This window comes from Mycobacterium sp. NS-7484, from assembly GCF_001953975.1.
Taxonomy (GTDB): domain Bacteria; phylum Actinomycetota; class Actinomycetes; order Mycobacteriales; family Mycobacteriaceae; genus Mycobacterium.
Genome location: NZ_MBEJ01000078.1, coordinates 57,385 through 115,055, shown reverse-complemented (window position 1 = coordinate 115,055; position 57,671 = coordinate 57,385). Strand labels below are relative to the sequence as shown.

The window sequence follows — 57,671 nt, the reverse complement described above, 5'->3', positions numbered from 1 at the left end:
GGCCATGACCCAGACCGAACGCCTGCTCGAGATCGGGGTGGATCGCGGCGGCTCACTGCAGATGTGGCGCAACTACCTACCCGAGGCCACCATCGTGGGGCTCGACATCAGTCCCAAAGCCGCACAGTACGACTCACCGGCGAACGACATTCACGTCCGGATCGGCGACCAGACGGACACCGCGTTCCTGCAGAGCGTGCTCGACGAGTTCGGGCCCTTCGACACGGTGCTCGACGACGGTGGTCACACGGCCAAGCAGATGATCGGGTCGTTCAAGTACCTGTTCCCGCGGCTCAAGCCGGGCGGTGTCTACCTGGTGGAAGACGTGTGCGCCAACTACTGGACGTCATACCGTGATCAGCGGGAATCGTTCATCGACTTCACCAAGTGGTTGATGGATGCGATCCACGCCCCGTATGCACGGACGAAATCGGTTTTCCAGTTCATGGAAGGCCACCCGAAGCGGCTCGCAAAACTCGAAGTGCCGTTTGCCGCGACCATCATCGACCGCATCGAGGTGGTGGATTCCGTGGTCGTGATACACCGTGCCGCCGAGCCGAAGAAGCTGTCCCGCGCCGTTTTCCGCTGAGATCTTGAACCCCCAGCGCATGAGCGGTTTATTTGCCGCAGCGGCGTCAAAACGGCATCTGCCCACATTACTCACGCGCAATCGTGAGCGCCCGCATTAGCCTTTTTCGCACTCCCCCACCGAATTCGACCGCGGGTTTGCTCAGGCATTAGAGTTGGAACACCGGTCGTTACAACGGAAATGCGTTGAGGCAGGACACCTGCGGGCTAGGCTCGACACCGAACCCGCATCCGAGTTAGGGGGCAGTTTTTTGACCGTGACGGATCACGACACCCGGTCTGCCTATCTGGACCTGCTCCGACAGGACCTCACCAGGTACGGGGTCGACGAATTAGTGCCGGTGGGCTGGAATTGGTTGCACCGCCCAATTTTCAAGATCGGCAATACCATGCTGGTCCGGAAGCGTCCGTTCGATCAGCGTAAGCGCGACCTCGGCTTGGACTGGCCCGCAGAGGCGCTGACCATGATCGGGATGAAGCGGCTCACCAGCCTCCAGGAATGTGTCGAAACGGTGATCGCCGACGACATCCCGGGCGACCTGGTCGAGTGCGGCGTGTGGCGCGGTGGGGCGTCCATCCTGATGCGCGCCGTGCTGGCTGCCTACGGTGACGAGACGCGAAATGTCTGGCTCTGCGACTCATTCGAGGGTGTGCCGCCGCCTGACGCGGCGAACTACAAGGCCGACAAGGGCGATCGGTTGCATCTCGCCGCGCCGATCCTGGCCGTGTCGGAGCAGGATGTGCGGGCGAACTTCCGGCGGTACGGCCTCCTGGATGACCGGGTGCGCGTGGTGGCCGGCTGGTTCAAGGACACCCTGCACGATGCACCGATCGAACGGATCTCGGTGCTGCGGCTCGACGGTGATCTCTACGAGTCCACCATCCAGGGACTGGATGGTCTTTACGACCGGCTGTCCCCCGGCGGGTTCTGCATCATCGACGACTACCACGCAATCGAAGGCTGCCGGAAGGCGGTCACCGATTACCGGTCCAAGCACGGGATTTCGGCGCCCATTGTGAACATCGACGGAACCGGTGTGCTCTGGCGCAAGGAGTGACGGTGCGGTGGCAGGTCTGCTCGGGAAATGGACCTGCCTCACCGTCCCCGGTGGCTCACTGAAAGGCAAGAACCCGCAATGAAACTCGTTCTGGCTGCCTACGGGACCCGAGGCGATCTCGAGCCGTCCGTGGCCGCCGGTCGTGAATTGGCGCGTAGAGGGCACGACGTGCGTATCGCGGTACCTCCCGATCTCGTGGGATTCGCAGAGGACGCCGGCCTGGTCGCGGTCCCCTACGGCTTGAACACCCAGAAGTGGCTGGGCGTGTACCGGGATTTCTGGACCTGCTTCTTTCATCGATTCTGGAACGTGCGGGAACTGCGGCGGTTGTGGCGCGAGATGTGGGCTCTGAGCGACCAAGCTTGGACACAGATGAGCGCCGGACTGGTGTCGTTGGCCGAGGACGCGGACGTGCTGTTCGTCGGCCAGAGCTACCAGGAACCGGCGGCGAATGTGGCCGAGTTCCACGGCATTCCATTCGCCACGCTGCACAACACGCCGATCCGGGTCAACGGTCGACTGCTGTCTCGCCTTCCGGCACCGCTGGCCCGTGCGGTGATGTGGACGTACGACTGGTTCGGCTGGCGGCTGAACAAGAAGGTCGAAGACGCGCAGCGCCGGGAGTTGGGTCTGCCGAAAGCCACGGGTCCGGTATCTCGGCGGATCGCCGAACGGGGAGCACTCGAGATCCAGGGATACGACGAGGTCTGCTTCCCTGGTTTGGCGGAGGAATGGGCGCCTTGGCGCAACGAGCGACCATTCGTCGGGACGTTGACACTGGAACTGTCGACGGAGGCAGACGAAGAGGTTTCGTCGTGGATCGCCGAAGGGCCGCCGCCGGTCTGCTTCGGCTTCGGCAGTATGCCCGTCCACTCGCCCTCTGCCACAGTCGAAATGATCGCCTCGGCGTGTGCCGAGCTGGGACAGCGCGCCTTGATCTGCTCGGGCTGGAGCGATTACAGCGATGTCCCGCAGTACGAGCATGTCAAGGTGGTCGGGGCGGTGAACTATGCGGCGGTGTTCTCGGCCTGCCGCGCCGCGGTCCACCACGGCGGGGCCGGTACCCTGGCCGCAAGTCTGCGGGCAGGAGTGCCGACACTGGTGCTGTGGATCGATGGGGCCCAGCCCGTGTGGGCGTCCCGCGTGAAACTCCTCAATGTCGGTGCTGTCCGCAGTTTTTCGAGCACCACCAAGGAAACCCTGGTGGCCGACCTGCGGAAGGTCCTCACGCCGGAATGCGCGGCGCGAGCCCGCGAGGTCGCCCTTCGCATGACGCCGGCGGCGGAGAGTGTGGCAAAAACTGCCGATCTGGTCGAAAGTTTCGCCCGCGCCCGGTCTTTTGCCTGACCGGCACGAGAGATGTTTGCCAACACCGCCGTGCTCGGCGCAAAGGCAAGGTCGATACAGGGAATGGGCCTCGGATGCGCATTGCGAGTATTGAAATACACTGCGCAACAGAGCATTCCGCTTCCCCCAAGGGGCCGCGGCGGCGCTCGGTTTCCGGGCCTGCGTGGTACCCGCCGATGCTAAGGTTGCGCTCGTGGCTAAAGGGCTGACACTCCCCACCCGCTTCTGGTTGAAGGCGGTGCGCGCGGAGTACTGGCTTGCGCGCAAGGTGCTGCCGAACGTGTACTCCAATGACGCGTTGATCTGTTTCAACAGCTTTGCGTTCATGGACGATCCCGACTTTCAGCGCGCCTACCAGCGCGGAGCCCGCGCCCTCAACGGCATGGATTGGTACCAGTGGCACTGGCGCGTCCACGTCGGTCTATGGGCGGCGTCCAGCGCCAGCAAGCTCGAGGGCGATTTTGTCGAGTGCGGAGTCAGTTACGGCTTTCTCAGCAGCGCGATCATGGAGTACCTGGACTGGGACCGGCTGGGGAAGACGTTCTACCTGCTCGACACGTTTGCGGGGCTCGATCCCCGCTATGTGACGGCCAGCGAGAAGGCGGCCGGTGCGCTGGAGAGAAGCGACGAGCATGTCCGCAACGGCATGTACGGCAGCTCGGTGGACGGGGTCCGCCAGAACTTCGCCGAGTGGAAGAACCAACGCATTGTCGTGGGCGCCGTGCCCGAGACGCTCGACCAGGTAGACGCGGACACGATTGCCTTCCTGCACATCGACATGAACTGTGCCCCACCAGAGGTCGCGGCACTGCGGTACTTCTGGCCGAGACTGTCGCCGGGGGCCATCGTGCTGCTCGACGATTACGCCAACCGCGGGCGCGATGAACAGCGGATCGCGATGGATGAGGTGGCTCGAGAGCTGGGCGTGCTGGTCTGCGCCCTGCCGACCGGGCAAGGCCTGATCCTCAAGCCGCCGAACTGACACCCTCCAGCTACCAATTGCTGGGTGGCTGTGGCCGCCGCGTGGCTTCTGGCGCGACCCGAAGTGCAAGCTAAGGCGCTGTGCTGCAAACCATGTCGACGCATTTTGCAGCGTCACGCGCTGCGAAGGCAGTGCTATGGTCGTCGCATGGCAAAGAATTGGCCCCTGAAGTTCCGGATCGCCTGGGCCGGCCTGCGTACCGCGTACTGGGTCCCGCGCACGCTCTTGCCCAACGTCTATTCCAATGACGCGTTGATCTGTTTCAACAACTACGCGTTCATGGACGATCCCGACTTTCAGCGGGCCTATCAGCGCGGTGTGCAGGCGCTGGGCGGTGAAGATATCCATCACTGGCACTGGCGAGTTCACGTCGGCCTGTGGGCGGCGGCCACCGCCGCCAAGGTCGAGGGTGACTTCGTCGAGTGCGGTGTCAGCCACGGGTTCCTCAGCAGCGCAATCATGGAATACCTGAACTGGGATACGTTGGGCAAGACGTTCTATCTTCTGGACACCTTCGCCGGCATGGATCCGCGGTTCGTCTCCGAACAGGAGCGAGGCGCCGGGGCGCTGGTGCGCAACCAGGCCGCGCTCGACTTTGGCATCTATGGCAACTCGGCGGACATCGTCCGAGCCAACTTCGCCCAATGGACCAATCAACGCATCATCGTGGGCGCTGTCCCCGAGACGCTGCAGCAAGTGGATGCGGCCGCCGTGGCGTTCCTGCACATCGACATGAACTGTGCGCCACCGGAGGTGGCTACCCTGCGGTACTTCTGGCCGCGGTTGTCACCGGGCGCCATAGTGTTGTTGGACGATTACGCCAACCGTGGTCGTGACGAGCAGCGCATCGCCATGGACGAGGTCGCACGCGAGCTGGGCGTGATGATCTGTGCTTTACCCACCGGCCAGGGCATCCTGATCAAGCCGCCCACGGTGGTCACACCAGTTGAACCTGAGGTACATACACAATCCAGCGCCCACCTTGTTGGGCAAACTGACGCTCCTTCCCCATGATCTCCTCGGCATGGTTCCAGGCGAACAGCAACGCGTAGTCCGGGAAGGGCTTGGAGAAGGCGTCCGGCGCGCACACGGGGATCAGCGACCCGGGAGTGACCGTGCCCTGCTTCTCAGGCGTCGAATCACACACCATGGGAAGCAGTTCCGGCCCGATACCGCAGTAGTTGAGCACGGTCGCGCTGCGCGAGGTGGCGCCGTAGCCGACCACAGTTCGGCCCTCGGACCGCAACTGCTCCAGTAGCGCCACGAGGTCCGTCTTGATCTTGCCGATCTGGCCTGCGAACCGGTCAAAGGTCACCGGTTCGGTGATTCCGGCGGCCTTCTCCATGGCGAGGAACTCGGCCACGGCATCGGTGGGCGGTCGACTGCCGGCCCGGGCCAGGGTGTAGCGGATCGACCCGCCGTGCAACGGTAGATGCTCGGCGTCGACCAACTCGAAGCCGAAGTGCGCAGCCATCATCTTCACCGAGCTGACGGAGAACAGATAGATGTGCTCGTCGTAGATCTGGTCAAAGTAGTTGTGCCGGAGAATATCCGCCAGCGAGCGATCCTCGAACACGAATAGCCCGTCGGGCGCCAGCAGGAGGTCGACGCCACGCAGAATCGAGTCCAGCCGGGTGATGTGGCTGAACGTGTTCGCCGAGAAGATGAGGTTCGCGGGCCCGTGCTCGGCGAGAATGTCCTTGGCGGTCGACTCATTGAAGAAGTCCGTCCGGACGTTGACGCCATGCGCCCGCGCCACTTCCCCCGCGCCGGCCGCCGGATCGACCCCGAGATGCCGGACGCCCGCGGCGCTGAGTGTCTTGAGCATGACGCCGTCGTTGCTGCCGATTTCGACGACAAACCCGTCGGGGCCGTGCAACGAGGTTTCGATGATGTGCCGGGCCACTTCCTCGAAGTGCCTACTGATCAGCATCGATCCGGAAGCCCGGTACGGATAGTCGGCGCGGTACATCTCATTGGGCGGCACCGTCTCGAGTTGCTGCACCATGGAGCAACCCGAGCAGATTCCCACTGCCAGCCGGAAAGTGGGTACCCGCTCGGCATTTTCGCGTTTGGTAAACGCATTGGAAACCGGCTGCCGACCGAGATCCAGAACCTCGCGTAGGTCGCCGCCGCAGATCCGGCATTCGTATGTGGTCAACGCAGCCCCCTATAAGCCCGCCGAAGTCATCGGCGCATTTCGCGTCCGGAATGTCTTCTCGCCACAAGCCTATGACGTTCCCGGACTTGAGAAGTCCCCTTTCGGCAACGTAACACGGATCGGGGTGCTCAGCGCCGTCGCCCGGCTTGCGCCTCGAAAAGGTCTGCTGCCCGAATGACGCTCTCGCGCTGGCTGGTCATTCGGGTGGCCAGCTCGCGGGCCCGAACGGCATACTGCGGATCGAGGATCGTGCGCAGATCCGCGACCAGTGTCCGTCGGTCGGTTGCCGAGATACGCCGCGCGGTACCGACCTTCAGGCGTTTGACCTGATTACCCCAGTACGGCTGATCAGCCGTACTCCACAGGATCAGGGTCGGTATTCCGGCGCGCAAGCCGGCTGCAGTGGTGCCCGAGCCGCCGTGGTGAACCACTGCCCGGCAGGCCGGGAACACCTCGGCATAGTTCACCGCGCCGACCACCTTCACGTCGGTCAACCCCGAGGTGTCTCCGAAATCCGTCCCCCCGGCACAGATCAGCGCTCGCTCACCCAGCTGCCGGCACGCCGAGCTGATCATTTCCATTGTCGCTGCCGGTGATTCAAGCGGAATACTGCCGGTCGCAAAGCAGATCGGGGGCGGCCCATCGGCGATCCAGGACGTCACTTCCTCGTTGGCCGCGGTGGTCAACTCCATCGTCAACGCCCCGACGAACGGACGCCGGCCGCTGAACTTCGCCCACTCGGCCGCCAGCCCGGGCACCGCGACGTCGTCGTACGCCTGGATCTCGAGTGCCCCCTGCTGGGCCATCCGCCGAGGCGACGGACTCGTGGACTCGGGTAGGCCCAGCTCGCGGCGCTGCGTGTCGTCGGCGCTCTTGGTGGAACGCCACATGAGCCATTCGGAGATGCTGCCGGTCGCTCGTACCACCGTCGACGGCAGGCTGGGAACCAGCCGTCCGTTGGGTCGCATCGGGAAGTGGTGCAGCGCGATCAGTGGAATGCCGTAGTACTCGGCGACGTTGGCCGCAGGCTGTTCGTAATTGAGGCCGGTCGACAACAGGTCGGCATCGCGAGCCAACGTCATCAACGTCTTGCTGGTCTCCGGCCAGTAGCGGGCGATGGGCGCCCACAGCTCGCGCAACGAGCCGACCGGGTTGCGCATCAACCTGGTCCAGAAGTTTCGCAGGAAGTCCTCCCGCAGAAACTCGCTCAGCTCCGGTCCGTAGGAGATCACCTCAAGTCCGGCGGCCTCGGCGAAGTCGATCAGGTCCGGAGGTACGGCCAGCTCGACATCGTGACCTCTGCGCTGCAGCTCGCACCCCACGCTGACGGACGGCTCGACATCACCGCGAGTTCCGTAGCATGCCAGCGCAAACTTCATCCGGCCACAACCTTTCCGTTGCCGTTCCAGTTGTCGTACGCATCCGGCGCGAGCGGCGCGAACGCCTGTGTTCCGGCGCAATCGACCATACCGCCCAAGACTTTGCAATAGTTGGTCGTATGGCTCTCAAAGGTGCGGTTCGGGACGGGCGCGACCGGTTCGTAAAGAATCAGAGCGACAGAATTGTTCAGTTCGCGCAGAAGTTCATCTATCCGTATGCCACCCGCCGGCTCCAATCCGAGGACGTGGTGTTCCTCAACTACGGATACGAGGAAGACCCGGCACTGGCTGTGCCCCTTGTGGATTCGGATGAACCCAACCGGTACTTCATCCAGCTCTACCACGCGACCGCGACCCAGGCAGAGCTCGCCGGAGCGCGGGTGCTGGAGGTGGGGTGTGGCCATGGCGGGGGCGCCTCCTATCTGGCCCGCACGTTGCTTCCGCAGTCCTACACGGGGATCGATCTCAACCCGGAGGCGATCGCGTTTTGCCAAAAGCGCCACCAGGTACCTCATTTGGAGTTCAGGCGTGGAGATGCCGAGGATCTTCCGTTTGCCGACGGCACGTTCGACGCCGTGATCAACGTCGAATCGTCGCATCTGTACCCGCATTTCCCCCGCTTCCTCGATGAGGTGACGCGGGTACTACGACCGGGCGGGCACTTCCTCTACACAGATGTCCGCATGGTGGCAGAGATCCCGACCTGGGAAGCAGAACTGGCAGCCTCGCCGCTGCAGCTGCTTTCGGAGCGCACGATCAATGCCGAGGTAGTCCGGGGAATGGAGCACAACCTGGCGCAATGGCGACACGTCTTCGAACGCGCCACCCCGGTGCCACTGCGATGGCTGGCCCGTAAGTTCGAGCCGGCCCGGAGAGCGTGCGAGGATCTGCGCCCGGGTGGCTCGTCGGTGTACCGCATGTACTCCTTTGTCAAACCGTGACGGCCCGCGTCACCGACAGCTCGAACACCGCTGTAACGCAGCGGGATTAGGGCTGGAGATGATCGGCGCGGTGTTCGCGTCCCGCGTTTGTGCAGCTCGTCGGTGGGTATAGTGGCGGCATGAACCTGCTGGAGTCGATCGAACGCGGCCTTGGCTGGCTGGCAACGCCCAGGCACTTGCCCGGCCGCCTCGAGATGGAGACTCAGCGTGGCAAACGCCTCGAGCTGGAAGTCGTTTCCTTCGCGATCCGGATGCCCGTCGCGGGCGGCGTCAAGCTGAAATTCCCGGTCTTCCTGATGCTCATGCCGTCCGGTTCCTCGGCGCTGAGGGGCACCGAAGACGAATCCGCACCGTCGCGCTCCTAGCGGTTCGACGCCGCGTCGACGCCGCGTCGACGCCCGGCGCAACCCATGATCGGACATTGCTGTCTGCGGCACGGTGATTGCCGGCGGCCGCTCGTCGGTTGAATGCCCGTTCACTTCAGCATGCAGCGAAAACCGGCCAAAGTTTAAGTTTCCGAAGGGGTTTGGCGGCTCGACGGTTCGTTGCTGAAGTTGTCCCGTCACGAAGGGTGGCCCTGCTCGCTGAGATACCTTGACGTCGAACGACTCTCGACAGCCCCGGCCATTGCAGATTCAGCAATTGGTGAACAGGGCCCTCCCCCACGCAGTGAACTGGCCAAACAGCCACATGACGGACAAATAGTTAATTTCGTAGCCGATCAATGAATTGTGTCGACCGTTCGGCGCGCACGGGGCGTGGTAAAACGGGATTGTCCGCCGAGATTTGCTATAGCGGGAAGTTCGGGGCAATTTGAGACTGTCCATCTCCTTAGCCAACAGCCAGACCACACAAAACTCACAATCTGCGAAAATACGCAATAACGTGACGGCGACGTCAAATCGGGATGACCTCACACATTCGTCTGATCTTGAAAGTCCAGTTAACTGCCTAGTAAAACTAGGGGAAGTTCGCTGAGCCGGGGCCCGGATTGGACTTCACCAAAAGCGGGAACTCGCTTGTGCGGCCTACCGTATGTTTGCGATATCTTTGCGCAGTCCGCTGAACAACCTGGAGAAACGTGAGCATCAACCCATTCGACGACGACAACGGCAGCTTCTATGTCCTGGTCAATGACGAGGAGCAGCACAGCCTGTGGCCGAGCTTTGCCGATGTGCCTGCGGGGTGGCAGGTCGTCTATGGCGAGGCGAACCGTTCTGCATGTTTGGAGTTCATTGAGCAGAATTGGGCAGACATACGTCCGAAGAGCCTGCGTGAGCGGTTGGCGCAGGACGGGTCTATTCAGCGCTAATTGGTCTCTGGAGAAGTTGAATAATGGAATCTGAGGGCGGGGCACTGCCGCTTTCCCGCGGGCAGTTGGATATCTGGCTTTCGCAGGAAAGCGGTCTCGCCGGGACAGAGTGGCAACTCGGGCTGCTCGGGAGAATCGACGGCGCGGTTCAGCGCGGGCTCCTCGAGCAGGCGATTCGGCAGGCCCTCAGTGAGGCCGAGCCGGCGCGTGCTGCCTTTGTCGAGGTCGACGGTCAGGTTCTCCAGAAGCCCGTCGACTACTCAGACCTGGAGTTGACGTATCACGACCTGCGGGACTGTGGCGATCCCGTGCAGAAGGTCTTGGAACTGGCTTCGGCCATTCAGCACACCCCGATGCCGCTCACCGATCGGTTGGTGACGTTCGCGTTGTTCCGCACCAAGCCGAACGAGTACTTCCTATTCGGTTTGGGCCACCATATTTCGGTAGACGGTATCGGCATGGCGCTGGTCAGCCGCCGGATCGCGACCATCTACACGGCGCTGGTCTCCGGGGATCCGGTACCGCCGGCCTACTTCGGCTCGCTGCAGGATCTGGTCGACTGCGAAGCGGATTACGAAGCATCCCAGGACTTCCAGGACGATCGCGCCTACTGGAGCACCAACCGCCCGTCCGAGAGCGGGATCGACCAGGGATTGCGGCGCTCGGAGAACGGCCGAGACGCCTACGCGCCCTCGGCTTCGGTCGAAGTGGATCAGGTGGCGGTTCGACACATAAAAGAACTGTCCAAGAATCTGCGGATCCGTCGCTATTCGGTCACCACCGCGGCGTGCGCACTTCTGGTCCGCGCCTGGTCGGCCAACGCCTCTGAGGTCACACTGGACTTCCCGGTCAGTCGCCGGGTCACCTCGGTGACCAAGACACTGCCGGCCATGCTCGCCGGTGTCGCGCCCCTGGTGCTCAAGTCCCCACCGGACTGGACGGTCGGCGAGTTTTGCCGCCACGTCGACGAACGCCTGCGAGAACTGCTGCAGCACCAGCGTTTCCCGGTGCACACCCTGGACGGGGACGGCGGCGCACGGCGTCATGTTTCCAATCGGGTGGCCATCAACTTCATCCCGGCCCGGCTCACGCTCGACCTGGCCGGCGCCCCGGTGACCGTCTCCTACACCAATCACGGTCCGATGGGGCACTTCGGCCTGTTCTTCATCGGGTCCAGCGATCAGCTCTTTCTGAGCACCGCGGGCGCCGGCCGCCCCTTCGCGGACTTCGAGGTGTCCGAGCTGGCCGCCCATATCCAACGGGTCCTCGATGCCATGGCGGCCGATCCGGACCGGCCCCTGTCCTCGCTGGAGCTGCTGGACAGCAAGGAAACCTCCGAGCTCGCGGAGTTCGGCAACCAGGCGGTGCTCGCACAGCCGGCCCCGGCGAAGGTGTCGATCCCGGAACTGTTCGCCACCCAGGTGGCCGCCGCTCCCGACGCCCCGGCGCTGACGTTCGAGGGCCGCTCGCTGACCTACCGCGAACTGGACGAGGCGTCCAACCGGCTGGCCCACGTGTTGTCCGCCCGCGGCGCCGGGCCGGGGCAGCGGGTGGCGCTGTTCTCACAGCGCACCGCTTCGGCGGTGATCGGGATGTTGGCCATCCTCAAATCCGGCGCCACGTATCTGCCCGTCGATCCCGCGGTGCCGCAGGCACGGCTGGAGTTCATCCTCGGCGACGCCTGCCCCGTCGCGGCGATCACCACGCCCGCGTTGCGGTCCCGGCTGGACGGCTTCGACCTCCCGATCATCGACTTCGGCGATCCCGAGATCGCCGAACAGCCCACCACCGCCCCGCGTGCGCCCGTGCCCGACGAGATCGCGTACGTCATCTACACCTCGGGCACCACGGGAGCCCCCAAGGGCGTCGCGGTCACCCACCACAACCTCACGCAGCTGATGCTCTCGCTGGATGCCAGCCTGCCGCGGCACGGCGTGTGGCCGCTGTGCCACTCCCTGGGCTTCGACGCCTCGGTATGGGAGATCGGGCATGCGCTGCTGCGCGGCGGGCGCTTGGTGGTGGTCGGCGAATCAGTGGCCGGCTCCCCCGAAGACTTTCACCGGCTGCTGGTCGACGAAGAGATCACGGTGTTCACCCAGACTCCGTCGGCAGTGGCGATGCTTCCGGCCCAGGGCCTCGAGCACGCGACGCTCGTGGTCGCCGGGGAGGCCTGCCCGACCGATGTGGTGGACCGCTGGGCGGCCAACGGCCGCGTGATGTTCAACGCCTACGGGCCCACCGAGACCACGATCTGCGCGTCGATGAGTACGCCGCTGCGGGCCGGGGCGGGCGAATCGGAAGTGGTGCCGATCGGCTCGCCGGTGCCCGGCGCGGCGTTGTTCGTCCTCGACTCCTGGATGCAACCGGTTCCGACCGGCGTGGTCGGCGAGCTTTACGTCGCCGGCGACGGGGTGGCGTGCGGATACATCGGCAGGCCGGATCTGACCGCGTCGCGGTTCGTGGCCTGCCCGTTCGGCGAACCCGGACAACGGATGTACCGCACCGGCGACATGGTGCGCTGGGGCGCCGACGGACAACTGCAGTATCTGGGCCGCGCCGACGAGCAGGTCAAGATCCGTGGCTACCGCATCGAGCTCGGTGAGGTGCGCTCCGCGTTGGCCCGGGTCGACGGCGTCACCCATGCCGCGGTGATCGCCCGTGAGGACCGCCCCGGCGACAAGCGACTCGTCGGCTACATCACCGGCACCGCGGACCCGGTCCACGCCCGGGCGCAGCTCGCCGATCGGCTGCCGCCCTACATGGTGCCGGCCGCTGTCGTGGTGCTCGACGCGATGCCGTTGACCTCCAACAACAAGCTGGACACCCGCGCGTTGCCGGCTCCCGAATACACCGGCGGCGCACGCGAATACCGCGCTCCGGGGACCCCGGTCGAGGAGATCCTGGCCGGCATCTACGCCCAGGTGCTGGGCGTCGAGCAGGTCGGTGTGGACGATTCGTTCTTCGATCTCGGTGGCGACAGCATCCTGTCGATGCAAGTGGTGGCCCGGGCCCGAGCGGCTGGCGTGTGGTGCCGGCCGCGCGACGTCTTCGTCGAACAGACGGTGGCGCGGCTCGGCGGGGTGGCCAAACTTGCCGGCGGCCAGGCGGCCGTCGTCGACGAAGGCACCGGATCGGTGAACGCGACACCGATCATGCAGTGGCTGCAGGAGATGCCGGGCCGCACCGACCAGTTCAACCAGACGGTGGTGATTCAGGCTCCCGCGGCCGCGACCCACGCCGACGCGGTCACCATCCTGCAGGCGGTACTGGACCGACATGCCACGCTGCGGTTGCGCGCCGAGACCGACAGCAGCGGCGACTGGTCGTTGTCCATCCCGGACAAGGGCACCGTCGACGCGCGTGAATGCCTGCGGGTGGTCGACACATTGTCCGAGCAGGCGGTACAGGACGCACGGTCGCGGCTTGACCCGGGTACCGGATCGATGGTCAGCGCCGTGTGGGCGCGGGACACCAACCAGTTGGCCCTGGTCATCCAGCACCTGGCGGTGGACGGCGTCTCGTGGCGAATCCTGTTGGAAGACCTCAACATCGCCTGGGCGCAGCACCACAGCGGCCAGCTGATCACGTTGCCGGCCGGCGGAACATCGTTCGCCCGCTGGTCGGAGTTGCTGGCCGAGCATGCCCGCGACACCGACGTGGTACGGCACGCGGACACCTGGCGGAAGGTCTCGGCGACCCCGGCCACGTTGCCGCGCGTACAGCCGGAGCTGGACACCTATGCCGGTGCGGGACGGTTGTCGGTGACGCTGGACGAAGCCACCACCCAGATGTTGTTGGGCGAGGTGCCGGCGGCGTTTCACGCTGGGATACAAGACATCCTGCTGATCGCGTTCGGCCTGGCCTGGTCGGAGTTCGCCGGCGACGGTACCGACAGCGGGCCGATCGGTATCGACGTCGAAGGGCACGGCCGCAGTGAAGATCTCCTCGGGATCGACCGGATCTCTGATATCGACCTGTCCCGGACCGTGGGCTGGTTCACCACCAAATACCCCGTGGCCCTGGCGGTGGGCGGACTGACCTGGGTGCATGTTGCCGGCGGCGGTGCCGCACTCGGTCCGGTGATCAAGGCGGCCAAGGAACAACTGCGCGCGGTGCCCGACGGCATGACCTACGGACTACTGCGCTATCTCAATCCGGATGTCGATCTGGGCGGTGATGACCCGACCATCGGCTTCAACTATCTCGGCCGCCTCGGCGCGGGCGCGGCCGAACTCTCCGAGGACCTGTGGCGGATCAGCCAGGACAGCCTGCCGATGACCGACGCGGCAGCTGCGATACCGATGGCGCTGGCCCACAGCCTCGAGATCAACGCCGGAACCCTGGAGGATGCCGGCACCGGGCCCCGGTTGCAGGCCAATTGGACCTGGGCGCCCTCGGTGCTCGGTCGCGACCAGGTGGAACGGCTCAGCGCGCTGTGGTTCGAGGCGCTGGCCGGTATCTGCGCCCACGTGCAGTCTGGCGGCGGCGGCCTCACCCCGTCGGATGTCGCGCCGGTGCGCCTGACGCAGCAGCAGATCGACGAGCTGACCGAGCGGTACCGGATCGCCGATGTCCTGCCGCTCACCCCGCTGCAGCAGGGTCTGCTGTTCCAGTCCGCCTTCGCGCAGGACGCGGCCGACGGGATCGCCGAGGATGTGTACGCGGTCCAACTCGGCGTCACTGTGACCGGTGAACTCGACCCCAACCGGCTGCGCGATGCGGTGGAGGACGTCATCGCCCGCCATCCCAATCTCGCCGCCCGGTTCAGTGAGCAGTTCGGTGAGCCGGTGCAGGTGCTTCCGGCCGATCCGACGATCGCCTGGCAGTACGTCGACCTGCGGGCCGAAACCCATTCTGACACCGCACTTTCCGGTGACGAGCGGGTCGAACAGTTGGGCGCGGCCGAACGCCGCGCCGTCTGCGACCTGGCCGGTGCGCCCACGTTCCGGGTTGCGCTGCTCCGTACCGGCGACGCCCGGCACCGCCTCATGCTGACCATCCACCACATCGTGATCGACGGGTGGTCACTGCCGATCCTGCTGCAGGAGATCTTCGCTCGCTACCACGGGCACCGGCTGCCGGCACCGGTACCGTTCCGCAACTTCGTGCGCTGGTTGACCGATCAGGATCATGCTGCTGCGCAGGCGGTGTGGCGGGAGGTGCTGGACGGTTTCGAGAACCCGACGCTCGTCGGCCCGCCGACACCGGCCGGGCAGCGCGGCGTCGAGTCCTATCGACTCCCGGCCGAGGTCACCGGTGCACTGGCCGAGTTGGCACGCGCTCAGCACACCACGATCAACACGGTGTTGCAGGCTGCCTGGGCCCAGGTGCTGATGGCCCAGACCGGCCATCGTGACGTGGTGTTCGGTACTGCGGTATCGGGCCGGCCGGTGGATCTGCCCGGCGCGGAATCGATTGTCGGCCTGTTGATCAACACTGTGCCGGTGCGGGCAAAGATCGCTGCGAACACCACCGTGGCGGAGCTGCTGGACCAACTGCAGCGGGTACACAACGACACCGTCGAACACGAACACCTGGCACTGGCCGAGATTCACCGCGCCAGCGGACATGACCGGTTGTTCGACACCCTGTTCGTCTACGAGAACTACCCGGTGGACACCGCGGCCCTCCTGGGTGCGCAGGAGCTGGGTATCACCGACTTCGCCAGTCGCGAATACAACCACTACCCGCTGTCGATGGTGGCGATGCCCGGTGACGAGCTGGGCTTGCGCATCGAGTTCGACAGCGAGGTCTTCGACACGACCGACATTGCGGCGCTGGCCAATCGGATGCAGCAGGTGCTGGCGGTCATGGCCGCCGATCCGGCCCGCCGGGTCTCGTCGATCGATCTGCTCGGTGCCGACGAGCACGACCGGCTGCACAACTGGGGTAACCGTGCAGCGCTGGCCGCACCGGCCCGGGCGGTCCGGTCCATTCCGGAACTCTTCGCCGCCCAGGTGGCCCGCGATCGGGAAGCGGTGGCGCTCACCGACGACGGCCGGTCGATCACCTACGGCGAACTCGACGAGGCGTCGAACCGGTTGGCGCAGGTGCTGTCTGCTCGGGGCGCCGCCCCGGGCCGGCGGGTGGCGATGCTGCTGCCACGCAACGCCGAGGCCATCACCGCGATCCTGGCCGTGGTGAAAACCGGGGCGGCCTACGTGCCGATCGACCCGGCGCACCCCGACGCCCGTATCGAATTCGTCCTGGCCGACGCGGAACCGGTGGTTGCGCTCACCACCGCCGAGTTGCGCCACCGGCTGGAGCCGTCCGGCGTGCCGATCGTCGACATCGACGACGCGTCGATTGGCGCGCAGCCCGCAACCGACCTACCGGCCACCGTTGAAGCCGGCGACGTCGCGTACATCATCTACACATCCGGCACCACCGGAATGCCCAAGGGCGTGGCGGTAACTCACCGCAACGTCACCACACTGCTCGACACGCTCGGCGCCGAACTGGCCGTCGGCCGGGTCTGGACCCAGTGCCATTCGCTGGCCTTCGACTACTCGGTCTGGGAGATCTGGGGACCGCTGCTCAGCGGTGGACGGCTGCTGGTCGTACCGGATGCGGTGGTCCGCTCGCCAGAAGACCTGCATGCGCTCTTGGTCGACGAGCAGGTCAACGTCCTGAGCCAGACCCCGTCGGCCTTCTATGCGTTGCAGACCGCCGACACGCTGGCGCCGGAGGTCGGCCGGCAGCTCGCCCTGGAGACCGTCGTGTTCGGCGGTGAAGCACTTGAGCCACAGCGGCTTTCCGGCTGGATGCGCAACCACCCGGATTCACCGCGGTTGATCAACATGTACGGGATCACCGAGACCACGGTGCATGCCTCGTACCGCGAGATCACCGGCGCCGACCTCGACAGCAACTCCAGTCCGATCGGGGTGCCGTTGGGCCATCTGGCGTTCTTCGTGCTGGACGAGTGGATGCGTCAGGTCCCGGTCGGCGTGGTCGGCGAACTGTATGTGGCCGGCGCCGGATTGGCGGTCGGCTACGTGGGCCGTCCGGATCTCTCGTCGACGCGGTTCGTGGCGTGCCCGTACGGTGAACCCGGCCAACGGATGTACCGCACCGGCGATCTCGTGCGGTGGGGGACCGACGGCGAACTCCGGTACGAGGGACGCGCCGACAAGCAGGTCAAGATCCGCGGCTACCGCATCGAACTCGGTGAGGTGCAGGCTGCGCTGGCCGTCGTCGACGGTGTCGAGCACGCGGCCGTGATCGCCCGTGAGGATCGTCCAGGCGACAAACGCCTCGTCGGTTACGCCACCGGATCGGTCGATCCGTCCGCCGCCCGCACCGCGCTCGCCGAACGCCTGCCTACGTACATGGTGCCGACCGCGGTGGTGGTGCTGGATGCCTTGCCGCTCACGGTGAACGGAAAGCTCGACACGCGGGCCCTGCCCGCGCCGGAATACCAGGATGCCGATCAGTACCGGGCACCGCACGATGCCGTCGAGCAGATCCTGGCGGGCATCTACGCCCAGGTGCTCGGGGTCGAGCGGGTCGGCGTGGACGATTCGTTCTTCGACCTCGGCGGGGACAGCATCTCGTCGATGCAGGTGGTGGCGCGCGCCCGGGCCGCGGGTCTGGTGTGCCGACCGCGCGACGTCTTCGTCGAGCAGACGGTGGCCCGGTTGGCACAGGTCGTGGTCTCCGCCGACGGCCAGACCACGGTGGCCGACGAGGGGATCGGCCCGGTGCCGGCGACGCCGATCATGCGCTGGTTGCACGAACTCGACGCGTCCGCAGACGAGTTCAACCAGGCGGTGGTGCTGCGGGCACCCGACGGGGTGACCGAGAGCGACGTGGTGATCGTGCTGCAGGCCCTGTTGGACCGGCACGCGATGTTGCGGTTGACCGCGGAAGCCGGCCCGGATGGCACAAGGTCGTTCGCGGTGCCGGAGCCGGGCACGGTGGATGCCGGTGCCTACGTGCACATCGTCGACGAGTTGTCGAACGAGGCCTTGATCGCAGCGCGGTCCCGGCTGAATCCCGCCGCCGGCGAGATGGTCAGCGCACTGTGGGTGCCCCACACCGGTGCACTGGTCCTGATGATCCATCACCTGGCCGTGGATGCGGTGTCGTGGCGGATCCTGTTGGAGGACTTGAACATCGCTTGGGCGCAGCACCGCAGCGGGCAGGCGATCGAGTTGCCCGCCGTGGGCACGTCCTTTGCGCGCTGGTCCTCGGTGCTCAACGAGTACGCACACAAGCCGGCGGTGGCCGCGCTCGCGGACACGTGGCGGCAGGTGGCCTCGGTGCCCGCGGCGCTGCCGGCCGTGCAACCGGCGGTGGACACCTACGCCAACGCCGGGCAGTTGTCGGTGGAGTTGGACGTCGAGTCCACCCGGCAGTTGCTCGGTGCGGTCCCGGCCGCGTTTCACGCCGGCGTGCAGGACATTCTGCTGATCGCGTTCGGTCTGGCGGCCGCGGAATTCCTCGGTACGGCAGGTAATCCGATCGCCGTCGACGTCGAGAGTCACGGCCGCGACGAGGAACTCGCCGGCGACATGGACCTGTCGCGCACCGTCGGGTGGTTCACCGCCAAGTATCCCGTCGAGCTGCTGCCGGGTGAATTGACCTGGGACACAGTAACTTCGGGGGATTCTGCGCTGGGCCCGGTGATCAAGGAAGCCAAGGAACGGCTGCGGGCCCTGCCGGACGGGATCACCTACGGGCTGCTGCGGTACCTGAATCCCGAGGTCGGTCTGGAGGGTCCGGATCCGGCCTTCGGCTTCAACTATCTGGGCCGCCTCGGTGCGGGTGCCGGTGAACTGTCCGACGAGCTGTGGCGGATCGATCAGGACGCGGTCTCGGTCACCGCGACGGCCTCGGCGGTGCCGACGCCGCTGGGCCACACGGTGGAACTCAACGCCGGCACGATCGACGCCACGAACGGAACCGAGGACGGTCCGCGGCTGCACGCCACCTGGACGTGGGCCACCTCGGCCCTGGACGCCGACCAGGTCGGCCGGCTCAGCCGGCTGTGGTTCGAGGCGCTGGCCGGGATCTGCGCGCACGTCCGCGCCGGTGGCGGCGGGCTGACCCCGTCCGACATTGCGCCGGCGCACTTGTCGCAACCGCAGCTCGATGAGCTGCAACAGCAATGTGCCGTCGCCGACGTGCTGCCGCTGACCCCGCTGCAGCAGGGTCTGCTGTTCCACACCGGTTCCGGGCAGGGCGGTGACGACCTGTACTCGGTGCAACTCGACATCACGGTGGCCGGCCCGCTGGACGCCGACCGGTTGCGCGACGCGGTGCAGGACGTGATCAGGCGTCGTCCGAACATCGTCGCCCACTTTGTCGAGGACTTCGGTGTGCCGGTGCAGGTGTTGCCGGCCGAGCCGGTGCTCGCCTGGCAGTACCAGGACCTGACCGGCGTGCCGGAAAGTGACGTGGAATCCCAGATCGAGCAGTTCAGCGCCGCCGAACGGACCGCGGTCGGCGGGCTGGGTGATCAGCCGCCGTTCCGTGCGGCGCTGATCCGTACCGGTGACAACCAACACCGGTTCGTGCTCACCAACCACCACATCGTGCTCGACGGTTGGTCCAAACCGATTCTGTTGCAGGAGATCTTCGCCGGCTATTTCGGTGGCCGGCTGCCGGCACCCGTTCCGTACCGGCGATTCGTCACCTGGTTGGCTGACCAGGACGTCAGCGCAGCGCAGGACGCGTGGCGCCAGGTATTCGCCGGCTTCGACACCCCGACGCTGGTCGGGCCGCCGGCCCGGATCGCACTGGGGCGCCGCGGGGTCGAGTCGTTCCAGCTGTCGGCCGAGACCACCAAGGCCCTGGGCGAATTGGCCCGTACCTGTCACACCACCGTCAGCACGGTGCTGCAGGGGGCCTGGGCGCAGCTGCTGATGTGGCTGACCGGCCAGCGCGACGTCGCCTTCGGCACCGCGGTGTCGGGGCGCCCGACCGACCTTCCCGGCGCCGAGTCGATGGTCGGCCTGCTGATCAACACCGTGCCGGTGCGGGCCACGTTCACCCCGGCCACCACGATCGCAAGTTTGCTGGATCAACTCCAGGGCGCGTACAGCGAAACTCTGGATCATCAGCACTTGGCGCTCAACGAGATTCACCGGGTGACCGGTCACGACCAGTTGTTCGACACGATGTTCGTCTACGAAAATTATCCGATCGACACGGCCGCCCTGTCGGGCGTCAATGATCTGGCGATCACCCATTTCACCAATCGCGAGTACAACCACTACCCGCTTTCGGTACAGGCCGTACCCGGCCATGAACTGGGCTTACGTGTCGAATTCGATTCCGACATCTTCGATTCGGTCCGAATCGCAAGGTTGGTCACGCGGTTCAGGCGGGTACTCGAAGCCATGACCGCAGACACGAGGGGGCAGTCATGAGCATCGATTCCAGTCGAACACTGTTGTCCTTCGATCTTCTCGACGACAACGAACATGATCGGCTCGACGAGTGGGGCAATCGGGCGGTCTTGGGCCACCCCGCGTCGGATCCGGTCACGGTTCCGGCGTTGTTCAGCGCCCAGGTGGAGCGGACCCCGGAATCGATGGCGCTGGTCTGCGGCGAGCGGTCCTGGAGCTATCGCGAACTCGACGAGGCCTCGAATCGGTTGGCGCACGTGCTGGCCGCGCATGGCGCCGGTCCGGGGGAGACCGTCGCCATGCTGATTCCGCGCTCGGGCGAGGCCATTGTGTCGATCCTGGCGGTGCTCAAGACCGGGGCCGCCTACCTGCCCGTCGACCCGGCGCATCCCGATGAGCGAATCGCGTTCATGCTCACCGACGCGGCGCCCATCGCCGCGGTCACCACGGCGGATCTGCGCAACCGTCTCGACGGCTCTGCGGTGGCGGTGATCGGCGTCGACGACCCCGAGGTGGACACCCACTCGAGCACTGCTCTGCCGGGACCCCGGCCCGAAGATCTCGCCTACATGACCTACACGTCGGGAACCACCGGCGTACCGAAAGCTGTTGCGGTGACCCATCGCAACGTGACCTCACTGGTGGAGCGCCTGCACGCCGACCTGCCCCCCGGGCCGGGTCAGGCCTGGTCGCAATGGCATTCGCTCGTCTTCGACGTCTCGGTGTGGGAGATCTGGGGCGCGCTACTGCACGGTGGACGACTGGTGGTCGTGCCCGAGGCCGCCGCCAGTTCACCCGATGACCTGCACAACCTGCTTCTGACCGAGAAGGTCAGTGTGCTGTGCCTGACCCCCTCGGCGGCGGGAATGCTGTCGCCGGAGCGGTTGGAGTCCACGACACTGGTGGTCGCCGGCGAGGCCTGCCCCACCGAATTGGTACAGCGCTGGGCGCCGGGCCGGGTGATGATCAACGCTTACGGTCCCACGGAGGCAACGGTTTACGCGGCGATGAGCGCGCCGCTGACGGCGTCCGGCGAGGGCGGCGGGATCGTGCCGATCGGCTCACCCGTCCCCGGCGCGGCGCTGTTCGTGCTCGACCAGTGGCTTCGGCCTGCCCCCGAGGGCGTGGTCGGTGAGCTGTACATCGCCGGTGCCGGCGTGGCCGTCGGTTATGCGCGTCGGGCGGGGCTCACCGCCTCCCGGTTCGTGGCGTGCCCGTTCGGCGGGGACGACGCCCCCGGGTCGGTCATGTACCGCACCGGTGATCTGGTCAAGTGGGGCGAGGACGGACAGCTGCAGTATCTGGGCCGGGCCGACGAGCAGGTGAAGATCCGCGGTTACCGCATCGAACTGGGCGAGGTGCAGGCCGCCCTGGCCGGGCTGGACGGGGTGACCCAGGCCGTCGTGATCGCCCGTGAGGACCGTCCCGGTGACAAACGGCTGGTCGGGTATGTCACCGGCAACGCCGATCCGGTTCACATGCGTGCGGCGCTGGCCAAGCGGCTGCCGGCCTACATGGTGCCCGCCGCGGTGGTGGTGGTCGACGCGTTCCCGCTGACCGTGAACGGCAAGCTCGACAAGCGCGCCCTACCGGCGCCCGAATACCGCAGTGCCGAAAACGGTTACCGCGCACCGAGCACCCCCGTGGAGGAGATCCTCGCCGACATCTACGCCCAGGTGCTGGGCGTGGACAAGGTCGGCGTCGACGACTCATTTCTCGATCTGGGCGGCGACAGCATCCTGTCGATGCAGGTGGTGGCGCGGGCCCGGGCGGCCGGTGTGCGGTGCCGGCCGCGTGACATCTTCGTCGAGCAGACCGTGGCCGGTGTCGCGCGGGTGGCGGGTTTCGCCGATCCGGAGAACGCCGTGGTGGACGAAGGCACCGGCCCGGTGTCGCCCACGCCCATCATGCGGTGGCTGCGCGAAGTGCCCGGCCCGGTGGACCAGTTCAACCAGACGGTGGTGCTGCAGGCGCCCGACGGCGCCACCGAGGCCGACGTGGTGGTCTTGGTGCAGGCGCTGCTCGATCGGCACGCCACCCTCCGGATGCGCGCCGAGACCGGTGCCGACGGTGAGTGGTCGCTGAACGTGCCCGACCCGGGTGCGGTGAATGCCCGTGACTGCCTGTCGGTCGTCGAAGGACTGTCCGACGAGGCGTTCGTGGCGGCGTTGACGCACCTGGATCCGTCCGCGGGCTCGCTCCTGCGCGCCCTGTGGGTGCCTGCCACCAGCCAGCTGGTGCTGATGATCCACCACCTGGCGGTCGACGGCGTATCGTGGCGAATCCTGTTGGAAGACTTGAATATTGCCTGGGCGCAGCATCACACCGGTCAACCGGTGCAGCTACCGGCCGGGGGGACGTCCTTTGCCCGGTGGTCGCACCTGCTGACCGAGCACGCCGCGGACGCGGACGTGGTCCGGCACGTCGACGCCTGGCGTGCGGTGAGTGCGGTGCCCCAGGCGTTGCCGGCGCTGCGGCCCGAGGTGGACACCTATGCCAACGCCGGTCAGCTGTCTTTGGAGTTGGACGTCGAGACCACCCGGCAGCTGCTGGGCGAGGTGCCCGCGGCATTCCACGCCGGGGTCCAGGACATCCTGCTGATCGCGTTCGGCCTGGCGTGGGCCGAATACCTGGGAACCGGCAGCAGGCCGATCAGTTTCGACGTGGAGGGGCACGGCCGCAACGAGGACATCGGGGGACAGGACACCGCCGACGTCGATCTGTCCCGCACCGTGGGTTGGTTCACCACCAAATACCCGGTGGCGCTGCAGATGGCCGAATTGCCCTGGGAACAGGTGATTTCCGGCGAGGCCGAACTGGGACCCGTCCTGAAGGCGGCGAAAGAACAGTTGCGCGCCCTGCCCGACGACCTGACCTACGGGATGCTGCGCTACCTCAACGACGACGTCGAGCTGGACGGACCGGACCCGACGATCGGGTTCAACTACCTCGGCCGCCTCGGCGCGGGCGTGGGCGACCTGTCCGACGAGCTGTGGCGCATCGACCAGGACGCATTGTCGGCCACCGGGGCGGCCTCGGCCGTGGCCATGCCGTTGATGCACACCGTGGAACTCAACGCCGGCACCATGGATACCGACGCCGGCCCGTGCCTGCAGGCCGCGTGGACCTGGGCGCCCTCGGTGCTCGGTCCGGACCAGGTGGACCGGATCAGCCGGTTGTGGTTCGAGGCGCTGAAGGGGATCTGCGCCCACGTGCGCTCCGGCGGCGGCGGGTTGACCCCGTCGGATGTGCTTCCGGCCCGGCTGACCCAACACCAGATCGACGAGCTGCAGCAGCAATTCGCCGTCGCCGACGTGCTGCCGCTGACTCCGGTGCAGCAGGGGCTGCTGTTCCACTCCACCTTCGCCCGCGGTGAAGGGGCCCACGACGATGTCTACGCGGTGCAGCTCGACATCACCGTGACCGGTGTGGTGGACCAGCACCGGCTACGCGATGCACTGCACACCGTCGTGGCTCGCCATCCCAACCTGGCAGCCCGCTTCTGCGGGCAGTTCGGTGATCCCGTGCAGGTGATCCCGGCGGATCCGGTGATGGCCTGGCGCTACCTGGATCTGCGCGGGGACGATCAGAGCCCCGACGAGGAGGTCCGGCAGCTCTGCGACGCCGAGCGTGGGGCCGTGTGCGACCTCGCCGAACGGCCGACGTTCCGGGCCGCGCTGATCCGCACCTCGGGCAACGAACACCGGTTTGTGTTGACGTTCCACCACATCGTGATCGACGGCTGGTCGCTGCCGATCCTGTTGCAGGAGATCTTCGCCAGCTACTTCGGCCAGCGGTTGCCCGCACCGGCGTCGTACCGGAACTTCGTCGACTGGCTGGCCCGCCAGGATCGTCCCGCAGCCGAGGTGGCGTGGCGAAACCTGTTGGCGGGATTCGAAACTCCGACGCTGGTCGCGCCGCCGGTCGAGCCCGGCCCCCGCGGCATCGAGACCTACCGGGTATCGGCCGAGACCACCCGGGCGCTCGGTGAGCTCGCGCGGTCACAGCACACCACGGTGGCCACCGTGCTGCAGGCCGCCTGGGCCCAGCTGCTGATGTGGTTGACCGGTCAGCACGATGTCGCCTTCGGTACCGCCGTCTCGGGTCGGCCCACCGACCTGCCCGGCGCGGATTCGATGGTGGGCCTGCTGATCAACACGGTTCCGGTGCGGGCCCGCACCACCGCCACCACGACGGTGGCCGAGTTGCTCGAGCAGCTGCAGCGCGCTCACAACGACACCCTGGAGCACGAACACCTGGCGCTCACCGACATTCACCACCTCTCCGGTCACGAGCAGCTGTTCGACACGCTCTTCCTGTACGAGAGCTATCCGATCGACACCAGCGCGTTCATGGGTGTGCAGGAATTGGCGGTCACGGAGTTCAACAACCGCGAGTACAACCACTACCCGCTGTCGGTGATGGCCCTGCCGGGACACGAGCTGGGCCTGCGGCTGGAGTTCGACAGCGACGTGTTCAGCGTCGCCGAGATCGACGGCCTGGTGGAGCGGTTCCAGCGGTTGCTGGTGGACATGACCACCGACCCGACGCGCCGGCTGTCCTCGATGGACGTTCTCGAGGCAGCCGAACATGACCGGCTCGACGAGTGGAGCAACCGCGGCATCCTCGACCAACCGGTGGCCGAACCGATCTCGATCCCGGAGATGTTCAGCCGGCAGGTGGAGCGTGACCCGGGTGCGCCCGCGCTCACGTTCGGCGATTGCACGCTGACGTACGACGAGCTCGACGAGGACGCGCGCCGGCTGGCAAATCTGTTGGCGCTGATGGGTGCCGGGCCGGGACAGACCGTGGCCCTGCTGGCGCCGCGGTCCGACCGGGCGATCGTGGCGATCCTGGCGGTGCTCAAGACCGGGGCGGCCTACCTGCCGATCGACCCGGCCGTGCCCGCCACACGGTTGGAGTTCATGCTCGCCGATGCCGCGCCGATCGTTGCCATCACGACCGCCGAACTACGTTCCCGCCTCGACGGGACCGACGTACAGATCGTCGAGGTCGACGATCCGGCCGTGGAGTCTGCGGGCCTGATCTATCCCACCGCCGACCTGTTGCCGCCGTCGGCCGACGACATCGCGTACCTGATCTACACCTCGGGTACCACCGGCACGCCCAAGGGTGTGGCCGTCACCCACGGCAACGTGACGCAGGTGCTCCAGCAGTTGCACCCCGACCTGCCCGCAGGCCCGGGACAGGTGTGGTCGCAATGGCATTCACTCGTCTTCGATGTCTCGGTGTGGGAGATCTGGGGCGCCCTGCTGCACGGCTCGCAGCTGGTGGTCGTGCCCGAGTCGGTGGCCGGCTCACCGGACGACCTGCACGATCTGTTGGTCGCCGAGAAGGTCAGCGTGCTCTACCAGACCCCGTCGGCGGTCGGGATGCTCTCGCCCGAGGGCCTGGAGAACACCACGCTGGTGGTGGCCGGTGAGGCCTGCCCGAGCGAAGTGGTGGATCGGTGGGCACCCGGTCGGGTGATGATCAACGCCTACGGGCCGACCGAAGCCACGATCTACGGCACGATGAGCGCGCCGCTGCAGAAGACGCAGCGGGCCGGGGCCGTCGTCCCGATCGGTGCGCCGGTGCCCTCGGGCGCGGCGTTCGTCCTCGACGAGTGGCTGCGTCCGGTCTCTGCCGGCGTGGTCGGCGAGCTCTACCTGGCCGGCCGCGGCGTCGCCGTCGGCTATCTGCACCGTGCCGGGCTGACCGCGTCGCGGTTCGTCGCCTGCCCGTTCGGCGGACCCGACGCTGCCGGAGCGGTCATGTACCGCACCGGTGATCTGGTCAAGTGGGGCGAGGACGGGCAACTGCAGTATCTGGGCCGTGCCGACGAGCAGGTCAAGATCCGCGGTTACCGCATCGAGCTGGGGGAGATCCAGGCGGCGCTGGCCGAACTCGACGGGGTGAACCAGGCCGCGGTGATCGCCCGCGAGGACCGTCCCGGCGACAAGAGGCTGGTCGGTTATGTGACCGGCCACGGCGATCCGACCCAGCTGCGCAAGGAGTTGGGCGTGCGGCTGCCGGCCTACATGGTGCCGTCGACGATCGTCGTCCTCGACGTTCTGCCGCTGACGGTCAACGGCAAGCTGGACCGTCGTGCGCTGCCGGCGCCGAATTACCAGGACGCCGCGCGCTACCGCGCGCCGTCCAACGCCGTCGAGGAGAAGATCGCCGGCATCTACGCCCAGGTCCTGGGTATGGACCGGGTCGGGGTCGACGAGTCCTTCTTCGACCTGGGTGGCGATTCGATCTCCGCGATGCGGGTGATCGCGGCGGTCAACACCACGCTCGAGGTGGACCTCGCGGTGCGCACCTTGTTCGAGACGCCGACGGTGGCCGGCCTGAGCCTGCAGCTCGACAGCGAGACCGCCTCCGACACCCAGAGCCCCAGCGGCGTCAGCTTCGCCTCGGTGCACGGCCACAACGCCGTCGAGGTGCATGCCCGTGACCTGACGCTGGACAAGTTCATCGACTCGGCCACCCTGCGCACGGCCCGCGTCCTGCCGCGGCCGGACGGCAACGTGCAGACGGTCCTGTTGACCGGGGCCACCGGCTTCCTCGGCCGGTACCTGCTGCTGGACTGGCTGCAGCGGCTGCGCCGCGTCGACGACAAGGTGATCTGCCTGGTGCGCGGCAAGTCCGACGAGGATGCCCGCCGCCGGTTGGAGGCCACGTTCGACACCGACCCGGTGCTGCAACGCCGGTTCCGGGAACTGGCCGCCGAACGGCTCGAGGTCGTCGCCGGAGACAAGGGCGAATCCGACTTCGGACTCGACCCGCAGCGGTGGCGCCGGCTGGCCGAGAGCGTCGATCTCATCGTCGACTCGGCGGCGTTCGTCAACAGCGTGCTGCCCTACAGCGAGCTGTTCGGTCCGAACGTCGTCGGCACCGCCGAGCTGATCCGCTTCGCCCTGACCGCCAAGCTCAAGCCGTACAACTACATCTCCACATCCGATGTGGGCCGCCAGATCGAGCCGTCGAAGTTCACCGAGGACGCCGACATCCGCGAGATCAGCGCGACCCGTACGGTCGACGCCGGCTACGCCAACGGCTACGGCAACAGCAAGTGGGCCGGTGAGGTGTTGCTGCGTGAGGCCCACGATCTGTGCGGGTTGCCGGTCGCGGTGTTCCGCTCGGGCATGATCCTGACCGAGACGACCTACCCCGGGCAGCTCAATGTGGCCGACACCGTCAGCCGCATGGTGTTGAGCATCGTGGCCACCGGTGTGGCGCCGAAGTCCTTCTACCGACTCGGCCACGATGGCGAGCGGCAGCGCGCGCACTTCGACGGGCTGCCGGTGGACTTCGTCGCGGAGGCCATCACCACGCTGGGTTGGCAGGTGGCGCGTTCGGCGACAGCCGATTTCGAGACCTACCACGTGATGAATCCGCACGATGACGGCGTCGGGATCGACACCTATATCGACTGGCTGATCGAGGCGGGCTATCCGATCACGCGCATCGACGACTTCTCAGAGTGGTTGCGCCAGTTCGAAACCCGGTTGCAGGAGCTGCCGGAACGGCAGCGCCAGAACTCGGTCTTGCAGATGCTGACGCTGCTGAAGCAGCATGCCGGGGAGTTGCAGCCACCGGAGCCGACGCTGGGCTCCTACGCTCCTGCCGACCGGTTCCACGCTGCGGTGCGGGAGGCGAAAGTCGGTGCGGCAAACGACATTCCCCATGTGACGCCGGAGGTCATCGTCAAATACGTAACTGACCTGCAGTTGCTCGGGATGTTGTAGGGCCGATAATGTGGGGCGACATTTTGAGCATGGCACTTTTCGTGTCACTCAACCCGGTACTGCTCGGCTTCATCCTGCTGGTGATCTCGCGGCCCCGGCCGCTGTCGAACCTGCTGGCGTTCTGGATCGGCGCGATGATCGTCAATGTGCCGGCCTTCGTGGTACCGGTGCTGGTGCTTCACGCTGTTCCGTCATTCGCCTCGGCGGCCCAGGACCTGGTCAATCCGAGCCCCACGTCGGGGATCCAGCCCCTGCAGCTGTGCATGGGTATCGCCTGGCTGGTGATCGCGGCGTTGTTGGTCATGCGGATCCGGCAGAAGAAGCGGGTCGAGCAGACGGTTCCGGCCGGCCCGCAGGGGCATTCGTCGACGTTGGTGCTCGACGGCGAGCCCGAGCGTGAGCGGCCGGCGCCGGGCCGTATCCGCACCGCGTGGGCGCGGATCTACGACCCGCTCCGGCGGCTGTTCCACCGCTTGCACGAGGCCTGGGAGAACGGCGCGCTGTGGATCGGCCTGGTATTCGGCATGGGATATATCGCGCCGCCGCCGCTGGTGCTGTTGGTGGCCACGCTGATCGCCGGGTCGGGGGCCGCGATCGGTACCCAGGTGGTGGCCAGTGTGGTGTTCGTGTTCGCCATGCTGATCGTGTTCGAGATAGCGCTGCTGAGCTATGTGGTTTCACCGGCCCGCACCGCCGCTCTTCTCGAACCGTTGCACGAATGGTCGCGGAAACACCGGCTGTTGGTGTTGGCGGTGCTGTTCACCCTGATCGGTATCTGGCAGACGGTGAAGGGCTCCGGGCTGATCTGAAGCTCGGCGGGCGCACGCTAATTCCGCGGCGTCGCCACCGGCGTCTGCGCTTCGGCGACGGTATTTTCGGCCGGCTTTTTGGCGGCCTGCTTGAAAATACGGGCTTTCAGCGCTGACGCTCGTTTCTCCACCAGGAACCAACTCAGGGCGGCGATCGGCAGCACGGCGGCTGTGGCGAGGACGAAGAACAGAAATGGGTTCAGAGGCGCCAGCCCGCACACGGCGAGCAATTGTTGGACCGGGAACGCATAGATGTACACGCCGTAGGAGAAATCGTTGCGCAGACGCGATTTCCGGATCAGTGCGCCCGAAACGATGATCGCGTAGGCCAACGGTAAGACGCCCAACATCCGGTAGTTCTGGATGAACCCGGAGGCCGCGACAAGGGCAACGCTGAGCGCGACCAACGACCACCGGGCCGGAATCTTGTCCTGGTACTGGTAAAACATGGCGCCCGCGAGGAAGACCACCGCGAATCGGGCCAGCATCTGCGCCATGCTGTAGCCCGGCGGCGTGTAGGAGACGTAGGCCGACCAACAAAGCGCCAGCACGAACATCGTCGGGATGGTCCAGCGCCGCTTCAGCAATCCGAGAAACCCGACCACCGACACCAAAACGTCACACAGCAGAACGAAGAACAACGTCCAGATCGATCCGTCCCAGATGCCGGGGAAGGGAACGTCCGTGGGGGTCCCGTCGATGCCGCCGTACGCAACGTTGAGCAGGCCGTTGTTGACCACATACGCGATCTGGGAGGACAGCGTCAACGAACTGTCTTGAATCTTGGCCGCGATCGGCGCGATGACGAATGCGACGATCGTCAGGCACACCCAGAGTCCCGGGAAGATCCGTAAGAACCGCGACGCCCAATACTCTTTCAGGTGGGGCCGGCGAATCCAGGCCGCAGTGATCAAGAACCCGGAAATGACAAAGAATCCGTCGGCAAACATGTCGCTGAGCAAGCGGGTTAGCGGGACATTGTCGATCTCTCGCCCGGTGAGAGGCCAGGAGTGCCAGAAAACCACGCCAATTGCGAGAACCAGGCGCCAGGCGGTGAGGGCATTGTGGCGTTTGTCGAATACCTGCCCAAGCGTCATGGCGCCACCCCCAAAAGGCTCCGCTGTTGTGTTCCGCAAACAATATTGGCATAACTGAGCGCCGGTAAAGCGCGGGATCAGGCGGAAAGCCGACGGTATGCCCAAGGCGCACTTGGCTTTTGATCAATGTCAAATTTGCTGAAATGCGACAGGCGAGAGTTGTTGCGACGCGGGGGATTAACGTCGGAGTATTCGAGGCCGCGCCAAAAAAATTGACCGCAGCGTATGCGTCAAGCTCATGACATTCGAATGAATAAATGGTGAGGTCCGTCAATTTACGGCCAACGTCGGCGCCAAGGCTGTTGTGGTGTCGCGACGTTCATTTGCCATCGTTACCGTCTGCGGTGAAGTTCGCCAGCGAGCCGATATTTTTGACGTTGAGAGCAATATGGTGCGGCCGGTCCGCCGCCCGCGGGCCCGGCGGAGTCGGGGTGCGCATCGAAGCCGGGGGAGTGGGTGCTGTCGTACGCCTGATCAAGCGCGCCGCAGTTTCGTGGGCCGGCGACCCACCATGTGGCGGTGAGCAGGGGGCACCTGCGGTAGCGTTTCTGCTGTGCAGGCCCGCGAAGGCCTGACACCTCAGGAGTTCGCGCTGTTCGAGCTGCCGGTGCGATCACGACGGCCGCCCGGCGGGGATTTGGTGTTCTGATGCCCGATCTGTATCCCGTCGACGATTCCGACGACGCGGATCCGCGGCTGGCGCCGTTGTTGGCCTGGCGCCAACAGCTGGTCGACTCGGGTGCGGTCGCGGCCCGCAGCTTCAAAGAGGCACATCTGCGGCTGGTGCTCAGATCCGGCCGCACCGACGTCGAGCAGATCCGGGAGATGCTGCCCGGTTCGGTGGCCGAGCACGCCGAAGAGATGGCCCGGGTGCTGGCCGAGTTGGACTCCCCGGCCCCGGATCACCCCGTCGATCACCCCGCAGACCATCCGCCGGAAGCCCGGTCGGACACCCGGGCGCCGCAGCCCGGCGCCGTGCACGCCATCGCGTTCCGCCGGGGAGAATCCCGTCCCGATGCCGTCGAGTTGAGCTGGCCGGACTATCAGGCCAATGGGGGAGTGGTGCTGTACCGGGTGGTCAGCGCCGAGGACCGGGCCCCTCGGTCACCGGAGAACGCCGATCTGGTGGCCGCCACCCCGTTGTCGGCGGCCAGTGACGACCGCCCGCTGACCGGACCGCTGCGCTACTACCAGGTGTGGGTGATCACCGGGGCGTCGCGCTCGGATGCCCTGAGCACGCGTCCGGTGCTGCATGCCGCCGGAGTGCTGGTCGCCCCGCTTCGCGACGTGGCCATCCGGGAGGACTCCGGCCTGGTCATCGGACAGTGGACCGCGCCGCCGTCGCCGTGTGTCGTGCACGTGTACCGGATACCGATCGAGGAGGCCGGCGAGACCGAGATCGACGAGGCGCGCCACCGGATCCTGGCCGACAAAGACAACCGCGAGGGCTTCGTCGACACCGGTGCCGTGCGCGGTCGGCGGTACCGCTACCGGGTGCGGTGCGCCGCCGAGGTCGACGGGGACGCGGTGGTCTCGGAGCCCGACGACGTCGACCTCGATGTGTCGGCAGTGCTCGCCGCGGTCACCGACATCTCGGTCGACTCGAGCTTCGACGGCGCATCGTTCGACGTGTCCTGGACGGCACCCGGGGCCGAGGTCGCCGTCTACCTCAGTCAAAGCGGGCCGAGCGCCGGCAATGTCTCCACCGAACTGCCGGAGAACGCGCTCGAACAGGTCGGCTTGACCCCGGAACTGCGGCTGCACCGAGCGGTCGTGGATCAGTCCCAGCCCGACGGCAGCCGCCGCACGTTGATGTCCGGCGTGCCATGGCCCGAGGGCTGGAGCCGGGCCTACGTCACCCCGGTGACCGTGCTGGCCGGACGCGCGGTGCTGGGCCGCACCGTCTCGGCGGTACGTACCGGCATCATCCGCGACATCGAGCTCGCCGAGTACTGCAACAAGCAGGTGCTCACCTTCGATTGGCCCGACGGCGCGGCGGGCGTGGTGGTGACCCTGGCGCCCAAGGGCCACGATCCCCGCGCCGGGCTGACCGGCAGGTCCTTCGAGATCTCGCTGGAGGACTACGAGAAGTACGGCGGTATGCACCTGACCGGGGCCCTGCCGGTGGCCGGCTGCTCGCTGCATCTGGCGCCGGTGGCGTTCTCCGGCGGTCGCCGGGTCACCGGTCCGGTGGCCAGCATCGAATACCCGGGCATGCTGCGCCTGCAGTATGCCGTGCGGATCGGCCGTGATCAGGCCGGTTATCCCACCACCGCCACCGTGGCGGTGCGTTCGGAATACGACGTCCCAGGGTCGCCGTCGTTCGTGTTGGTCAACAACCCGCAGCGGATGCCGTTGAGCGTGCACGACGGCCAGCCCGTCGACGTGGCGCCGCTCGACGCGCAGGGCCAGCTGGCCGATCAGCCGTCCAAGCAACTGCGCTGGAGCGCGTTGACCACCTCGGGCAGCGGCGAGCTGTGGGCAGCCAATGTCAGCGGGCTGCACGGCTGGATCCGGCTGTTCCTCAACATCCCGGACCCCGCGCAGCTACGGACCCTCGCGCTGCTGGACCCCCCGGTGCAGACCCTGCAGCTCACCGCGACGGTGTTATGACATCGCGCTACGGCCAGCTCGCCTACACCTCGTTCGACGCCGTCGGCACGGCAGGCGGCTGGCAGATCAAAGAAACCGGCGGCTGCCTGACCCCGGGGGAGACCCAGGCCCTGATCGCCGGGGTGTACACCGTGTTCCGGCCGGTGGACGCCGCACCGGATTTCCCCACTCCGGAGCAACTCGAGGACGGGCCGCGCCGGTTGGCCTATCGCCGCGTCGAGGACGGCGCGGCGTACTGGCACACCTTCCCGGCCGGGTCGGACTCCACCGGACGGCCGGGCAACGTCTTCGCGCACGTGCTCCTGGACCGCGCGCCCAATACCCACCCGCGCCATCGGGCGATCCAATGGTGGCGGTCGCCGGGCTGGTTGCGGCCCTACGGAGCGGCCGCGGTGGCCCGGGCCGCATTGCCGGCCGAAATTCCGCCTCCGGGTGCGGTGGTGACCAAGGACAGCGTGGTGGCCTTCGCGCTGGACCCCACCACGTGGCGGCTGGCGACGTTGTTCGTCCTGCTCGACGCGGTGGCCGCGGCGATGGCCGGCGGCCCGCCGGTGGTGCTGGGTGTGCAGTCGCCGGATGCCGCCGCGCAGTGGATCGGTCTGGTCAGCTTCTTCATGTCACCGGGCACCGCGGCAGGCCTGAGTTTCTCGACCTTCGACCGGGCCGATCAGATCGGGCCGCACCACGGCCAGGTGCTCACCGCGGTACCGCTGGAAGATCTCGTCGCGGTGGAACCGGGCATGGTGCTGATCAACGAGGCGGAGAACATCTCGCTGGGCGAGCTCGGCGGTGATCCGCATCGCACGGCGGGCGGGCATCACATCACCGTCACCCGGTGGTCGGTGATGGCGCAGGTGGTGCTGCTCGATACCGTCTCGGCGCGGCGGGTGCTCGACGACATCGACACATTGTCCTCTCAGGTGCGCGACGACGGTCTGCATCCGGCCTGGCCGATGGCGATGGCCGTCGCCGGCCACCCGGAGTTCGCCGATGCCCAGGTGGAGGCCCATGAGGTGATCGCCGCGCACTCCCCGGCGGGTGCGGTGGTGGGCTCCGAGGCCGCGCACATCATCGCCGACGTGCTCGCGAGCGCGGTCGGGGTGACGACGGCCGACGCGTGGCGGGCGATGCACGAGTTGTCCGACGGCGCCGGTGCGGCACATGCCGATACCACCTACTTCATCCGCGCCATCGACGACGACGCCTGGATGGCGCAGGCCGGTCCAATCCCGTTGGGGCCGAGAACGTTTCACGGGAAACCAACACCTTCGGCGGTCCGGGTGGCCATCGGCCCGGCCCTGGAGCGCAGCCGGAAGCTGGGCGTCGACCGGTTGTTGAGAACGGTGGACCTGCTGTTGCGGGCCGGGGTGGCCGATGATCGCCTGGAGGCGGCGTTGGTGGACGGCGTGCTCCCCGGGCTCGCCGAACCGCAGGTGCGCGGTCTGATCGGCGCGGCCGACCGGCTGTCGCTCGGGGCACTTTTGCTGCGCGACGGCGACGTCGAGGCCACCACGATCGACGACGACGTCCTGGACTGGCTGGCCGAGGCCGGCCCGGTGCCCGGGCCCGCCGAACTGGCGAGCGCCCAACCCTGGGACCAGGTGTGGATTCGTGCCGCGCTGCGGGGTTTGCGGTCGCGTCGGCGCGGCGCGGTCGACCCCGGTGATCCCGGGACGCAGCTGTGGTGGCTGCGCACCACCGAGCCCGAGCGCTTCGAGGCCGCCGCCGCCGGCTCGGTCTGGAATCCAGAGGACCTGTTGCTCGCCGTCGGTGCCGAGCCGCTGCCGGGCCCGGCAGCGTTACGCACCCTGGTCGGCGCGGCGGACTCGGCGGCGTTGCGTCAGTTGGCCGGCAAGGTGATCGACGACAACGGCGACAGCGCGACGGTGGCCTGTGCCGCCGTCCGCCACATCGAGCCGAACGATTGGCTGCACCGGCACTATCTGCACACGCACCAGAGTTCGTATGTGCCGCTGTGGGATCAGGCGCTGGCCGGCCTGGAACCCGATGGGGTGCACCCGGATTTCGCGGTGCGGCTGCTGAGCTTCGCGCTGTTGGGCCTGCTCACCGGGCAGCCGTATCCGCTGGTCTGCCAGGCGTTGGCGGCGGAGTCCGAATACCGCGCGCAAGCCGTCCAGCGGGTGCTGCCCCTGGTCAACGGCGACCAGCTGGCGCCCGCACCGGTGATGGCGATCAGCCTGTTGCGGGCCGAGGCGGGCGCATACCTGCCCGAGCCGATGGATCAGCTGGCCGGCGTGCTGGCCGGACAGGTGGCGACCACCATGGCGGGCGTCGAGGCGGAATCCGTGGTGATGTTGATGGCGCAGATGTCGGGTGACTACTCCGAGGGGACGATGCGCGGGTACCGCAAGATGGTGAACAGGCTGATGACGCGGCGGGGCGAGCAGCCGTCGTTGGTGGAGCGACTGCGGGGGAGCCGGGGCTGACATGAGCAAATGCCCACGGTGCTTCACCGCACTGAGCCCCAACAACCACCTGTGGACGCTGCCCGCCCAGGCCGGAGGCACCCGCTACCGCGACGACGTCGCCTCGGCCTACGTGGGCGCGCCCGCCGACTGCGGTGCGCTGTACACCTGGACGCGGTCCCCCGGCTACAACGGCCCGCCGCCGCCGGTGTCGGAGGCCAGCCGCGCGCTGCAGGGTGCGGCGGTGGAGATCTGTCCGATCTGCCACTTCACGCTTCCCGACGGCTTCCGCGAAGGCCACGCGATCTGCATCGCATTGGCCGGTGCCCGGGCGACGGGCAAGAGCCTCTATATCGCGGTGCTGATCAAGCAGCTGGAATTGTTGTGCGAACGCTTCGGGGTGGTCTTGGAGCCGGTCACCCGCGCCACCGCGCAGAACTACGCCACCAATTACGAAGGCCCGCTGTATGTTCAGCGCGGCTTGTTGCCGCCCACCCCGACGGTGCACACCCAGGCGCCGAATCAGCGTGAGCCGCTGGTGTTCTCGATCGGTGTCTGGCACGGAGTGCGGCGCTTCCTGGTGCTGCGCGATGTCGCCGGCGAGGATCTGGAGAACGGTGACCTGCGGGCACCACCCTTCCAGTTCTTCGGCCACGCCGACGCGGTGTTCTTCATGTTCGATCCGTTGCGGGTCAAGGCCATCCGCGATCAACTGCAGGACCTGTTGCCGCCGCAGCCGTTCAGCGGTGGCGAGCCGCGCTCGGTGCTGGGCAATCTGCTGCTGGCGATGTATCCCGGTCGGCCCAAGCTGGCGGTGATCCTGTCCAAGTTCGACGTGCTGCGGGCGCTTCGGGACGTGCAGGGCTCGGACTGGGCCCTGGTCATGTCCAACGGCGGTGCGGCGTTCCTGCGTGACACGTCCGACGGCAAGCACTACGACGACGTCGACGGTCAACTACTCGACCAAGAGGTACGCAGCCTGCTGGTGCGTCTGCACGGCGGCTCGATCGTGGCGGCGGTGGAGAACCCGTCCACCGGCCCGCGGTTGGAGGGGCGGTACTTCGCGGTGTCGGCGCTGGGACATGCGCCCAACGGAAACCGCGTGCACGCCAGGGGAATCGCCCCGTTCCGGTGTGTGGATCCGGTGCGTTGGGTGACCTCGCAGTTCGGCGTGCTCTGAAGCGGGCGGGGGCCCCTGAACCGGCGTGGCTATGGTGGGCTGACGCGAGCAGAGAGGTGGCAGGTGGGTAAGAACGAGCGGGCAAAGATCGTCATGAGCGACGAGGAGATCGCCGAATTCATCGAACACAGCCGGACCGCGACGATGGCCACGGTGCTGCCCAACGGCCGACCGCACCTGGTCGCCATGTGGTACGCGATGCTCGACGGCGAGATCTGGTTCGAGACCAAGGCCAAGTCGCAGAAGGCGGTCAACGTGCGTCGTGACCCGACCATCACGGTGATGATCGAGGACGGCGACACCTACGACACCCTGCGCGGCGTGTCCATCGACGGCACCGCCGAGATCGTCGACGACCCGGAAACCCTTCTGCGCGTGGGTATCAGCGTGTGGGAACGCTACACCGGCCCCTACACCGACGAGATGCGGCCGTTCGTCGACCAGATGATGAACAACCGCATCGCGGTGCGCGTGGTGCCGAGCCGGTTGCGCAGCTGGGATCACCGCAAGCTCGGTCTGCCCGAGATGCCGGTGGGCGGCAACACCGCGCAATATCTCAAGGCCTGACTCGAGGCCTAATTCGACGGCCTCGGCCTGGGCTTGAGCCGTCCATTGGGCAACGGCGGCGCCGGCAGCCTGACGATCGTGCCGGCATAGCCGTGCACGTCACCAAACCGGGCATCGTTGGCCTGCCACAACGCGCGGTAGGTCGCGATGTCGTCGTGGCTGCGGCCGACGAAGTTCCACCACATCACCAGCTCCTCGGGAAACGGTGGTCCGCCCAGCAGCACCGCTCGCGCCGGGCCCGCGCCGCGGTTGGCCAGTTCCAGTTGGGCGCAGCCCGGGCCCTGGTAGGCCAGGTCGGCGACATCCAGTGCGCTGCCGGCAACCTCGACCGCGCCCTGGTCGAGGAGCACGCCGTGTTCGAACTGCGGGTCGACGTCCAGCGTCAACACCGCCCCCGGGTCGAGGTCGATCTGGGCGCCCAGCAGCGGTGTGAACGTGTGGACCGGGGACCGCGCGGGCTCCAACTCACCCAGGAACACCCGGAGCGTGGCGCCGTCGACGGTGCGCGGCGGTGGTGCGTGGTGTGCGAAGTCGCGGTCGGTATCGCGGGCGGTGTCCGGCAGGGCCACCCACAGCTGTACGCCGTGCAGGATCGTGGTGGACTCGACGGATACCTCGGAGTGGCAGATCCCGGCGCCGGCCGTCATCAGGTTGAGCTCGCCGGGACGGACGAACGCGTGGATCCCGGCGCTGTCGCGGTGTTCGATCAGCCCGTCGAAAAGCCAACTCACCGTTTGCAACCCGGTGTGCGGGTGGGGCGGCACGTCCATGCCGCGGCCGGATCGGACGTCGTGCGGGCCGTAGTGGTCGGCAAAACACCACGCGCCGATCATGGACCGGTCGCGTTGCGGCAGGGTGCGCCGCACCAGGATCGCGCGCGGGCCGCCCAGGGGCACCTCACGTGCGTGCAGGACACCGGTGTACCCCGAGTTGGCGCAGGTGACTTCCGCGGGCGCCGGGTCGGTGTTGCTCATGAACCTCACGGTAACCGCGTTCGGGGATGGTCACCGGCGGTTAGCATGACCGCATGACCGGGGGATTGACTGCCGAAGATGTTCGCAGTACCGCGTTTTCGAAACCGCCGCTGGGTAAGCGCGGCTATGACAAGAAGTCGGTGGACGATTTTCTCGCGCTCGTCGCCCGCCGCCTCGACGGGCGCGGGCACCTGGGAGCCGACGACGTCCGCCACATCGTGTTCCCGAAGCCACCGCTGTTCCAGCGCGGCTATGACGAAGACGAGGTGGACACTCTGCTCGACGCGGTGGCCGCCACGCTCGAGCCATAGCTGAAAAGAGGGGACGGTGCCGTCACTGCGCCTCGCGGCGCGTGGTCGCTCGAAGCGACGGTTCTGGTGTGGGGCCCGGGGCAATGCCCGGCACCGTCAGCGGGTGTAACGAGATACCCCGGGCCCCTATTCCTCCCCCAGTGGAAACCTGCCCTTGCCCTGCCGTCCCCTCGAATCGGCAGCGCAAGGGCCGGGCAATAAGAGTCAGGCCGCGTCGGGGAACACCAGGCGCAGCTTGCGGACCGGGTAACCGTTGCGCTCGGCCAGCGATCGCAGCTGCTTGAGCGCGAAGCTGCGGCCACGGCCGGCGTCGGGAACCATGATCCCGGCCCACAGCCCCTCGGCGCGCGGTAGTTCGCAGGCCTCCCGGGCGCACAGCCACCGCCGCGGGCATTCCCGGCAGATGACCTTCGCCTGGTCGTCCGGGGTGGAGGTCCACCGCTCCGGATCACTGGTGCACACGCCGAGCGGGATGCCGTTGGACATCAGTGCGTTCATGCTTGCTGCTCCTGTTAGGGCTTTCTGTTGCGGTGCGTACCGCGTTGGGAGGAACGCTATAGCAACAACCGTAGCGATGCAACAGTTTGAGCGAAACCGAAGCGCACTGCCGCTACGAAAATTCGCACCGGTAACGAGACGTCACCACCTGGGTAAAGGCCATTTGGATCTAAAACTGCACGTCAGAACGCCACTAGGTACCTCGGTGTACCCGTAGCGTAAGTACGGTTCAGTCCGTCGCCAAGCCGTAGCATCGGAGTTGTTTGCTGTATCTGCGAAAAACCTAATGCGTAGCGGTGCTTCAGTCGGGGGTTAGGATTGACGGGTCCCGACAACCGCTTCCGCGCTTGCGCTGAGGCTGAGCACATCGGCGAGGAACAGCCCCGAATGACCGACGCTGAGTACGATCTCGCCACTGGTGAGTTCGATGTCGGACTTATCCGCGCAGGTGCTGCAGCAGCGGCCCGCCGCCGCGAACTCGACATCAGCCAGCGCAGCCTCGCCGCCGAGGGAATCATCAACGCCGGGGCGCTCATCGCCTTCGAAAAGGGTCGCAGCTGGCCGCGCGAGCGCACCAGGCTCAAGCTCGAAGAGGTGCTGCGCTGGCCGCCCGGCACCATCGCGCGGCTGCGTCAGGGTGCTCCGGTGCCCGATCCGGCGATGTCCGCACCGGCGTTCGTCGACCCACCGACCGTCGTCGCCGCCCAGCCGCCGGCCGTGCCGTTGACCACGACGCCGCCGGCCAGCGACGAGGTGCCGCTGATCGCCCAGGCGGTGCTGACCGCGGTGAACACCCTCGAGTCGACGATCGCCACCTTGCCCGCGGTGGGCGACCCCGAGTTCACCCCGCGGGTCACCTCCGTGCTGGCCGATCTGCGGCAGTTGGAAGCGGTGGCATCGCGCGCCGCACGCCTCAGCATGGTGACCCCGGCGCTGATCAAGGCGCTCAGCGCGGTACGCCGCCAGATCGACGAGCTGACCACGCTGGCCGCCACCGCGCCCGGCGCCACGCTGGGGCAACGGCTGTACGCCGCACGCCGGCAGTCGAACCTCACCATCGGTGAAACCGCCACGGCCGCCGGGGTTTCCGAGGACACCGTGGCGCGCGCCGAGGCGGAGTACCCGGTCGACGCACCCTCCGTCCACGCCCTCGAGGCGTTGATCGGCGCGATGCGCTGATCGGTCGGGTTACCGGTCCCGACGGTCGTCCTGGGTGGGGAAGTGCTCGGCCAGGGCCGCGGCGATCTCCAGGAAGCGTCGCCGCGTCGCGGTCGACATCTCCCGAGGGTCCACCACCCCACCGGGGCGCAGATGCCCGTCGAACGGAACCTCGATCACCCGCTGCCCCTGACCCGAGAACTGTCCGGCCAGGATCGAGCGGGTGCGTTTGTCGGCGTGGCCGTCGGAGTCGTTGAGCACCACGACCGTGCGCTGCAACAGGCTGGTCATGTCGTGGGCGGCCAGCCAGTCCAGGGTCTGACCGGCGGTGGCGGCGCCGTCGACCCACGGCGAGGAGACCACGATCAACCCGTCGAGGTCACGCAGAACCTCTTGGGTGACCGGCGAATCCATGGTGGAACTGCAGTCCACCACCGAGATGGAGAAGTGCTTGTCCAGCCGCGTGGTGGCCTCGCGGTAAATCGCCGCATCGAGCACCCGGCGGCGGGCCGGCGTCCCCTCACCGGCCAACACGAACAGTCCGGCCGCGTTGTTGCCGACCCGGCTGCGCACATCGGCGAACGAGTCGAGATGCTTGTCGTTGGCCAGCTCCCAGTACGAACTCTGGGCCTGCGGGTCGACACGGCTGCCCAACTTGCCGAACGACGTGTCCGCGTCGATGGCCACCACCCGGTCGTCCTGGCGCAGCTGGGCGAAGATCGACCCGACACTGGCCGAGACGGTGGTCTTGCCGACCCCGCCCTTGCCCATCACGCCCACCTTGTAGTGACCGCGTAGGGCGCCTTTGATCTTGGCTTCGAGCTCGGCCTGACGGATGTCGTCGGCCGACGGGCCCAGGTTGACCAGCCCGAAGGTGGCCCGGTACACGAACAGCCGCCAACCACTGCCGGGCGGTTGCCGCTTGGGCGGCACGAGGTCGTTGACCCGGATCCGATCGGCGTACGAGCCCGGCGGTACCGGCGGGGCCTCGGGCATCCCACCCTGCTCCGGTGCGAAACCACCGTCGCCGGGCCACGGCTGGCCCGGCGGCGGGCCATAGGGCTGGTGCGGTGGACCGCTCGGCCCACCTGGGCCGGGTGGACGCTGGGACGGAAGCTGCCAGCCCGGCGGGTGCTGCTCCCACGCATCGGGCCGGGGCGGTACCGGCCGAGAGTCGTGCGGAGGCGGCGACGGCACCGGAGGCGGGGGAGGCGGTGGCATCTGTTGTTGCGGCGGCTGTTGCTGTTGCGGGGACGGCTGGGCCGCCGGCGCCTCGCGGAAGGTGCTGCGGGCCCGTTCGGCGTCGGGATCGGTGGGGACGCCCTGTGGATCGTCGGACTCGGAGTTGCCGGATGGCTTCGGGGTGAAGTCGACCGGGGGGCGCCCGGGGATCGAGGGCGGCGCCGGAGGCTGACGCCGGGTCGGTCGGGTGTCGGGCTCGAAGTGGGATTCCTCCGGACCCGTCCAGCCGAGCTCTCTACGCAAGGTGTCGTCGGGGTCGGACACGCCTGAATCTCCTCCGGAACTCACACACGGGAACTTTGACAGTGCTCAAGTATCGACCACAACCCGCCCGCGGTGCAGGATCCGACCACAATCCGGCCGAAATAACGCACCAGCAAATACCGGCGGCAAAGTTCACAACCACATGTGACGGTAGCTGACGGCCCGGAGGGGCCGTGGGGTCGACGGACCGTCGCGGCGGCGCCCGAGTCACCGGCCCGGCAATGCGGCCACCGGTGGACCGGCCCGATAAAACCCGGACTCAACTGCGATAAACCGTGTGCCGCAGCGGTTTCAGAACCGGATTTCGGCAGCTTCTGAGGCCGGAAATTGGTGCACTGACCGGGTCGGATGCGCTGGTAACCTCTGTTGCGGCGAAGGGGAAACGGGGAATGGGACTGCTGGGCGAGATTGCCGATTTCGGCAAAGGCGTGATCGAGAACAACGCGAAGTGGACCGAGCGCGCCGTCAAGGCCGGAGAGTTCATCGTCCGCAACACCGTGGGGGCCCAACTCGAGCAGGTGGCCAAGCTCGGCAGCCAGGTGATCGAACTCGGGCACAAAGCCGCCGACCTTCTCGAGACGCGCGTCGGCACACTTCTGGTCCGGGCCGCGCGGTCACCCATCCTGGCGGCCGGCCAGCAGACCATCGAGACGATGAAGAAAAGCACCGGCGTCGGTGCCCCGGAGAACGGCGGACGCTTCGGCGACGCCGCCGCCAAGCTGAGCGCGGCCGGCCAGGTACTCGCCTCGGCCGGCCCGAACGAGAGCTGGAACAGCGGCGGGGCCAGCGCCTACACGGCCCGCAACACCGAACAGGTGGGCCGGGTTCAGCGGATGATCGAGTTGGACAACACCGTGGCCGGGGTGCTGACCAAGGAAGCCGGCGAGATCGCGGCTGCCCGCGCCAAACTCGACGGTCATTCCGACTGGCTCGGCTCGATGAGCCTGCTCACCACGAGCGCGGGCATCATCCCCGGTTTCGGTCCGGCCGCCCGCATGGGTGCCGAGATCGCGATGGTGGCCAAGGCCGTCGGTGAGTCGAACGACGACCTGAACACCTTGCGCGGCCAGATCAACGAGAACGCGGCGGTTCTGCAGACGGCGGCAGCGCAGTACCAGACCCTGGCTGCCGGAGCGGCGCCCACCGGCGCAGAGTTCGAGCCGCCGCTCGGCAGTGCACCGGACGATCCGGCGTCGAGCGCGCCGGGCGTCCCGTCCGGTGGAGGCGGAGCCCCGTCGGGCGGCGGAGGCGGAATGCCGTCGGGCAGTGGTGGTGGCAGTGCCGGTGGCGCTCCGTCGTCGGCCCCGTCGATGTCATCGATACCGTCGACCTCGGGCGCCGGTGCGCCGGCGTCGGATGCGGCCGGTGATGCGGCCGGCGCGATGGGCACACTGCTGGGCTCGATGATGAGCCCCCTGAGCGGAATGTTGAGCGGAGTCACGCAGGCGGCCGGACAGGCCGCGCAAGCCGCCACCCAGGCGGCGAGCCAGGCCGCGCAGATGGCCGGTCAAGCGGCCGGGCCCGCTATGGCGGGCGGCACCGAGGCCGCACAGCTCGACAAGGCGTCGGGCGACCTGGCGGCAGGTCCGACGGATGTCGACGGCGACGGCCGACCTGACGAGGACGAAGACCGGGACGGCGAAGAGGACAAGGACGACGAGGACGAGAAGGACGACAAGGACGACGAGGACGGCATCGAGGACGAGAACGAGGAGTCGGCCGACGGGGCCGACGAGGACCGGGCCGACGGCCTGCCGCCTGCGGTTTCCCTCGACGGACCCGCCGATCCGATGGACGCCGAGCCGGATCGCGAGGCCGCCAAGACCCTGCCACCCGACCTCGAGGCGATGGCGGCCGGCGGCGGTGCGGCCGGGCCGGCTCCGGTGCATGTCGGGGCGGATTTCGAGCAGGGCCCGCTGCATGTCGCGGCGGCGGCTACATTAGACCGCGGTGTACCCGGATCTGCTGCCGTGATCGAGCGGTGAGAATCCAGGTACAGGGATCGAGGGGATTTCATGTCGGGTGATTTGCGGGTTGCCACCGCTCATTTACAGGAGTTGTCGGTCAGACAGGGCGAGGCTGCCTCCGGTCTGGCGCTGGCCACGGCGGCGGTCGAGGGTCTCGACGCCTCCGTGCGCATGACACATGGACCGATTTCGTCGTCGACGGCCACGGCGGTGGAAGCCGCGTTGACCGCTCGGCGAGCCGCGGGCAACGGTATGGCCCGGGTGTCACAGGACCTCGGCGACAAGCTCACCCGCGCGGCGAGCGGATACGACCGGACGGATTCGGCAATGGGCGACGCCCTCAGCGGGACAGTTCGATAGGGGGGCGCACAGATGACTTCTTCGTTCAGCGCGGATGCGAACGTACAGGCGATCGATGACGTCGTCGGGGTCGAATTGACCATCGACGGGGTTCTGGTCGTCGCCGACAAGCTGGGCCTCACCGACTTTCCGCCCTCGATGGGCATCCGGTTGAACATCCCCCAACCCGACCTGCGCGAGATCGTGTGGGACCAGGTGGGCCGTGACCTCATGGCCCAGGGCGTGCTGGATGTCTACGGCAACCCCCATCCCGAGGTGGCCGCCATGCTCGACACCCTGAGCCGGCCCGACCGCACGTTGGAGGGCCGCTGGTGGCGTCGTGACGTGGGCGGGAAGATGATCCGGTTTGTGGTGTGCCGCAAGGGCGGTCGGCACGTGGTCGTCGCCCGTGACAACGACATCCTGGTGTTCCAGCGGGTGGCTGCGCAGGTGGGTCTGGCCGGCATGGTGACGACCGTGCTCGGCGAGGGTTCACCGGCCAATGTCGAACCGTTGACCGGTGTCGCCGAAACCCTGGCCAAGTGCCGGACCGCGGATGAGCTCACCGGTTACGGGATCCCGCCCACCTCGGCCCGGGTGTACGCGAACATCATCTCCGAGCCGGAGAGTTGGGTGGAACTCATCGCGTCCGAGCGGAATCCGGGCGGCACCATCTCCCAGGTCGACGTGGCCGCCGGTGTCCTGGACTCCAAGCAGGGACGCATCGTGTCCATCCCGCGCCGGGTCAACGGTGAGCTCTACGGCAGCTTCCTGACCGGTACCAAGGACAACCTGCAGCGGGCCCTGGACGGGTTGGTCGAGTTGTTGCCCTCGGGTTCGTGGTTCGACAAGTCCGAGTCGGATAGTTCCTACCTGCACTGAAAGGGCCGCCAAGGTGGGTGACTTTCCGCCACACTATCCGGACGACGATGACGATTACGACGGCCTCTCGGCGCTGGATTTCGACTATTCCGACGACGATTCGAATGCGTTGGGGTTGGACGCGCTCGGCACCTATGACGACCTCGCCATATCCGACGGCGCGGTATCCGATGACACGTCCGACGGGTCCGTCTCCGACGGGACGGTGCCCGGGTTCTTCGAGCGTGACGACGACGATGAACTGGCCGTTCCGCTGTTCACCGTCACTAATCCACCTGAAACTGTCACGGTGACGGCGTACATGGATGGTCGGGTTCAGCAGATCGAGCTGGCGCCGAAGATCACCGATCTGACCGAGCGGGATCTCGCCGAGGAGATCCTGCTCATCGCGGACCTGGCCGCACAACAGGCCAAGTCCGCCCAGTACTCGTTCATGCTCGCGGGAATGCGTGAGCATGGCCACGACGACGCGGCGACCCGCGATTTTTTGACCCGTGACCTGAATCTGCCCACCCCGGAGCAAGCCGATGATGCTCGGGCCCAGGTCTTTTCGACCCGCTATGGAGGCGATCATGGTTGACCATCTCGCTGGGATGTTCGGCACCGCAGTCGGGATGCTGAGTAGCTCTCCGGCCCGCTCACTCGAAATGTTCACCGAGATCACCAGTTACGACGAGACTGCGTGTGACGCCTGGGTAGGCCGGATCCGGTGCGGCGACACCGACCGGGTGACGCTGTTCCGGGCCTGGTACTCACGCTCGAACTTCGGCCAGCTGGCCGGCGCGGCCGAGATCTCGATGAACGGTGTCGGGGCCCGCATCCCGATCGGCGGCATCTACGGCAAGGACATCTCCTACCCGATCAATTCACCGTTGGCGATCACCCTGGGCTTCGCCGTCCAGGAGGCCAACGAGGGCAATTACGCCGACGCGATGGAGGCCCTGGAGGACGCCCCGGCCGGTGGATCCGAGCACCTGGTGGCATGGGTGAAAGCGGTGATCTACGGTGCGGCGCAACGCTGGACCGATGTGATCGACCAGGTGCGTGGTGCCGAGCAGTGGCCGGACAAGTTCCTGGCCGCGGCGGCGGGGGTGGCGCACGGGGTCGCGGCGGCCAATCTCGGTCTGTTCACCGAGGCGGATCGTCGGCTCACCGAGGCCAACGACACCCCGGCCGGTCAGGCCTGCGCACCGGCGATCGCCTGGTACCTGGCCATGGCCCGGCGCAACCAGGGCAACGAAGAGTCGGCCCAGGTTCTGCTGGAATGGCTTCAGGCGAACTTCCCCGAGCCCAAAGTCACTGCAGCGCTTCGTGATCCGGCCTACCGGTTGGAAACCACGACCGCCGAGAAGATCGCGGCCCGCACCGACCCCTGGGATCCCTCCAGCGTGGTGGCCGACACGTCGGCTCGCGACAAGCTGCTGGCCGAGGCGCAGGCCGAGTTGGATCGTCAGATCGGCTTGGGCCGGGTGAAGGAACAGATCGAGGCCTACCGGGCAGCCACCCAGATGGCCAGGATCCGTGCCGCGCGCGGCATGAAGGTGGCGCAGACCTCCAAGCACATGATCTTCGCCGGCCCGCCGGGTACCGGTAAGACGACGATCGCGCGGGTGGTGGCCAACATCCTGGCCGGACTCGGCGTCATCGCCGAGCCGAAGCTGATCGAGACCTCGCGTAAGGATTTCGTCGCGGAGTACGAAGGTCAGTCGGCGGTGAAGACGGCCAAGACGATCGATCGGGCGCTCGGCGGCGTGCTCTTCATCGACGAGGCCTACACCCTGGTGCAGGAACGCGACGGCCGCGCCGACCCGTTCGGCACCGAGGCGCTGGACACCCTGCTGGCCCGGATGGAGAACGACCGCGACCGGCTGGTGGTCATCATCGCCGGCTACAGCAACGACATCGATCGCCTGCTGGAGACCAACGACGGCCTGCGGTCGCGTTTCGCCACCCGCATCGAGTTCGACTCGTACTCGCCCGACGACATCGTCGACATCACCAAAGTCATTGCCAAGGCCAACGATTCACAGCTCGACGAAGAGGCTGCCAAGCGGGTACACGAGGCGGCCTCGCTGCTCAGTCAGCGGACCCTCAACGGCAAGCCCGCGCTGGACATCGCCGGTAACGGTCGTTATGCCCGGCAGCTGGTGGAGGCCGGTGAGCAAAACCGGGACATGCGGTTGGCCCGGTCCTTGGATTTCGAGAACCTGGGTGTCGAGCAGCTCAGCGAGATCAACGGAGAAGACATGGCGGCGGCGATCGCGGCGGTGCACAGCCGCCTGAACATCGGCGAATAAGAGATGGCAGGCTTCCGGCTCACCACCAAGGTCCAGGTCAGCGGCTGGCGTTTTCTGCTGCGCCGCGTCGAGCACGCGATCGTGCGCCGGGATACCCGGATGTTCGACGATCCGCTGCAGTTCTACAGCCGTGCGGTGTTCGCCGGAATCGTGGTTTCGGTGCTGATCTGCCTGGGCGCAGCGCTGATGGCGTATTTCAAGCCGTTGGGCAAGCAGGGCACCGATCAGCTGCTGGTGGACCGGACCACCAACCAGCTCTACGTGATGCTGCCGGGCAGCAACCTGTTGCGCCCGGTGTACAACCTCACCTCCGCCCGGCTGGCGCTGGGCAACTCCGGCAATCCGTCGGCGGTGAAATCCGAGGAGCTCAACCGGCTGCCCAAGGGACAGCCGATCGGCATTCCCGGTGCGCCGTATGCCACCCCGACCGGTACCCCGGCCTCGCGCTGGACCCTGTGCGACACCGTCGCCAAGCCGGACAGCGCCGCACCCAAGGTGGAGACGTCGATCCTGATCAGGTCGCTGGCCACTGACATGGCCGTCGGCCCGATGCGGGAGAACCAGGCCATGCTGGTGTCCTTCGAGGGCGCCAACTGGCTGGTGACCGAAGAGGGCCGGCACAGCATCGACCTGGCCGACCGGGCGGTGAGCTCTGCGGTGGGCATCCCGGTCACCGCCAAGGCCACCCCGGTTTCGGAAGGCTTGTTCAACGCGCTGGCCAACATGGGGCCCTGGCAGCTGCCGATGATCCCGGCCGCCGGTGCGCCCAATACCGTTGGGCTGCCGGCGAATCTGGTGATCGGCTCGGTGTTCCAGACGGCCACCGAATCCGAGCCCCAGCACTATGTGGTGTTGCCGGACGGGGTGGCCCGGGTCAACGACACCACGGCTGCGGCGTTGCGCGCCACCAACTCCTACGGGCTGTTGCAGCCGCCGTCGGTGGAGGCCAGCGTGGTGGCCAAGATCCCCGAGCAGGTGTATGTCTCGCCGTTGCCGGACAAGCCGCTGGAGGTGCTGCTGCGTCAGGACTCTCCGGTGCTGTGCTGGGCCTGGCAGCGTGAGCCGGGTGATCAGGCGCCGAAGACCACCGTCATCGCCGGTCGCCGGCTGCCGATCCCGTCGTCGGCCATCGGCACCGGGATCGACCAGATAGGCGGTGACGCAACGGTGTACATCGAGGGCGGCCAGTTCGTCCGCTTACAGTCGCCCGATCCCCGGGTGGGCGAGAGCCTCTACTACATCGACCCGCAAGGGGTGCGCTACGGCGTCGCCAACGACGACGCCGCGAAGAATCTGGGCCTGGCCGGTGCGGTGAACGCACCGTGGCAGGTCGTCGGGCTGCTGGTGGAAGGCCCGGTGCTGTCGAAGGAAGCCGCGCTCATCGAGCACGACACACTTCCCGACGACCCGAACCCGCGCAAAGTCGAAAGTAAGCAAGGCTCATGACGACGAAGAAGTTCACCCCGACGATCAAGCGGGGGCCGCGGCTGACACCGGGCGAGATCAACGTCGCCCCACCCGATGACCTCGGCATCGAGATCCCGCCGTCGGGCATGCAGAAGGCCATGCCCTGGGTCATGGGCGGCTGCATGCTCGGCATGATCGCGATCATGATCTTCACCGGTGTACGTCAGCTGTCGCCGTACATGCTGATGATGCCGCTGATGATGATCATGGGCACCGTCGGTTTCATGTCCGGTGGTGGTCAGGGCGGCAAGCGGGTTCCGGAAATCAACGCCGACCGCAAGGAATACCTGCGGTATCTGGCCGGGCTGCGCAACCGGGTCACGTCGTCGGCGTCCGCGCAGGTGTCGTTCTTCGGTTACCACGCACCGCATCCCGACGATCTGCTCTCGATCATCGGCACCCACCGGCAGTGGTCGCGGCAGGCCAACTCGGACTTCTACGCCGCCACGCGGATCGGCATCGGCTCGGAGATCGCCGTCGACCGGTTGCTCAAGCCGAACACCAGTGGCGAGCTGGCCGGTCCGCAGGGCGCACCGCAGCCGCACCTGGAGCCGGTCAGCCATATGTGGGTGACGAAGTTCCTGCGCACCCACGGCCTGATCCACGATTGCCCCAAACTTGTTCAGCTGCGGACGTTTCCGACCATCGCCGTGGGTGGCGACGCGGACGGCGCGGCGGGGCTGCTGACGGCGATGATCTGCCATCTGGCGGTGTTCCATCCGCCAGACCTGCTGCAAATCCGGGTGCTCACCGACAACCCCGAAGACCCGAAGTGGTCGTGGCTGAAGTGGCTGCCGCACACCCAGCACCAGACCGACACCGATGCCGCCGGGCCGACCCGGCTGGTGTACACCCGCCCCGACGGGTTGAGCGATCTGACCGCCCGCGGGCCGCACAGCGCCGACGCGGCCCCCGGCGGTCCGTACGTCATCGTGGTGGATCTCACCGGCGGCAAGGCCGGGTTCCCCGTCGACGGGCGGGCCGGGGTCACGGTGCTGACGCTGGGCAACCACCGCGGATCGGCCTACCGGCTGCGCGTCGACGCCGACGGCACCTGCGACGACAAGCTGCCCAACCAGAACTACCGCGAGGTGACCCGGGTGGTCGACCGGATGACGCCGTCACAGGCCACCCGCGTCGCCCGCAAGCTGGCCGGCTGGTCGATCACCGGCACGATCATCGACAAGAACGTGCGGGTGCAGAAGAAGGTCTCGAAAGAATGGCACCACCTGGTCGGTGCGAAGTCGGTCGAGGAAGTCACCCCGGCGCGGTGGCGGATGTTCGCCGACACCGACCGGGACCGGCTCAAGATCCCGTTCGGGCACGAGCTCAAGACCGGCGAGGTGATGACCCTCGACATCAAGGAAGGTGCCGAGTTCGGTGCCGGCCCGCACGGCATGCTCATCGGTACCACCGGCTCGGGTAAGTCGGAGTTCCTGCGGACCATGATCCTGTCGCTGGTGGCCACCCACCACCCCGACCAGATCAACTTGCTACTGACCGACTTCAAGGGCGGTTCGACCTTCCTGGGCATGGAGAAGCTGCCGCACACCGCGGCCGTCGTCACCAACATGGAAGAGGAAGCCGAGCTCGTCGGCCGTATGGGCGAGGTGCTCACCGGTGAACTCGACCGGCGCCAGCAGATCCTGCGTCAGGCCGGTATGCAGGTGGGTGCCGCCGGTGCGCTCTCCGGTGTGGCCGAGTACGAGAAGCACCGCGAGCGCGGTGCGGACCTGCCGCCGTTGCCGACGTTGTTCGTGGTGGTCGACGAGTTCGCCGAGCTCTTGCAGAACCATCCCGACTTCATCGGGTTGTTCGACCGCATCTGTCGTGTGGGCCGGTCGCTGCGTGTGCACCTGCTGCTGGCCACGCAGTCGCTGAACACCGGCGGCGTGCGCATCGACAAGCTGGAACCGAACCTGACGTACCGAATCGCGTTGCGTACCACCAGCTCTGCCGAGTCCAAGGCGGTGATCGGTACCCCCGAGGCGCAGTACATCACCAACAAGGAAAGCGGTGTCGGGTTCCTGCGGGTCGGTATGGAGGACCCGGTGAAGTTCGCCACGCTCTACACCGGCGGCACCTATGTTCCCGAGGTGGAAGAGTCCGTTGACGGTGAGGCCAAGCCGCGGGCGAAGCGTCAGGCGCGGGTGCGGATTCACCAGTTCACCACGACTCCGATTTTTGATACGGCGGTGAATTGATGTCCACAGAAGCTGAACCGAAGGTCTTGCGCGAGGTGGTCCTCGCGCAATTGGGCACCGGTGAAAGCCGCGCATACAAGATGTGGCTGCCGCCGCTGACCGATCCGACGCCGGTCAACGAACTGATCGAGCGGGACTATCAGCGCAAACCGCTGCGGTTTGCGCTGGGGATCATGGACGAGCCGCGTCGGCACCGGCAGGACATCTGGGGCGTCGACGTCTCGGCCGCCGGCGGCAACATCGCGATCGGCGGTGCCCCGCAGACCGGTAAGTCGACCTTCCTGCAGACGCTGATGCTCTCGGCGGCTGCCACCCACACGCCGCGTCAGGTGCAGTTCTACTGCATCGACCTCGGTGGCGGTGGCTTGATGTACATGGAGGATCTGCCGCACGTGGGCGGTGTGGCCACCCGTGCCGAACCGGACCGGGTCAACCGGGTGGTGGCCGAGGTCAAGGCCGTGCTGAGGGCCCGCGAGCAGGTGTTCAAGCAGTACCGCGTGGGCTCGATCGCGTCGTATCGCGAGATGCGCGAGGACCCGGAGAATCCGGCCGCGCAGGACCCGTTCGGTGACGTCTTCCTGGTGATCGATGGTTGGCCGGCCTTCGTGGCGGAATTCCCCGACCTGGAACCGGCCGTGCAGGATCTGGCGGGTCAGGGTCTGGCGTACGGCGTGCACGTCATCATCTCCACGCCGCGCTGGACCGAGCTGAAGTCGCGTGTGCGCGACTATCTGGGCACCAAGGTGGAGTTCCGCCTCGGTGACGTCAACGAAACCCAGATCGACCGGATCACGCGGGATATCCCCGCCAACCGTCCCGGTCGGGCCGTGTCGCTCGAGAAGCACCACCTGATGATCGGGGTGCCCCGGCTGGACGGCGTCCACAGCGCCGCCAACATCGTCGACGCCATCTCGGCGGGCGTGCAGGAAGTGTCGTCGCGCCACACCGACCAGGCGCCGCAGGTGCGGGTGCTGCCGGAACGGATCTACCTGCATCAGCTCGATCCGAACCCGCCCGGACCCGACTCCGACTACCGCACGCGTTGGCAGGTGCCGTTGGGCGTGCGCGAGTCGGACCTCACGGTTGCCTACAACCAGATGAACATCACGCCGCACCTGCTGATCTTCGGTGCGCCGAAGTCGGGCAAGACCACCATCGCCCACGCCGCGGCCAAGGCGATCTGCAGTCGCAACAGCCCCGACCAGGTCAGGTTCATGCTGGCGGACTACCGGTCCGGTCTGCTCGACGCGGTGCCCGAGACGCATCTGCTGGCCGCCGGTGCGATCAACCGCAACAGCGCCTCGTTGGAAGAGGCGATCAAGGCGCTGGCCGTCAACCTGAAGAAACGGTTGCCACCGCCCGATCTGACCACCGCGCAGCTGCGGGCGCGGTCGTGGTGGAGCGGTCCGGACATCGTGCTGCTGGTCGACGACTGGCACATGATCACCGCCGCGGCGGGCATGATGTCGCCGATGGCGCCGTTGGGCCCGCTACTGCCGGCGGCCGCCGATATCGGCCTGCACATCATCGTGACGTGCCAGATGAGCCTGGCCCATCGGGCCACGATGGACAAGTTCGTCGGTGCTGCTTACGGCGCCGGTTCGCCGACGTTGTTCCTGTCCGGCGAGAAGAACGACTTCCCGTCGCGGGAGATCATCGTCAAGAAAAGACCTCCTGGCCAGGCGTTTATGGTCGGTCCGGACGGCAAGGAGGTCATTCAGGCGGCCTATGTCGATCCACCCGACGAAGAAGTGTTCGCAGCACCCCAATAGGGCAGTTAGTATCTAATCAACGCACTCAGCAACGCTGGCGGCAGCCCGTCAGCAAAGGAATCGGGGGACAGGTTCCTGGACGGCTTGGCAAACTTTCTGCCACGTCGACTTTGAGTGCTTGTCCCCGTGCATTTGGAAACGAAACAGGGGAGCAAGCAAATGCAACCGTTGATGCACAACCCCGGCGCCGAAGGCGTTGCGGCACAGGTGATCGCAAACGCGGCCCGTGGTCTGGCCGGTGGCACCACCGCTGCTGCGGCGGTTACCGCGCTGGTTCCGGCCGGCGCTGACGAGGTCTCGGCAATGGCTGCCATGGCCTTCGCCAGCGAGGGTGTGGAGGCTCTGGCGGCGAACTCGTTCGCCCAGGAGGAACTCACCCGGGCGGGTGCGGCCTACGCCGAGATCGCGGGGATTTACAACGCGGTCGACGCCGCCCAGGCAACCACTCTCTAACAGCCACGATTCGTCAAAGATAGGGTCTTCCAGCAATGGTCGCGGCACTCCCGGTCCTACCCACCTGGATAGCGTTGCCTCCAGAGATCAACACCGCACGCTTGATGTGCGGTGCTGGTCCGGCGCCGATGCTCCAGGCGGCAACGGGCTGGGAGGGCTTGGCGATCCTGCTGGAGACCCAGGCCGACGAGCTGGCCGGCGCGCTCAGCAACCTGACCTCCGTGTGGAGCGGCGGGGCGAGTGAGCGTGCGGTGTCGGCGACGATGCCGATGATCATGTGGCTGCGGACGATGGCCTTGCAGGCGCAGAAGCGGGCGTTGCAGGCCAGTGCCCAGGCAAGTTCGTACACCCTGGCGCTGACCACCACTCCGCCCATTCCGGAGATCGAGCAGAACCACGTCACCCACGCGGTGTTGGAAGCGACCAACTTCCTCGGCATCAACACGATGCCGATCGGGCTCAACGAGTTCGACTACTTCGTGCGGATGTGGAACCAGGCCGCCGGGGCGATGGAGGCGTATCACGCCGAAACCACCCTCAACCTGCTGTTCGAGCCCATCATGCCGATGACGCCGATCGTGCTGCCGGGAGTCGGCGAGTCGACCGCGGCGGCGGCGCCGACCGCGACGGCGCCGCGGGCGGCCCAAGGGATGATGCGCAACGCGATCATCGAGGGCGTCAGTGCCAAGGCCACCATCGAGTCGGTGGCGTTGGTCTCCGGAAATGCCGCAGCCCAGGCGAATATGGCCGAGCAGCGGGCGGTCGGCGCGGCCAACAAGGGTGAGAACGCCGGGCGCCAGGAGCAGGATTCGTCCGAGAAGAACCCCATGCAGCAGGGCATGCAGATGGTCATGCAGATGGGGCAACAGGCCGGGCAGCTCGCGGGGCAGATCCCGCAGATGCTGCAGTCCCAGATGCAGACGATCACGCAGCCGCTGCAGCAGGTGACCCAGATGGTCAGCCAGTTCACCGGCATGGGCGGCAGCCAGTCGGGCATGCAGTCCGGGCTGATGGGCGCGATGCCGTTCTCCAACCATCCGCTGGCCGGTGGTACGGGGCCGGCCTCAGGCGCGGGGCTGGTGCGGGCGGCCTCGCTGCCCGGAGCGCTGGGTTCACCACCGCGCACCGCGCTGCTGTCGTCGATGTTGGGCATCAGCGGCGAGGCCAAGCCGGGCGCATTTGGTGGGGCCGCGGGCGCGGCAGGTCCGGTGGCGCCGGTCGGGAGCGGCGCCGGCGGAGGCGGCGGGGCACCGGTCAACGCCGCCAAGAACAAGGAAGAGAAGAGCGGCGGCACCAAGGACGGCCTGGTGTCACCGACAGCACTCACGTACGACCAATCAGTAGAAGATGACGACGACTGGTAAGTCGTCCACCACAAAGACTTTCCGGCCACCCGGCCGGAGGACTCGCCAATCATCACTGGTGAGGACAAAGGGAAAATAAGGGGAAATCCAACATGGCACAGATGAATACAGATGCCGCCGTCCTCGCCAAGGAGGCTGCTAACTTCGAGCGCATCTCCGGTGAGCTCAAGAGCGTCATCGCTCAGGTCGAGTCGACCGGCAGCACCTTGGCTGCCCAGATGGTCGGCCAGGCCGGTACCGCCGCGCAGGCTGCGCTGGCGCGGTTCCACGAGGCTGCTGCCAAGCAGATCCAGGAGCTGAACGACATCTCCAACAACATCCACACCTCGGGTAGCCAGTACTCGGCCACCGACGACGATCAGGCCGGCAACCTGGCCTCGTCGATGAACATCTGACCTAACTGACCTCAAGAACGGAGACACAACATGACAGAACAGGTTTGGAATTTCGCCGGTATCGAGGGCGGTTCGGCTGAGATCCAGGGCGCCGTCGGCACCACCGCCGGCCTGCTGGACGAGGGCAAGGGCTCGCTGGCCTCGCTCGCCTCGGCGTGGGGCGGCTCGGGTTCGGAGGCCTACCAGGCCGTTCAGACCCGCTGGGACAACACGTCCATGGAGCTGAACCAGGCGCTGCAGAACCTGGCCCAGACGATCAGCGAGGCGGGGCAGACCATGTCCCAGACCGAAGCCGGCGTCACGGGAATGTTCGCCTAGTTAACGGGCAACACGCACGCATGCATTGGTGGGCGGGTAACCGGTCTATCTTTTGATAGGCCGAACCCGCCCACCACTTGTGCTTGGGTGTAAAGATCTAACCATCTGTTTTGACTATCTGAGGGGTCCCCATGTCGGCCGACTATGACCGGCTCTTCCACTCGTCGGAACCGGGTAAACCGGTCGACGACGCCACCGCCATCGTGGACAGAGATGCCATCCTGAAGGCCGCCGCGGCCGCGCCGCCACCGCCCGTACCGGTCGGGGAAACCAGTTCCACGGATGTACCGGTGGCTCCCACCGCATCCACCCAGACTCAGGCTGCCGCGCAGCCGCGGCATGCGGAGACGACGCCGCAGATGCCCGCGCCGATGCCGCAGCCTCCGGCGACCGCGCCGCAGTGGCCGCAGAATTCGATGCTGCGGGCGCCGCAGCAGCAGGCCGGTCAGGGCGCGCGCCACGAGCAGGCCCGGTCCATGCCCGGCCCGGCGCCGCGCGTCGCGCCCGGTCCCGCGCCGTCGCAGTTCGCCGACTTCGACCCTGAGGTCAGTGGTCAGTGGCGGGCAGGGCAGGCGATTCCGACCCCGGCCGCGCCCGGCCCCACCTCGGCTGCCTCGATGGGCAACCACCGCGCGATCGACGCGCTCTCGCACGTCGGGGTGAAGACCGGTGTGAAGATGCCGTCGCAGCGCGGATGGCGCCACTGGCTCTACCTGACCACGCGGATCAACCTGGGTCTGTCGCCCGACGAGATCTACGAACTCGAACTGCACAACCGGATTCGGCGCAACGCCCGCGATTCCTATCAGATCGGCGTCTTCGGCCTGAAGGGCGGCGTCGGCAAGACCGCCGTCACCGTCGCGCTCGGATCGGCGATGGCCAAGGTCCGCGGTGACCGCATCCTGGCCATCGACGCCGACCCCGACGGCGGCAACCTGGCCGACCGTGCCGGACGTCAGTCCGCCGCCACCATCTCTGATCTGCTCGCCGACCAGGAACTGTCGCGCTACAACGACATTCGGGCCTACACGAGCATGAACGGATCCAACCTCGAGGTGCTGTCGTCTGAGGACTACAGCGGTGCCCAGCGGGAGTTCAACGACGAGGACTGGAAGGGCGCCACCGCAGTGGTGTCGCGCTATTACAACCTCGTCCTCGCCGACTGCGGGGCCGGCCTGTTCCAAAAGGCCTCCCGCGGTGTGCTCTCCACCGTGTCCGGCATGGTGATCGTGGCCAGTGCCTCGATCGACGGGGCCCGCCAGGCTGCCATCACGATGGACTGGCTGCGCCAGAACGGATATCAGGATCTGCTCGGCCGGTCCTGCGTTGTGATCAACCACGTGACGCCGGGTAAGGCCAACGTGGATGTCGAGGATCTGGTGCAGCAATTCGAGCGCCACGTGCCCCCGGGCCGTGTCATCGTGTTGCCGTGGGACAAGCACATTGCCCAGGGCACCGAGATTCAGCTCGACCTGCTCAGCGATACGTACCAGCGGCGCATCACCGAGTTGGCCGCGGCCCTGTCCGACGATTTCGACAGGCTTGAACGGCGGTGACCGCGACTACTGCCGCCGCTGACCCCTCGAGCACGACGCCTGGCCGGCCGTCGACCACCCGGGTCACCATCCTCACCGGTAAGAGGATGACGGATCTGGTGTTGCCGGCCGCAGCACCCATCGAGACCTACATCGACGAGACCGTCAGTGTCCTCGGCGAATTGCTCGAGGACACCCCGAAAGACACGCTCGCCGGGTTCGATTTCTCCGAGCAGGGCATGTGGGCGTTCGCCCGTCCGGGTGCGCCGCCGTTGAAGGCCGATGAATCGCTCGACGACGCCGGTGTGGTCGACGGATCACTGCTCACCCTGGTGTCGGTCAGCCGCACCGAGCGGTACCGCCCCCTGGTCGAGGACGTGATCGACGCGATCGCCGTGCTCGACGAGTCTCCGGTGTTCGACCGCACCGCGCTGAATCGTTTTGTCGGCGTGGCGATTCCAGTGGTCTCAACGGCCATCACCGTCATGTCGCTGCTGTCGTGGGACGGTGCCGGCCAGGGCTGGTGGTGGGCGGTGGCGCTCGCGTTGTTCGGTTTCGGCCTGCTCGGCGGAAGCTTCGCGGCGGAGAAGCGTTACGACAACCTCGATCTTTCCGAGAGCCTGCTGCTGGCCTCGATGATCGTGCTCGGTGGAGCTGCGGCGCTGGCCGTGCCGCTGCCCTATGACGCGGATTCCCTTGGGGCGCCGCAACTCGCCGGTGCCGGTGCGGTGGTGTTACTGCTGACACTGGCCACCCGCGGTGGCCCACGCCGTCGGGCCGATGTGGCCTCGTTCCTGGCCGTGTTGGCGATCGCCGTCACGGGCGCCGCGATCACCGTCGGGTACGGCGGGGCCGAATGGGTGCCCGCCGGTGCGATCGCCTTCGGCCTCATCGTGGTGACCAACGCCGCCAAACTCACTGTGGCCGTGGCCCGTATCGCGCTGCCGCCGATCCCGGCGCCCGGCGAGACGGTGTCCAACGACGAACTGCTCGATCCGGTGATCACCCCCGACGAGGTGGACGAGGCATCCCCGACATGGAAGGCGATCATCGCGTCCGTGCCGGAATCGGCGGCGCGACTGCAGGAACGCAGCCTGTTGACCCGTCAGCTCCTGATCGGTTTCCTCGCTGCTGGTGCCCTGGTGCTGTCGGTCGGTGCGATTTCCGTTGTGGTGCAGGGGCATTTCTTCGTGCACAGCATGATCGTGGCGGGTCTGGTGGCCGTGATCTGTGGCTTCCGGTCCCGGCTGTACGCCGAGCGGTGGTGCTCCTGGTCGCTGCTGGCGGCGGCGATCGCGGTGCCGACGGGCGTGATGGTGCGTCTGTGCCTGTGGAATCCGGGCAATGCCTGGCTGGTGCTGGTGATCTACACGGTGCTGGGCCTGGTGGCGGTGATCGCGGTGGGTGCCACCGACGGCGTGCGTCGCGTGTCCCCGGTGACCAAACGCATCCTGGAGTTGACCGACGGTGCGGCCATCGCAGCGGTGATCCCACTGCTGCTGTGGATCGCCGGCGTGTACGACCTCCTGCGGAACCTGCGCTTGCACTGACGTTTTGGGCTTGTGTCTCAGGGCCTTTGGGGCCCGGAGGCCTCGCTGGCTGTGGCCAATTGCGTATCAAAGGGGGGATCACATGAAAGCAACGTCGAATATCCGTGTGGCT

The 57,671-nt window shown here is 66.9% G+C and carries 37 protein-coding genes and 1 pseudogene (2 of these 38 only partly in view); 32 read left to right on the top strand and 6 right to left on the bottom strand.

Annotated features, from left to right (window positions below):
* The 5 genes and pseudogenes from A5733_RS14215 to A5733_RS14195 form a co-directional block, all read left to right on the top strand.
* Nucleotides 1–589: the 3' portion of a class I SAM-dependent methyltransferase gene (locus A5733_RS14215; protein ID WP_076240600.1), read on the top strand. Its footprint begins 146 nt before the window's first position; only the last 589 of its 735 coding nucleotides appear in the window; its start codon lies off the left edge, out of view; the stop codon is at nucleotides 587–589.
* Nucleotides 590–845: 256 nt separating this feature from the next.
* Nucleotides 846–1,646, top strand: a complete 801-nt coding sequence (locus A5733_RS14210) for a TylF/MycF/NovP-related O-methyltransferase (RefSeq protein WP_067774473.1) — start codon at nucleotides 846–848, stop codon at nucleotides 1,644–1,646.
* Nucleotides 1,647–1,724: 78 nt separating this feature from the next.
* Nucleotides 1,725–2,993, top strand: a complete 1,269-nt coding sequence (locus tag A5733_RS14205; protein ID WP_076240581.1) for a glycosyltransferase — start codon at nucleotides 1,725–1,727, stop codon at nucleotides 2,991–2,993.
* A 193-nt stretch (nucleotides 2,994–3,186) separates the two neighbouring features.
* Entirely contained in the window at nucleotides 3,187–3,975 is a 789-nt protein-coding gene (locus A5733_RS14200; RefSeq protein ID WP_076240580.1) for a TylF/MycF/NovP-related O-methyltransferase, read from the top strand.
* A gap of 147 nt (nucleotides 3,976–4,122) precedes the next feature.
* Nucleotides 4,123–4,905 (top strand): annotated as a pseudogene (locus A5733_RS14195) (class I SAM-dependent methyltransferase); the annotation flags it as partial.
* Between the two features lie 7 nt (nucleotides 4,906–4,912).
* Here the strand turns inward: A5733_RS14195 and A5733_RS14190 are convergent.
* Nucleotides 4,913–6,136, bottom strand: coding sequence for a class I SAM-dependent methyltransferase (locus tag A5733_RS14190; RefSeq protein ID WP_076240579.1), 1,224 nt, complete (start codon nucleotides 6,134–6,136; stop codon nucleotides 4,913–4,915).
* A 128-nt stretch (nucleotides 6,137–6,264) separates the two neighbouring features.
* A complete protein-coding gene (locus A5733_RS14185; RefSeq protein WP_076240578.1) occupies nucleotides 6,265–7,515 on the bottom strand; it encodes a glycosyltransferase in 1,251 nt (416 codons plus the stop codon).
* A 119-nt stretch (nucleotides 7,516–7,634) separates the two neighbouring features.
* Here A5733_RS14185 and mtf2 point away from each other — a divergent pair, with 119 nt between their 5' ends.
* The 6 genes from mtf2 (at nucleotide 7,635) to A5733_RS14155 (ending at nucleotide 28,686) form a co-directional block, all read left to right on the top strand.
* Nucleotides 7,635–8,456, top strand: coding sequence for a fatty-acid O-methyltransferase Mtf2 (gene mtf2, locus A5733_RS14180; RefSeq protein ID WP_083666195.1), 822 nt, complete (start codon nucleotides 7,635–7,637; stop codon nucleotides 8,454–8,456).
* Between the two features lie 119 nt (nucleotides 8,457–8,575).
* Nucleotides 8,576–8,821 (top strand): hypothetical protein, encoded by a 246-nt coding sequence (locus A5733_RS14175; protein WP_076240598.1) that lies wholly within the window; start codon nucleotides 8,576–8,578, stop codon nucleotides 8,819–8,821.
* Between the two features lie 716 nt (nucleotides 8,822–9,537).
* Nucleotides 9,538–9,768, top strand: a complete 231-nt coding sequence (locus A5733_RS14170) for an MbtH family protein (RefSeq protein WP_067774486.1) — start codon at nucleotides 9,538–9,540, stop codon at nucleotides 9,766–9,768.
* Between the two features lie 23 nt (nucleotides 9,769–9,791).
* Complete coding sequence (locus A5733_RS14165; protein WP_076240577.1) at nucleotides 9,792–20,144, top strand: non-ribosomal peptide synthetase; 10,353 nt, start codon at nucleotides 9,792–9,794, stop codon at nucleotides 20,142–20,144.
* On the top strand, nucleotides 20,141–27,877 hold the full coding sequence (locus A5733_RS14160; RefSeq protein ID WP_076240576.1) for a non-ribosomal peptide synthetase: 7,737 nt from the start codon (nucleotides 20,141–20,143) through the stop codon (nucleotides 27,875–27,877). The genes A5733_RS14165 and A5733_RS14160 overlap by 4 nt, the downstream gene beginning before the upstream one ends.
* Nucleotides 27,878–27,885: 8 nt before the next feature.
* Complete coding sequence (locus tag A5733_RS14155) at nucleotides 27,886–28,686, top strand: GAP family protein (RefSeq protein ID WP_076240575.1); 801 nt, start codon at nucleotides 27,886–27,888, stop codon at nucleotides 28,684–28,686.
* 17 nt (nucleotides 28,687–28,703) lie between these two features.
* Here A5733_RS14155 and A5733_RS14150 read toward each other — a convergent pair whose 3' ends face one another.
* Nucleotides 28,704–29,783: an acyltransferase gene (locus tag A5733_RS14150; RefSeq protein ID WP_076240574.1), complete on the bottom strand. Its 1,080-nt coding sequence runs from the start codon at nucleotides 29,781–29,783 to the stop codon at nucleotides 28,704–28,706.
* A 648-nt stretch (nucleotides 29,784–30,431) separates the two neighbouring features.
* Here A5733_RS14150 and A5733_RS14145 point away from each other — a divergent pair.
* The 4 genes from A5733_RS14145 (at nucleotide 30,432) to A5733_RS14130 (ending at nucleotide 36,569) form a co-directional block, all read left to right on the top strand.
* Nucleotides 30,432–32,396 carry a hypothetical protein gene (locus tag A5733_RS14145; protein ID WP_076240573.1) on the top strand — a complete coding sequence of 655 codons (1,965 nt, stop codon included), beginning with the start codon at nucleotides 30,432–30,434 and terminating at the stop codon, nucleotides 32,394–32,396.
* Nucleotides 32,393–34,843: a hypothetical protein gene (locus A5733_RS14140; protein WP_076240572.1), complete on the top strand. Its 2,451-nt coding sequence runs from the start codon at nucleotides 32,393–32,395 to the stop codon at nucleotides 34,841–34,843. Before A5733_RS14145 ends, A5733_RS14140 begins: the two co-directional genes overlap by 4 nt.
* A 1-nt stretch (nucleotide 34,844) precedes the next feature.
* The gene (locus A5733_RS14135; RefSeq protein ID WP_076240571.1) at nucleotides 34,845–36,002 is read left to right on the top strand and encodes a hypothetical protein; all 1,158 of its coding nucleotides are present in this window, start codon (nucleotides 34,845–34,847) and stop codon (nucleotides 36,000–36,002) included.
* A 63-nt stretch (nucleotides 36,003–36,065) separates the two neighbouring features.
* Complete coding sequence (locus tag A5733_RS14130) at nucleotides 36,066–36,569, top strand: pyridoxamine 5'-phosphate oxidase family protein (RefSeq protein ID WP_076240570.1); 504 nt, start codon at nucleotides 36,066–36,068, stop codon at nucleotides 36,567–36,569.
* 8 nt (nucleotides 36,570–36,577) lie between these two features.
* Here A5733_RS14130 and A5733_RS14125 read toward each other — a convergent pair whose 3' ends face one another.
* Nucleotides 36,578–37,543, bottom strand: a complete 966-nt coding sequence (locus A5733_RS14125) for a pirin family protein (RefSeq protein ID WP_076240569.1) — start codon at nucleotides 37,541–37,543, stop codon at nucleotides 36,578–36,580.
* A gap of 53 nt (nucleotides 37,544–37,596) precedes the next feature.
* On the opposite strand from A5733_RS14125, the gene A5733_RS14120 reads away from it, so the two are divergent.
* Entirely contained in the window at nucleotides 37,597–37,854 is a 258-nt protein-coding gene (locus tag A5733_RS14120) for a DivIVA domain-containing protein (protein ID WP_076240568.1), read from the top strand.
* A 204-nt stretch (nucleotides 37,855–38,058) separates the two neighbouring features.
* Here the strand turns inward: A5733_RS14120 and A5733_RS14115 are convergent, their stop codons facing one another.
* Complete coding sequence (locus tag A5733_RS14115; protein WP_076240567.1) at nucleotides 38,059–38,352, bottom strand: WhiB family transcriptional regulator; 294 nt, start codon at nucleotides 38,350–38,352, stop codon at nucleotides 38,059–38,061.
* A gap of 387 nt (nucleotides 38,353–38,739) precedes the next feature.
* Between A5733_RS14115 and A5733_RS14110 the strand changes: the two genes are divergently transcribed.
* On the top strand, nucleotides 38,740–39,531 hold the full coding sequence (locus A5733_RS14110) for a helix-turn-helix transcriptional regulator (RefSeq protein ID WP_067774523.1): 792 nt from the start codon (nucleotides 38,740–38,742) through the stop codon (nucleotides 39,529–39,531).
* 9 nt (nucleotides 39,532–39,540) lie between these two features.
* On the opposite strand, the gene A5733_RS14105 is transcribed toward A5733_RS14110, so the two are convergent.
* Complete coding sequence (locus A5733_RS14105) at nucleotides 39,541–41,016, bottom strand: MinD/ParA family protein (RefSeq protein ID WP_067774526.1); 1,476 nt, start codon at nucleotides 41,014–41,016, stop codon at nucleotides 39,541–39,543.
* 389 nt (nucleotides 41,017–41,405) lie between these two features.
* Between A5733_RS14105 and A5733_RS27125 the strand changes: the two genes are divergently transcribed.
* From A5733_RS27125 to A5733_RS14030, 15 genes are all read left to right on the top strand, one after another.
* Nucleotides 41,406–43,001 carry an EspA/EspE family type VII secretion system effector gene (locus tag A5733_RS27125; RefSeq protein ID WP_076240566.1) on the top strand — a complete coding sequence of 532 codons (1,596 nt, stop codon included), beginning with the start codon at nucleotides 41,406–41,408 and terminating at the stop codon, nucleotides 42,999–43,001.
* Nucleotides 43,002–43,031: 30 nt separating this feature from the next.
* Nucleotides 43,032–43,343 carry an ESX-1 secretion-associated protein gene (locus A5733_RS14095; protein ID WP_076240565.1) on the top strand — a complete coding sequence of 104 codons (312 nt, stop codon included), beginning with the start codon at nucleotides 43,032–43,034 and terminating at the stop codon, nucleotides 43,341–43,343.
* A 12-nt stretch (nucleotides 43,344–43,355) separates the two neighbouring features.
* On the top strand, nucleotides 43,356–44,204 hold the full coding sequence (locus A5733_RS14090; protein WP_076240564.1) for an ESX secretion-associated protein EspG: 849 nt from the start codon (nucleotides 43,356–43,358) through the stop codon (nucleotides 44,202–44,204).
* A 13-nt stretch (nucleotides 44,205–44,217) separates the two neighbouring features.
* Complete coding sequence (locus A5733_RS14085; protein WP_076240563.1) at nucleotides 44,218–44,784, top strand: secretion protein EspD; 567 nt, start codon at nucleotides 44,218–44,220, stop codon at nucleotides 44,782–44,784.
* Nucleotides 44,777–46,501 (top strand): type VII secretion AAA-ATPase EccA, encoded by a 1,725-nt coding sequence (eccA, locus tag A5733_RS14080; RefSeq protein ID WP_076240597.1) that lies wholly within the window; start codon nucleotides 44,777–44,779, stop codon nucleotides 46,499–46,501. Before A5733_RS14085 ends, eccA begins: the two co-directional genes overlap by 8 nt.
* Nucleotides 46,502–46,504: 3 nt before the next feature.
* On the top strand, nucleotides 46,505–47,947 hold the full coding sequence (eccB, locus tag A5733_RS14075) for a type VII secretion protein EccB (RefSeq protein WP_067774537.1): 1,443 nt from the start codon (nucleotides 46,505–46,507) through the stop codon (nucleotides 47,945–47,947).
* Nucleotides 47,944–50,172: a type VII secretion protein EccCa gene (gene eccCa, locus A5733_RS14070; protein ID WP_067774538.1), complete on the top strand. Its 2,229-nt coding sequence runs from the start codon at nucleotides 47,944–47,946 to the stop codon at nucleotides 50,170–50,172. The genes eccB and eccCa overlap by 4 nt, the downstream gene beginning before the upstream one ends.
* Nucleotides 50,172–51,944: a type VII secretion protein EccCb gene (eccCb, locus tag A5733_RS14065; RefSeq protein ID WP_076240562.1), complete on the top strand. Its 1,773-nt coding sequence runs from the start codon at nucleotides 50,172–50,174 to the stop codon at nucleotides 51,942–51,944. Before eccCa ends, eccCb begins: the two co-directional genes overlap by 1 nt.
* A gap of 159 nt (nucleotides 51,945–52,103) precedes the next feature.
* Nucleotides 52,104–52,397, top strand: a complete 294-nt coding sequence (locus tag A5733_RS14060; protein WP_067774542.1) for a PE domain-containing protein — start codon at nucleotides 52,104–52,106, stop codon at nucleotides 52,395–52,397.
* A 35-nt stretch (nucleotides 52,398–52,432) separates the two neighbouring features.
* The gene (locus A5733_RS14055; protein WP_076240561.1) at nucleotides 52,433–53,761 is read left to right on the top strand and encodes a PPE family protein; all 1,329 of its coding nucleotides are present in this window, start codon (nucleotides 52,433–52,435) and stop codon (nucleotides 53,759–53,761) included.
* A gap of 92 nt (nucleotides 53,762–53,853) precedes the next feature.
* The gene (locus A5733_RS14050; RefSeq protein ID WP_067774546.1) at nucleotides 53,854–54,156 is read left to right on the top strand and encodes a WXG100 family type VII secretion target; all 303 of its coding nucleotides are present in this window, start codon (nucleotides 53,854–53,856) and stop codon (nucleotides 54,154–54,156) included.
* A gap of 30 nt (nucleotides 54,157–54,186) precedes the next feature.
* Nucleotides 54,187–54,474 (top strand): WXG100 family type VII secretion target, encoded by a 288-nt coding sequence (locus A5733_RS14045; protein ID WP_067774549.1) that lies wholly within the window; start codon nucleotides 54,187–54,189, stop codon nucleotides 54,472–54,474.
* Nucleotides 54,475–54,605: 131 nt separating this feature from the next.
* A complete protein-coding gene (locus A5733_RS14040; protein WP_076240560.1) occupies nucleotides 54,606–56,030 on the top strand; it encodes a MinD/ParA family protein in 1,425 nt (474 codons plus the stop codon).
* Nucleotides 56,027–57,559, top strand: a complete 1,533-nt coding sequence (gene eccD / locus A5733_RS14035; RefSeq protein ID WP_076240559.1) for a type VII secretion integral membrane protein EccD — start codon at nucleotides 56,027–56,029, stop codon at nucleotides 57,557–57,559. The genes A5733_RS14040 and eccD overlap by 4 nt, the downstream gene beginning before the upstream one ends.
* Before the next feature lie 82 nt (nucleotides 57,560–57,641).
* Nucleotides 57,642–57,671, top strand: the 5' end (the start) of a protein-coding gene (locus A5733_RS14030) for a DUF4333 domain-containing protein (RefSeq protein WP_076240558.1). Its footprint extends 309 nt past the window's final position; only the first 30 of its 339 coding nucleotides appear in the window; it begins with the start codon at nucleotides 57,642–57,644; its stop codon lies off the right edge, out of view.

Coding starts and splice junctions, on each gene's coding strand:
- A5733_RS14205 (WP_076240581.1), top strand. CDS start 1,725: ATGAAACTCGTTCTGGCTGCCTACGGGACCCGAGGCGATCTCGAGCCG.
- A5733_RS14185 (WP_076240578.1), bottom strand. CDS start 7,515: ATGAAGTTTGCGCTGGCATGCTACGGAACTCGCGGTGATGTCGAGCCG.
- mtf2 (WP_083666195.1), top strand. CDS start 7,635: ATGGCTCTCAAAGGTGCGGTTCGGGACGGGCGCGACCGGTTCGTAAAG.
- A5733_RS14175 (WP_076240598.1), top strand. CDS start 8,576: ATGAACCTGCTGGAGTCGATCGAACGCGGCCTTGGCTGGCTGGCAACG.
- A5733_RS14165 (WP_076240577.1), top strand. CDS start 9,792: ATGGAATCTGAGGGCGGGGCACTGCCGCTTTCCCGCGGGCAGTTGGAT.
- A5733_RS14160 (WP_076240576.1), top strand. CDS start 20,141: ATGAGCATCGATTCCAGTCGAACACTGTTGTCCTTCGATCTTCTCGAC.
- A5733_RS14155 (WP_076240575.1), top strand. CDS start 27,886: ATGTGGGGCGACATTTTGAGCATGGCACTTTTCGTGTCACTCAACCCG.
- A5733_RS14150 (WP_076240574.1), bottom strand. CDS start 29,783: ATGACGCTTGGGCAGGTATTCGACAAACGCCACAATGCCCTCACCGCC.
- A5733_RS14145 (WP_076240573.1), top strand. CDS start 30,432: ATGCCCGATCTGTATCCCGTCGACGATTCCGACGACGCGGATCCGCGG.
- A5733_RS14140 (WP_076240572.1), top strand. CDS start 32,393: ATGACATCGCGCTACGGCCAGCTCGCCTACACCTCGTTCGACGCCGTC.
- A5733_RS14135 (WP_076240571.1), top strand. CDS start 34,845: ATGAGCAAATGCCCACGGTGCTTCACCGCACTGAGCCCCAACAACCAC.
- A5733_RS14125 (WP_076240569.1), bottom strand. CDS start 37,543: ATGAGCAACACCGACCCGGCGCCCGCGGAAGTCACCTGCGCCAACTCG.
- A5733_RS14120 (WP_076240568.1), top strand. CDS start 37,597: ATGACCGGGGGATTGACTGCCGAAGATGTTCGCAGTACCGCGTTTTCG.
- A5733_RS14115 (WP_076240567.1), bottom strand. CDS start 38,352: ATGAACGCACTGATGTCCAACGGCATCCCGCTCGGCGTGTGCACCAGT.
- A5733_RS14110 (WP_067774523.1), top strand. CDS start 38,740: ATGACCGACGCTGAGTACGATCTCGCCACTGGTGAGTTCGATGTCGGA.
- A5733_RS27125 (WP_076240566.1), top strand. CDS start 41,406: ATGGGACTGCTGGGCGAGATTGCCGATTTCGGCAAAGGCGTGATCGAG.
- A5733_RS14095 (WP_076240565.1), top strand. CDS start 43,032: ATGTCGGGTGATTTGCGGGTTGCCACCGCTCATTTACAGGAGTTGTCG.
- A5733_RS14090 (WP_076240564.1), top strand. CDS start 43,356: ATGACTTCTTCGTTCAGCGCGGATGCGAACGTACAGGCGATCGATGAC.
- eccA (WP_076240597.1), top strand. CDS start 44,777: ATGGTTGACCATCTCGCTGGGATGTTCGGCACCGCAGTCGGGATGCTG.
- eccB (WP_067774537.1), top strand. CDS start 46,505: ATGGCAGGCTTCCGGCTCACCACCAAGGTCCAGGTCAGCGGCTGGCGT.
- eccCa (WP_067774538.1), top strand. CDS start 47,944: ATGACGACGAAGAAGTTCACCCCGACGATCAAGCGGGGGCCGCGGCTG.
- eccCb (WP_076240562.1), top strand. CDS start 50,172: ATGTCCACAGAAGCTGAACCGAAGGTCTTGCGCGAGGTGGTCCTCGCG.
- A5733_RS14060 (WP_067774542.1), top strand. CDS start 52,104: ATGCAACCGTTGATGCACAACCCCGGCGCCGAAGGCGTTGCGGCACAG.
- A5733_RS14055 (WP_076240561.1), top strand. CDS start 52,433: ATGGTCGCGGCACTCCCGGTCCTACCCACCTGGATAGCGTTGCCTCCA.
- A5733_RS14050 (WP_067774546.1), top strand. CDS start 53,854: ATGGCACAGATGAATACAGATGCCGCCGTCCTCGCCAAGGAGGCTGCT.
- A5733_RS14045 (WP_067774549.1), top strand. CDS start 54,187: ATGACAGAACAGGTTTGGAATTTCGCCGGTATCGAGGGCGGTTCGGCT.
- A5733_RS14040 (WP_076240560.1), top strand. CDS start 54,606: ATGTCGGCCGACTATGACCGGCTCTTCCACTCGTCGGAACCGGGTAAA.